General features: G+C 49.2%; 60 protein-coding genes and 1 riboswitch (2 of these 61 running past the window's edge). Of the genes, 23 read left to right on the forward strand and 37 right to left on the reverse strand.

Translation table 11 applies throughout. The annotated features are described in order from the left end of the window. The 8 genes from KNP04_RS04840 to KNP04_RS04875 form a co-directional block, all read right to left on the reverse strand. Positions 1 to 148: the 5' end (the start) of a glycosyltransferase family 4 protein gene (locus KNP04_RS04840; protein WP_214874858.1), read on the reverse strand. 1,160 nt of this gene lie to the left of the window's left edge; the window shows 148 of its 1,308 coding nt (coding positions 1-148); the start codon lies at positions 146 to 148; the stop codon falls past the left edge of the window. Beyond that, positions 126 to 776: an acetyltransferase gene (locus KNP04_RS04845; protein ID WP_214874859.1), complete on the reverse strand. Its 651-nt coding sequence runs from the start codon at positions 774 to 776 to the stop codon at positions 126 to 128. Before KNP04_RS04845 ends, KNP04_RS04840 begins: the two co-directional genes overlap by 23 nt. Before the next feature lie 2 nt (positions 777 to 778). Then, positions 779 to 1,402: a sugar transferase gene (locus tag KNP04_RS04850; protein WP_251129827.1), complete on the reverse strand. Its 624-nt coding sequence runs from the start codon at positions 1,400 to 1,402 to the stop codon at positions 779 to 781. Continuing rightward, positions 1,399 to 2,538, reverse strand: a complete 1,140-nt coding sequence (locus tag KNP04_RS04855; RefSeq protein ID WP_214874860.1) for a DegT/DnrJ/EryC1/StrS family aminotransferase — start codon at positions 2,536 to 2,538, stop codon at positions 1,399 to 1,401. Before KNP04_RS04855 ends, KNP04_RS04850 begins: the two co-directional genes overlap by 4 nt. Positions 2,539 to 2,556: 18 nt before the next feature. After that, positions 2,557 to 4,377 carry a polysaccharide biosynthesis protein gene (locus tag KNP04_RS04860; RefSeq protein WP_214875166.1) on the reverse strand — a complete coding sequence of 607 codons (1,821 nt, stop codon included), beginning with the start codon at positions 4,375 to 4,377 and terminating at the stop codon, positions 2,557 to 2,559. A 279-nt stretch (positions 4,378 to 4,656) separates the two neighbouring features. Continuing rightward, positions 4,657 to 5,424, reverse strand: a complete 768-nt coding sequence (locus tag KNP04_RS04865; protein WP_214874861.1) for a tyrosine-protein phosphatase — start codon at positions 5,422 to 5,424, stop codon at positions 4,657 to 4,659. A gap of 15 nt (positions 5,425 to 5,439) precedes the next feature. Further along, positions 5,440 to 6,156, reverse strand: coding sequence for a CpsD/CapB family tyrosine-protein kinase (locus KNP04_RS04870; RefSeq protein WP_214874862.1), 717 nt, complete (start codon positions 6,154 to 6,156; stop codon positions 5,440 to 5,442). Then, positions 6,149 to 6,871: a YveK family protein gene (locus KNP04_RS04875; protein WP_214874863.1), complete on the reverse strand. Its 723-nt coding sequence runs from the start codon at positions 6,869 to 6,871 to the stop codon at positions 6,149 to 6,151. The genes KNP04_RS04870 and KNP04_RS04875 overlap by 8 nt, the downstream gene beginning before the upstream one ends. Positions 6,872 to 7,066: 195 nt before the next feature. On the opposite strand from KNP04_RS04875, the gene KNP04_RS04880 reads away from it, so the two are divergent. Then, complete coding sequence (locus KNP04_RS04880) at positions 7,067 to 8,311, forward strand: hypothetical protein (protein ID WP_214874864.1); 1,245 nt, start codon at positions 7,067 to 7,069, stop codon at positions 8,309 to 8,311. Between the two features lie 13 nt (positions 8,312 to 8,324). Further along, positions 8,325 to 9,341: a UDP-glucose 4-epimerase GalE gene (galE, locus tag KNP04_RS04885; protein WP_214874865.1), complete on the forward strand. Its 1,017-nt coding sequence runs from the start codon at positions 8,325 to 8,327 to the stop codon at positions 9,339 to 9,341. 14 nt (positions 9,342 to 9,355) lie between these two features. On the opposite strand, the gene KNP04_RS04890 is transcribed toward galE, so the two are convergent. From KNP04_RS04890 to KNP04_RS04910, 5 genes are all read right to left on the reverse strand, one after another. Continuing rightward, positions 9,356 to 9,655 (reverse strand): hypothetical protein, encoded by a 300-nt coding sequence (locus KNP04_RS04890; RefSeq protein ID WP_214874866.1) that lies wholly within the window; start codon positions 9,653 to 9,655, stop codon positions 9,356 to 9,358. 167 nt (positions 9,656 to 9,822) lie between these two features. Next, entirely contained in the window at positions 9,823 to 11,007 is a 1,185-nt protein-coding gene (locus KNP04_RS04895; protein WP_214874867.1) for an alpha-amylase family glycosyl hydrolase, read from the reverse strand. An 82-nt stretch (positions 11,008 to 11,089) separates the two neighbouring features. Then, a complete protein-coding gene (locus KNP04_RS04900; RefSeq protein ID WP_214874868.1) occupies positions 11,090 to 12,013 on the reverse strand; it encodes an LCP family glycopolymer transferase in 924 nt (307 codons plus the stop codon). 104 nt (positions 12,014 to 12,117) lie between these two features. Next, on the reverse strand, positions 12,118 to 12,963 hold the full coding sequence (locus KNP04_RS04905) for a YihY/virulence factor BrkB family protein (RefSeq protein WP_214874869.1): 846 nt from the start codon (positions 12,961 to 12,963) through the stop codon (positions 12,118 to 12,120). A gap of 72 nt (positions 12,964 to 13,035) precedes the next feature. Continuing rightward, positions 13,036 to 13,992, reverse strand: coding sequence for an LCP family glycopolymer transferase (locus KNP04_RS04910; RefSeq protein ID WP_214874870.1), 957 nt, complete (start codon positions 13,990 to 13,992; stop codon positions 13,036 to 13,038). A 431-nt stretch (positions 13,993 to 14,423) separates the two neighbouring features. Between KNP04_RS04910 and KNP04_RS04915 the strand changes: the two genes are divergently transcribed. Continuing rightward, the gene (locus KNP04_RS04915; RefSeq protein WP_214874871.1) at positions 14,424 to 14,636 is read left to right on the forward strand and encodes a hypothetical protein; all 213 of its coding nucleotides are present in this window, start codon (positions 14,424 to 14,426) and stop codon (positions 14,634 to 14,636) included. 42 nt (positions 14,637 to 14,678) lie between these two features. Next, positions 14,679 to 15,581, forward strand: coding sequence for a phosphogluconate dehydrogenase (NAD(+)-dependent, decarboxylating) (gnd, locus tag KNP04_RS04920; protein ID WP_353047914.1), 903 nt, complete (start codon positions 14,679 to 14,681; stop codon positions 15,579 to 15,581). Positions 15,582 to 15,615: 34 nt separating this feature from the next. Here gnd (KNP04_RS04920) and KNP04_RS04925 read toward each other — a convergent pair whose 3' ends face one another. From KNP04_RS04925 to KNP04_RS04950, 6 genes are all read right to left on the reverse strand, one after another. After that, the gene (locus KNP04_RS04925) at positions 15,616 to 16,230 is read right to left on the reverse strand and encodes a flavodoxin family protein (protein ID WP_214874873.1); all 615 of its coding nucleotides are present in this window, start codon (positions 16,228 to 16,230) and stop codon (positions 15,616 to 15,618) included. A gap of 109 nt (positions 16,231 to 16,339) precedes the next feature. After that, entirely contained in the window at positions 16,340 to 17,842 is a 1,503-nt protein-coding gene (pelG, locus tag KNP04_RS04930) for an exopolysaccharide Pel transporter PelG (protein ID WP_251129828.1), read from the reverse strand. After that, positions 17,784 to 19,202, reverse strand: a complete 1,419-nt coding sequence (gene pelF / locus KNP04_RS04935; RefSeq protein WP_214874874.1) for a GT4 family glycosyltransferase PelF — start codon at positions 19,200 to 19,202, stop codon at positions 17,784 to 17,786. The genes pelG and pelF overlap by 59 nt, the downstream gene beginning before the upstream one ends. After that, positions 19,199 to 21,043, reverse strand: coding sequence for a DUF2194 domain-containing protein (locus KNP04_RS04940; RefSeq protein ID WP_214874875.1), 1,845 nt, complete (start codon positions 21,041 to 21,043; stop codon positions 19,199 to 19,201). The genes pelF and KNP04_RS04940 overlap by 4 nt, the downstream gene beginning before the upstream one ends. After that, complete coding sequence (locus tag KNP04_RS04945; RefSeq protein WP_214874876.1) at positions 21,040 to 21,954, reverse strand: hypothetical protein; 915 nt, start codon at positions 21,952 to 21,954, stop codon at positions 21,040 to 21,042. The genes KNP04_RS04940 and KNP04_RS04945 overlap by 4 nt, the downstream gene beginning before the upstream one ends. Beyond that, a complete protein-coding gene (locus KNP04_RS04950; protein ID WP_214874877.1) occupies positions 21,951 to 23,177 on the reverse strand; it encodes a nucleotidyl cyclase domain-containing protein in 1,227 nt (408 codons plus the stop codon). The genes KNP04_RS04945 and KNP04_RS04950 overlap by 4 nt, the downstream gene beginning before the upstream one ends. Positions 23,178 to 23,252: 75 nt before the next feature. Beyond that, a riboswitch (cyclic di-GMP riboswitch) is annotated at positions 23,253 to 23,339 on the forward strand. Positions 23,340 to 23,379: 40 nt separating this feature from the next. On the opposite strand from KNP04_RS04950, the gene KNP04_RS04955 reads away from it, so the two are divergent. After that, positions 23,380 to 24,237, forward strand: coding sequence for a glycoside hydrolase family 191 protein (locus KNP04_RS04955; protein ID WP_214874878.1), 858 nt, complete (start codon positions 23,380 to 23,382; stop codon positions 24,235 to 24,237). A gap of 133 nt (positions 24,238 to 24,370) precedes the next feature. Here KNP04_RS04955 and KNP04_RS04960 read toward each other — a convergent pair whose 3' ends face one another. The 3 genes from KNP04_RS04960 to KNP04_RS04970 all read right to left on the reverse strand — a co-directional run bounded on the left by KNP04_RS04960 (position 24,371) and on the right by KNP04_RS04970 (position 27,315). Then, a complete protein-coding gene (locus tag KNP04_RS04960) occupies positions 24,371 to 25,918 on the reverse strand; it encodes an FMN-binding glutamate synthase family protein (protein WP_214875168.1) in 1,548 nt (515 codons plus the stop codon). Between the two features lie 78 nt (positions 25,919 to 25,996). Continuing rightward, positions 25,997 to 26,383 carry a hypothetical protein gene (locus tag KNP04_RS04965; RefSeq protein WP_214744440.1) on the reverse strand — a complete coding sequence of 129 codons (387 nt, stop codon included), beginning with the start codon at positions 26,381 to 26,383 and terminating at the stop codon, positions 25,997 to 25,999. An 83-nt stretch (positions 26,384 to 26,466) separates the two neighbouring features. Then, a complete protein-coding gene (locus KNP04_RS04970; RefSeq protein WP_214874879.1) occupies positions 26,467 to 27,315 on the reverse strand; it encodes a MurR/RpiR family transcriptional regulator in 849 nt (282 codons plus the stop codon). 161 nt (positions 27,316 to 27,476) lie between these two features. Here KNP04_RS04970 and KNP04_RS04975 point away from each other — a divergent pair, with 161 nt between their 5' ends. From KNP04_RS04975 to KNP04_RS05005, 7 genes are all read left to right on the forward strand, one after another. Beyond that, positions 27,477 to 29,936: a bifunctional diguanylate cyclase/phosphodiesterase gene (locus KNP04_RS04975; RefSeq protein ID WP_214874880.1), complete on the forward strand. Its 2,460-nt coding sequence runs from the start codon at positions 27,477 to 27,479 to the stop codon at positions 29,934 to 29,936. Positions 29,937 to 30,073: 137 nt separating this feature from the next. Beyond that, positions 30,074 to 30,955 (forward strand): phosphogluconate dehydrogenase (NAD(+)-dependent, decarboxylating), encoded by an 882-nt coding sequence (gene gnd / locus KNP04_RS04980; RefSeq protein WP_214874881.1) that lies wholly within the window; start codon positions 30,074 to 30,076, stop codon positions 30,953 to 30,955. 90 nt (positions 30,956 to 31,045) lie between these two features. After that, positions 31,046 to 32,389, forward strand: coding sequence for a GntT/GntP/DsdX family permease (locus KNP04_RS04985; protein WP_074036021.1), 1,344 nt, complete (start codon positions 31,046 to 31,048; stop codon positions 32,387 to 32,389). A 16-nt stretch (positions 32,390 to 32,405) separates the two neighbouring features. Continuing rightward, positions 32,406 to 33,905 carry a gluconokinase gene (gene gntK / locus KNP04_RS04990; protein ID WP_214874882.1) on the forward strand — a complete coding sequence of 500 codons (1,500 nt, stop codon included), beginning with the start codon at positions 32,406 to 32,408 and terminating at the stop codon, positions 33,903 to 33,905. A gap of 116 nt (positions 33,906 to 34,021) precedes the next feature. Beyond that, entirely contained in the window at positions 34,022 to 34,303 is a 282-nt protein-coding gene (locus tag KNP04_RS04995; RefSeq protein WP_214874883.1) for a hypothetical protein, read from the forward strand. Between the two features lie 5 nt (positions 34,304 to 34,308). Further along, positions 34,309 to 34,788 carry a GNAT family N-acetyltransferase gene (locus KNP04_RS05000; protein ID WP_251129829.1) on the forward strand — a complete coding sequence of 160 codons (480 nt, stop codon included), beginning with the start codon at positions 34,309 to 34,311 and terminating at the stop codon, positions 34,786 to 34,788. Between the two features lie 54 nt (positions 34,789 to 34,842). Continuing rightward, positions 34,843 to 35,577, forward strand: coding sequence for a polysaccharide deacetylase family protein (locus KNP04_RS05005; RefSeq protein ID WP_214874885.1), 735 nt, complete (start codon positions 34,843 to 34,845; stop codon positions 35,575 to 35,577). A gap of 69 nt (positions 35,578 to 35,646) precedes the next feature. Here KNP04_RS05005 and KNP04_RS05010 read toward each other — a convergent pair whose 3' ends face one another. Continuing rightward, positions 35,647 to 36,657: a GGDEF domain-containing protein gene (locus KNP04_RS05010; RefSeq protein WP_214874886.1), complete on the reverse strand. Its 1,011-nt coding sequence runs from the start codon at positions 36,655 to 36,657 to the stop codon at positions 35,647 to 35,649. 255 nt (positions 36,658 to 36,912) lie between these two features. Continuing rightward, positions 36,913 to 37,428, reverse strand: coding sequence for a dihydrofolate reductase family protein (locus tag KNP04_RS05015; protein WP_214874887.1), 516 nt, complete (start codon positions 37,426 to 37,428; stop codon positions 36,913 to 36,915). Positions 37,429 to 37,494: 66 nt separating this feature from the next. On the opposite strand from KNP04_RS05015, the gene KNP04_RS05020 reads away from it, so the two are divergent. Next, the gene (locus tag KNP04_RS05020) at positions 37,495 to 38,394 is read left to right on the forward strand and encodes a helix-turn-helix transcriptional regulator (RefSeq protein ID WP_214874888.1); all 900 of its coding nucleotides are present in this window, start codon (positions 37,495 to 37,497) and stop codon (positions 38,392 to 38,394) included. Between the two features lie 38 nt (positions 38,395 to 38,432). On the opposite strand, the gene KNP04_RS05025 is transcribed toward KNP04_RS05020, so the two are convergent. Both KNP04_RS05025 and KNP04_RS05030 read right to left on the reverse strand, forming a co-directional pair. Continuing rightward, entirely contained in the window at positions 38,433 to 39,986 is a 1,554-nt protein-coding gene (locus KNP04_RS05025) for a PTS transporter subunit EIIC (RefSeq protein ID WP_214874889.1), read from the reverse strand. Positions 39,987 to 40,057: 71 nt separating this feature from the next. Then, positions 40,058 to 41,410: a 6-phospho-alpha-glucosidase gene (locus tag KNP04_RS05030; RefSeq protein ID WP_214874890.1), complete on the reverse strand. Its 1,353-nt coding sequence runs from the start codon at positions 41,408 to 41,410 to the stop codon at positions 40,058 to 40,060. 143 nt (positions 41,411 to 41,553) lie between these two features. On the opposite strand from KNP04_RS05030, the gene KNP04_RS05035 reads away from it, so the two are divergent. Then, entirely contained in the window at positions 41,554 to 42,291 is a 738-nt protein-coding gene (locus tag KNP04_RS05035; RefSeq protein WP_214744468.1) for a GntR family transcriptional regulator, read from the forward strand. Between the two features lie 10 nt (positions 42,292 to 42,301). Here KNP04_RS05035 and KNP04_RS05040 read toward each other — a convergent pair whose 3' ends face one another. Then, the gene (locus KNP04_RS05040; protein WP_214874891.1) at positions 42,302 to 42,718 is read right to left on the reverse strand and encodes an Lrp/AsnC family transcriptional regulator; all 417 of its coding nucleotides are present in this window, start codon (positions 42,716 to 42,718) and stop codon (positions 42,302 to 42,304) included. A gap of 118 nt (positions 42,719 to 42,836) precedes the next feature. Here KNP04_RS05040 and KNP04_RS05045 point away from each other — a divergent pair, with 118 nt between their 5' ends. Continuing rightward, complete coding sequence (locus tag KNP04_RS05045) at positions 42,837 to 43,598, forward strand: MBL fold metallo-hydrolase (RefSeq protein ID WP_214874892.1); 762 nt, start codon at positions 42,837 to 42,839, stop codon at positions 43,596 to 43,598. A 37-nt stretch (positions 43,599 to 43,635) separates the two neighbouring features. Here the strand turns inward: KNP04_RS05045 and KNP04_RS05050 are convergent, their stop codons facing one another. From KNP04_RS05050 to KNP04_RS05060, 3 genes are all read right to left on the reverse strand, one after another. Further along, on the reverse strand, positions 43,636 to 44,118 hold the full coding sequence (locus tag KNP04_RS05050; RefSeq protein WP_214874893.1) for a DMT family transporter: 483 nt from the start codon (positions 44,116 to 44,118) through the stop codon (positions 43,636 to 43,638). 16 nt (positions 44,119 to 44,134) lie between these two features. Then, positions 44,135 to 44,563, reverse strand: coding sequence for a DMT family transporter (locus KNP04_RS05055; protein WP_214874894.1), 429 nt, complete (start codon positions 44,561 to 44,563; stop codon positions 44,135 to 44,137). Between the two features lie 75 nt (positions 44,564 to 44,638). Then, positions 44,639 to 44,956, reverse strand: coding sequence for an ArsR/SmtB family transcription factor (locus tag KNP04_RS05060; protein ID WP_214742031.1), 318 nt, complete (start codon positions 44,954 to 44,956; stop codon positions 44,639 to 44,641). A gap of 337 nt (positions 44,957 to 45,293) precedes the next feature. Here KNP04_RS05060 and KNP04_RS05065 point away from each other — a divergent pair, with 337 nt between their 5' ends. After that, on the forward strand, positions 45,294 to 46,238 hold the full coding sequence (locus KNP04_RS05065) for a M23 family metallopeptidase (protein WP_214874895.1): 945 nt from the start codon (positions 45,294 to 45,296) through the stop codon (positions 46,236 to 46,238). A 32-nt stretch (positions 46,239 to 46,270) separates the two neighbouring features. On the opposite strand, the gene KNP04_RS05070 is transcribed toward KNP04_RS05065, so the two are convergent. From KNP04_RS05070 to KNP04_RS05095, 6 genes are all read right to left on the reverse strand, one after another. Next, positions 46,271 to 46,669: a cytidine deaminase gene (locus tag KNP04_RS05070; RefSeq protein WP_074035820.1), complete on the reverse strand. Its 399-nt coding sequence runs from the start codon at positions 46,667 to 46,669 to the stop codon at positions 46,271 to 46,273. 176 nt (positions 46,670 to 46,845) lie between these two features. Beyond that, positions 46,846 to 47,682: an ABC transporter ATP-binding protein gene (locus tag KNP04_RS05075; RefSeq protein WP_214874896.1), complete on the reverse strand. Its 837-nt coding sequence runs from the start codon at positions 47,680 to 47,682 to the stop codon at positions 46,846 to 46,848. Next, the gene (locus tag KNP04_RS05080) at positions 47,683 to 48,714 is read right to left on the reverse strand and encodes a FecCD family ABC transporter permease (RefSeq protein WP_214874897.1); all 1,032 of its coding nucleotides are present in this window, start codon (positions 48,712 to 48,714) and stop codon (positions 47,683 to 47,685) included. Then, positions 48,711 to 49,712 (reverse strand): FecCD family ABC transporter permease, encoded by a 1,002-nt coding sequence (locus KNP04_RS05085; protein ID WP_483297964.1) that lies wholly within the window; start codon positions 49,710 to 49,712, stop codon positions 48,711 to 48,713. Before KNP04_RS05085 ends, KNP04_RS05080 begins: the two co-directional genes overlap by 4 nt. Before the next feature lie 20 nt (positions 49,713 to 49,732). After that, entirely contained in the window at positions 49,733 to 50,746 is a 1,014-nt protein-coding gene (locus tag KNP04_RS05090) for an iron-siderophore ABC transporter substrate-binding protein (protein ID WP_214875169.1), read from the reverse strand. Between the two features lie 175 nt (positions 50,747 to 50,921). Continuing rightward, the gene (locus KNP04_RS05095) at positions 50,922 to 51,515 is read right to left on the reverse strand and encodes an FMN-binding negative transcriptional regulator (protein WP_214874899.1); all 594 of its coding nucleotides are present in this window, start codon (positions 51,513 to 51,515) and stop codon (positions 50,922 to 50,924) included. 70 nt (positions 51,516 to 51,585) lie between these two features. On the opposite strand from KNP04_RS05095, the gene KNP04_RS05100 reads away from it, so the two are divergent. From KNP04_RS05100 to KNP04_RS05120, 5 genes are all read left to right on the forward strand, one after another. Beyond that, on the forward strand, positions 51,586 to 52,251 hold the full coding sequence (locus KNP04_RS05100; protein WP_214874900.1) for a haloacid dehalogenase type II: 666 nt from the start codon (positions 51,586 to 51,588) through the stop codon (positions 52,249 to 52,251). A 58-nt stretch (positions 52,252 to 52,309) separates the two neighbouring features. Further along, entirely contained in the window at positions 52,310 to 52,666 is a 357-nt protein-coding gene (locus KNP04_RS05105) for a DUF2200 domain-containing protein (RefSeq protein ID WP_214874901.1), read from the forward strand. Then, entirely contained in the window at positions 52,663 to 53,094 is a 432-nt protein-coding gene (locus KNP04_RS05110) for a DUF1801 domain-containing protein (protein WP_214874902.1), read from the forward strand. The genes KNP04_RS05105 and KNP04_RS05110 overlap by 4 nt, the downstream gene beginning before the upstream one ends. 78 nt (positions 53,095 to 53,172) lie before the next feature. Further along, on the forward strand, positions 53,173 to 53,814 hold the full coding sequence (locus KNP04_RS05115; protein ID WP_214874903.1) for a TVP38/TMEM64 family protein: 642 nt from the start codon (positions 53,173 to 53,175) through the stop codon (positions 53,812 to 53,814). Between the two features lie 129 nt (positions 53,815 to 53,943). Beyond that, entirely contained in the window at positions 53,944 to 55,476 is a 1,533-nt protein-coding gene (locus tag KNP04_RS05120; protein WP_214874904.1) for a methyl-accepting chemotaxis protein, read from the forward strand. 38 nt (positions 55,477 to 55,514) lie between these two features. On the opposite strand, the gene KNP04_RS05125 is transcribed toward KNP04_RS05120, so the two are convergent. Continuing rightward, positions 55,515 to 56,372 (reverse strand): SDR family oxidoreductase, encoded by an 858-nt coding sequence (locus KNP04_RS05125; protein WP_214874905.1) that lies wholly within the window; start codon positions 56,370 to 56,372, stop codon positions 55,515 to 55,517. 161 nt (positions 56,373 to 56,533) lie between these two features. Between KNP04_RS05125 and KNP04_RS05130 the strand changes: the two genes are divergently transcribed. Together KNP04_RS05130 and KNP04_RS05135 are read left to right on the forward strand one after the other, a co-directional pair. Beyond that, positions 56,534 to 57,451: a TerC family protein gene (locus KNP04_RS05130; RefSeq protein WP_214874906.1), complete on the forward strand. Its 918-nt coding sequence runs from the start codon at positions 56,534 to 56,536 to the stop codon at positions 57,449 to 57,451. Between the two features lie 87 nt (positions 57,452 to 57,538). Beyond that, positions 57,539 to 57,671, forward strand: partial view of a hypothetical protein gene (locus KNP04_RS05135; protein WP_214694419.1) — the 5' portion only. The gene runs 29 nt beyond the window's last position; 133 of the gene's 162 nt are visible here — the first part of the coding sequence; the start codon lies at positions 57,539 to 57,541; its stop codon lies beyond the right edge, outside the window.

Genomic DNA, 57,671 nt, shown 5'->3' on the forward strand with positions numbered 1-57,671 from the left:
TTTCATGTTTATTGTGAAAAGTATTTGCACATATTATTAAAGGATCATAACCCATTTTCTTCAAATACTTTACAAACCAATAATGCCTTCCACCTTCATTTATATACATATCACTAGCATAATGATTAATTAACCATATTTTTTTCATAACATTCCCTTTCAGATTTTAGTTTTGAAGGTACCCCTACGTACACTCCTGATGATTTCAAATTATCTATAACGACAGAACCAGCTCCTACAATACAGTTATTCGTTATATTGATATTATTAATAACTTTAGCACCTACTCCCATCCAAGTATTTCTTTTAACTTTTACACTCCCCCCTAAAATCACTCCAGGTGATAGATGAACAAAGTCTTCTATCACACAGTCATGATCAACAGATGATGAAGTATTCAGGATACAACCTTTTCCGATTGTAACTGAAGGATTGATGACAACTCGCGGCATAATTACAGTTCCTTCTCCAATTTTCACATCTAATCCAATCGAGGCACTAGGATGAATAATTGTCGCCATACACGCTTGAATATCGAGTAGTGATAATGTTATTTTTTCACGAATCTGTACATCACCGATTCCGACAATGAACTTAAAATCATCCGCATATAAATATGCGTTAGTTGTTGAGTCAATTACAGGAAAGCCTAGAACAGTTTCTCCAACTTTTGCATCATCTAAAAAAGAAATGCTTCTCCATGCTCCAGAGTCGTTTGCCATACTCGCAATGACTTTCCCATGACCGCTCGCACCAATTATGAGTAACTTATCCATTTTCACTTCCTTGACCCTTTAAACGGTTCGACTGTGACATGATCTGATGAACTAATACCTTCACGAATTAAAACTTTTTTAATTGTTAATAGGAATAATTTAATATCAGTGGTGAAAGAAATGTTTTTTACATACTCTAAATCAAGTGAAAACTTTTCTTCCCACGTTAATAAATTTCGCCCACTTACTTGTGCTAACCCTGATAGTCCTGGACGAACGTTATGTCGCTTCTTTTGATCAGGAGAATAGAGTTCAAGATACTGTACTAATAGAGGTCTAGGACCAATAAACGACATATCTCCTTTTAAGATATTGAATAGCTCTGGTAACTCATCCAATGATGTTGCTCTCAAAAAACTACCGATTTTTGTTAAACGAAGATGATCTTCTAATAGCTCACCTTTACCATCTCGTTCATTCGTCATTGTTCGAAATTTATACATTTTGAAAACTTTCTCATTTAATCCGGGTCTTGCTTGAGTAAATAAAATTGGGCGTCCGATTTTCACAGCTACTATCACCGCAGTCATAAGAAAGATCGGACTTAAAATAATAATTGCAATTAAAGCTAACAGAAAATCCATCACACGCTTAAGTTTATGTTCGTATATTTTATCTAGTTTCATTTTTTCCATAACCCTTTAATGATTGAAGTCACTTGTGTTAAGTCTTCGTCAGTCATCTTTGTATCTGAAGGCAAACAAATCCCCGTCATAAACAGTTTTTCAGAAACTTCGTTACCCACGAAATCATAGTCTTCGAAGTATGGTTGGAGATGCATCGGTTTCCACACCGGACGGGATTCAATATTATATTGTTCGAGTTCATTCATCACGTCTATTGAAGATATATCGCCTTCGATTGTCGCACATGATAACCAATAGTTTGGCGAATCCCATTCATTCACAGGCATAAATGTAATATCTTCGATTTCAGATAATTGTGTTCGATAAAACTCAAAGATTTCTTTCTTTCGCTGGACACGTTTCTCAAGTACTTTTAGCTGACCTCTCCCAATTCCGGCGACCACATTACTCATTCGGTAATTAAAACCAAGTTCACTATGCTGGTAATGTCTTGCCTGATCTCGGGACTGCGTAGCCCAAAAACGTGATTTCGCAATAGCCTGCTCGTTATTTGAAATCAACATTCCACCGCCAGAAGTTGTGATAATTTTATTTCCGTTAAAGGAATATACGCCATAGTCGCCGATTGTGCCAGTTGGTCGTCCCTTATAGAAACTTCCCAAACTTTCAGCTGCATCCTCAATTACAGTTACTTGATACTTACTACAAATCTCCATAATGCGATCCATATCTGCAGACAATCCATATAAGTGAACTACTAGCACCGCTTTTACATTTGGATACTTTACGAATGCCTGCTCTAGAGCATCGGGATCCATGTTCCAGGTTTTATAATCACTATCAATGAAAACTGGGATAGCATTTTGGTAAATAATCGGATTGGCCGTCGCTGAAAAAGTCAGAGTAGGACAAAAAACGATATCACCTTCTCCAACTCCTGCAGCTTTTAAAGCCAAATGTATGGCTGCGGTACCTGAGCTTAGCGCTGCTGCCGCATTAACCCCAACCATTTCTGCCAATTCATTTTCAAACCCGTCGACATTAGAACCTAAAGGAGCAATCCAGTTTGAATCAAATGCCTCTTTTACATATTCTTGTTCGTATCCTTCATCACTCATATGAGGTGAAGCTAAGAAAATGCGTTTTGCAGTCTTTAGTTGTTTTTTAATAGTCATTTAATGAAACTCCTCATGTCATATGGTTTGTTTATATGTTGCATCAGTTGAAACCAATTGATCATTCGCCCAATTCACAAGGTATAGACTTAATGCCTCGTCCGTCATCAATTGATGCATATTTTCTAGTTTGCCACGTAAATCTGGCTCTTCTGTGACAATTCCTGTGAAGATTTTCGGATAGACTGCTTCTGGATGCACTTCGCCTTCTTTCAACAATTCCTCATACATCTTCTCCCCAGGACGAATACCGCTGAACGAAATTGAAATCTGTTCTTCCGTAAAACCACTGAGTTGAATCATATTGCGTGCCAAATCGACAATCTTCACTGGTTCTCCCATATCCAAGACAAACACTTCCCCACCATTGGCGAGCGTTCCCGCTTGAATGACAAGTCGACTTGCTTCTGGAATGGTCATGAAATAACGCGTCATATCTGGATGCGTTACTGTCACAGGACCACCTTTAGCGATCTGTGATTTGAATAATGGAATAACAGATCCCCGGCTTCCTAATACGTTACCGAATCGAACAATCGCATACTTCGTTTCACTTGATTTCGCTAAGTGTTGGACAACCATCTCGGCGATCCGTTTTGTCGAGCCCATGACGTTCGTCGGGTTGACAGCTTTATCCGTAGAAATCATCACGAAGCGCGAGGCACCATACTCATCGGCCATCTCCGCCACATTCTTCGTTCCATAAATATTGTTTTTCACCGCTTCGTGCGGGTTTGCTTCCATTAAAGGAACATGTTTATGAGCTGCTGCGTGGAAAACGAGATGCGGTGTGTAGGTCACAAACACTTCTCGCAAACGCTCCGCGTCTTGAATATCTGCGATAACTGGAATCAGTTCAGCTTGAATCTTCGATTCGCGTAGTTCACGTTCAATGAGATAAATACTGTTCTCACCATGACCGAGTAATAACAAGCGATCCGGGTTGAACTTTAAGATTTGGCGACAGATTTCGGATCCAATCGATCCACCAGCACCTGTCACCAAAACCGTCTTCCCTTCGACCTCTGCCTGAATACCTGTAATATCTAACTCGACCGGTTCGCGGCCGAGGAGGTCTTCGATGGATACTTCGCGCATTTGATTGACAGAGATTTTACCCGCGGCCACTTCTTCAATCATCGGAAGCGTGTGTACATTCGTGCAAACCTTCTTCGCACGTTGAATCAGTGAAACTCGTTCTTGGTAACTCATGGACGGGATCGCAAATACGATTTTATCGATAGCTTCATTCTCGACAACTTCCTCAAGTTGTTCGAGCGTCCCAAGGACTTTTACGTCATTCACTGTTAATGTTTGAAGATGCTTATTATCATCTATAAACCCGATCGGATTCATTCGGTGATTATTAGAATGCTTCATCTGACGAACTAACATCCGCCCAGCCTGACCGGCTCCAATGATGAGCGTTCGCTTTTCGTCTTTTCTTCGCTTTAACTTTCGCCCTCGTAAAATAGGCATTTGATCTTGTTTCCACGTTACGTAAATACGAGAACCGAGACGAATTCCACCTAACATGAGTAACGAGAGACAAAAGCTTAAGAACAGCATCCGCTCCATCGCTTCACCGTAAACAGCGAATTGAAGTATGTATAACAGGAGAGTGCTCGAGGCGAGTGTCATCGCCAAACGAACTGCTTCTGTCATGCTCGCAAACCGCCAAGCAACTCGATACAAGCGACTGATGCCTGCCATAACAATGAAAATGGCACTATACGAAATAGCTGTCTCGATAAAATGATTGCGATCGATATTTTGAATGAACTCTAATGGATACAAGAAAAAATAAGAAATGAACATGGCAGATAAAATGGCGAACATATCTAAACTGACAAGTACACCTGTACGTAACGACTTACGACCTAAATCAGGTATCGACAATGATTATCCCTCCTTAAGAATTTAAATGTTTGTCTAATTTGGTCAATTATAGAAAAAAGGATGCTTTTAACATCCTTACTAAAATATATTCTAAGGTTAACACTTTTGACCTAATGAAAAAACCAAGGAAAGGGAATTAAAACCTATTTTCGTTCGACAAGTGTCGACAAAAATCACAAGAGTCATTAATTGTCAACTAATTATGTAAAAATAGGGTAATTACTTCTTCCATTTCCCTCGCCAGTTCTTCGTCGGTAAAATAGGTGGATCAACGAAAACAAATTCATCTTTTAGGACCGCTTCTGCGTTCTCCGTCAACGTCTCCCAACGTCCCGCTCCCAATTCTTCCGTAACCGCTTGTCTTGCGGCTTCCCAGTAAAACGTACGCCGTCCTGTACTATGCGCATCTGAGGCAACGAGCTGGCTCAAGCCGTTTCGTAAGAAAACGAATGCAATCTCTTTCACATTTTGACCGAACTCGCCTGTTAAACTACTCGTCGTCACTTGTGACAACGCGCCTGATGACACAAAGTCCATCAAACGTTTTGGGTTGGTCGCCAGTTCTTTATTTCGTTCTGGGTGAGCGATGACAGGTGTATAGCCTTCCGTTTGTAATCGGAAGAACAATTGCTCGGCATAAGCCGGTACCGTATCACTCGGGAACTCAACAAGGACGTAGCGTGATCCGGCGAGCGAGAGTGCTTCCCCGTCTTCTAACGCCTGAACGAGATCACCGAACACGCGAATCTCTTGTCCCGGATAAATGTCGAGCTTGATTCCTTCTTGATGTAAGACGTTTTGAAGTGTTGCTGTAGCTTCTTGAACGTTCAAGTCTTCCGTTTCAAATTGAGGGTGAAACGCGTGGGGGGTGACCACGATTGCGGTCACCCCTTCTTCTACGGCGCGTCTCGCCATCTCGATTGTTTGTTCGACCGTTCCCGGACCGTCATCGACGGCCGGGAGAAGATGACAATGGATATCAATCATGGCGTGATTCTCCTTTTATTCGTATGCGTAGTAATAGTAGTAATCATCGCTGCCTTGTGGCTCGCGCTTGTTGAGGACGACACCAAGGATGTGCGCATCCGCTAAGACCAACTGTTCTTTCGCTTTGACGACCATCTGACGGTCTGACTTGTCGCAACCGACGACAAGGACGACGCCGTCTACTTTGCGTGCCAAGAGGCGCGTGTCTGCCACTTGCATCATCGGTGGTGCGTCCAAGATGATGACATCGTAATGTTCTTTTAATTCATTGAGCGTTCGGTCCATCATCTTCGACGAGAGTAACTCGGACGGGTTCGGTGGGATTGGTCCCGCTGCCATCAGTTCCAAGTTTTCGACTTGCGTCGAGTGGATTGCTTTATCGAGTGTTGTCTTCTTCGCAAGAACAGTCGAGAGCCCAATTCCATTTGAGAGACGGAACGTGAAGTGAGCAGTCGGACGGCGCATATCACAGTCCATCAATAAGACGCGTTTGCCTTGTTGGGCATAGACGACGGCCAAGTTGGACGCAGTCGTCGACTTCCCTTCGCCTGACGACGAGGATGTGATTGCAACTGTCTGTAACTCGTCATCCACTGCGGTGAACTCGAGGTTCGTTCGGATGGTCCGATACTGCTCCGAGATTGGCGACTTCGGTTTATAGACCGTGATCAAGTCACGACCTGTTTTATCGTACTGAATATGTTTTGATTTCTTTTTTCCAAACTTAAACACGGACCTCTTCCCCCTTCACCTTCGCTTGACGTTGTTGTTGCATCTCAACACGATCGATGACCGGGATAGACCCGAGTACCGGAAGCTCGAGAATCGTCTCGACATCTTGTTCCGTCTTGATGCGGCGGTCGAGCACGACTTTAAGGAAGGCGATGGCGACACCAATCATCATCCCAAGCACGGCTGCAATCGCTGTATTGAGTAAAATGTTCGGTTTGACTGGGAACATCGGGACATTCGCATCCGATAACACCTTGACGTTGTCGACGCTCATGAGTTCAGGCACTTCTTTGGAGAAGACGCGACCAATTTCATTGGCGATATCCGTCGCGATGACCGGGTTCGTATGTTGGACAGCAATGTTGATGACTTGTGAGTTTTGTTCGCTATTCACGGTAATCAAATTACTGATGTTTTCAGGTGCCCCGACGACATTTTCCTGCACTTGCTCGAGGATCGCTGGACTTTGAATAATGACACGATATGTGTTAACGAGTGTGACCGACGACTGGATTTGACTGCTGTCAATCATGTTGTTTTGTGATTCTTTTGGTGCGACGAGCACTTGTGTCGACGCCTCATACGTCGGGCTGATCACAAATGAGCTCACTAAAAAGGCAATGAGTGCTGCGAGAATGGTTAAACTAGCGATGAGCCACTTGCTCCGCTTCAAGATGGAGAATAATTCTCCGAGGGAAATCGTTTCTTCGTTCATATTCCGTCCTTCTCTCCTTTGTGCCGGTAAATTCACTGCTGGAAAATTCCCGCAGATAATATTTAAAATGACAATACCAAAACAGTATAGCAAAATTTTCATCGGTTGATGACCCGTTTTTAAAAAAATGGGTTTTTTGACATGTAAATCTGCTAAACTTTGAAAGGAAGAACTTAACAAAGGAGGAGACCCCTAGTGCATGTAAGTGAGCGCCTACTCCAGCTGTACGCCACACTCGACCGACAAACACGAGACATCGTCCAGCAACATATTGAAGAAAATTTAGCAGACGGCAAATCGCTTGCCGCCTCTTATCATGAACTGACCAGAGAAACGAATGATTCACTCTCCGTTGAAGAAAAGTCAGCTACGGATTTTTCGAACTGGTTGAAAGAAGGAAAGACGGACGTAGACCTTTTGACCTATTACGTCTCTGTGTTAGAGAAGAGCGAGATGCTTCAATCTGAGAGAGTCATGCCAAAAACTTCGAAGCCAACACCACAACCTGTTTCCGAACCAATCGTCCCTAAGGCGGTGGTTGCACCGTCTCCCGAAAAAACGACAGAACCGGAAATCGAAACATCCGCTGAAGCGACATCACCGAAACAGCGTTACGTCCCGGAGTCGACGATCCCTTCACGGACGGAGCGTATGAAATCCCACCGTGAAATCAAACCGGCACGTCCACGTCGAAAGAAAAGTCGTGGTTGGTTGATTGGCTTACTCGCCATCATTCTTTTATCCGTCGGTGGGTATGCGGCTTATCCGATGGTATCTGACCTCATCACATCATCATCGACACCGACTGTCACGGAAGAACCCGTCACACCAGAAGCTGAACCGGTCGCCGAAACGAATGCACTCGAAGAAGTGTGGATTGGCGTCAAAAATGCCCCGCTCCTCAGTGAGCCGGACAGTGAGAACGTCGTCTACGTCGCCGATATCGGGGACCGTTATGACGTTATCGAAGAACGAGACGATGCGCTCTTGCTTGACCTTGGCTTAAACGAGCTGACAGGCTGGGTGTCACGCGATGAGGTCGTCACCAAATGGCCGGCTGCCTCCATCAGTGATGCTGACGTATTGGACTGGTTGTCGACTTCCGTCAATCAAACGTTGTTTGACGAATCGCCGGAAGCTTACTTCGAGATGGACGAGAATGAATTGGTCGGAAACGTCGGTACCGCAAGTGGCTTCGACTCGGACGCCTTACACGAGTATCTCGTCTACCCTGGTCTCTTCTTCACGATGAAGAATGGGCAAGTCGAGGCAATCGACTGGTCGAATACGGATCAGACGAAAGAGACGTTCCTCGAGCTCGGTGAACCGACGTACGAGACCGAAGACGGTGTCGTCTATGAAAGTGACACCTATTCACTACGGCTCTTCGTGGGCGAAGACGACTCGACGCGCGTTCGTCTGACGAAATTAGACAAATAAAGGAGTATTCCATATGACTCAAACGATTCTTGTGACGGGTGGTGCCGGCTATATCGGTACGCATACCGTCATCCAATTACTTGAAGCCGGACACGAGGTGATCGTGCTCGACAACTTGTCGAACAGCAGTCGCGAGGCACTGAACCGAGTCGAGGCGATGACCGGGAAAGACGTGACGTTCTATCTCGGTGACATTCTCGACCGTGCGCTACTCGAACAGATTTTCTTAACACATACAATCGATGCGGTCATTCACTTCGCTGGCTTAAAAGCTGTCGGGGAGTCGGTGAAAGAGCCGCTCCGCTACTACGAAAACAACGTCGTCGGCACGACCGTCCTGTTAGAAGTCATGCAGGCGTTCGATGTGAAACGGATCGTCTTCAGTTCGTCGGCAACCGTATACGGGATGCCGGAACGGACACCGATTGACGAGTCGTTCCCACTCAGCGCGACGAACCCGTATGGCCGATCGAAACTCATGATCGAAGACATCTTACGTGACGTCGCCGTCGCCGACTCAGAATGGAGCATCGCTCTCCTTCGTTACTTCAACCCGATCGGGGCACATCCGTCTGGTCAGATTGGTGAAGACCCGTTCGACGTGCCGAACAACCTCATGCCGTATATTACGCAAGTCGCTGTCGGCAAGTTGAACGAATTGAGCGTCTTCGGTGACGACTATGACACACCGGACGGAACAGGCGTACGAGACTATATTCATGTCGTCGACCTCGCATCAGGTCATTTGCAGGCGCTTGACTACGTCATGGATCAAACCGGTGTCGAGGCGTTCAATCTCGGCACTGGAACTGGCTATAGCGTCCTTGACCTCGTCCGCGCGTTCGAACAAGAGAGTGGCAAGACGGTGCCGTACAACGTGACGGACCGTCGCCCTGGTGACATCGCCACGTGTTTCGCGGACCCGACGAAGTCGAAACAGATGCTCGGCTTTGAAGCGAAGCACGACATTCGTGACATGTGTCGCGATGCCTGGAACTGGCAGTCGAACAACCCGAACGGATATAACTAAAAAATCAGCTGGCGTCAGAACGATTGTTCTTCCGTCAGCTGATTTTTTTGATTCGTCTTTCCTTTTCGTGACATCAGCCCGAAGTCGATGACCACAACGAGCAAGGCGACTGCAATAAATTTCCATACATCGACTATCATGAATTTCTCCCACACATACCCAAGCATTGTGAAGCCGAGGAAGGCCGCATAGAAACTCATCCGCCACCACGTCCGATACACGTTCGCACGCTCTCGGTCCAGTAAATAGAAGATAAGGTATGCGCCAAAAGCTAAGAATAAAATCGCGATCATCCAGTATAGAAATGATTGCATCGTCAACCGAAACATCATGAAAAAGAAAGATGAATCCATTGGAAATCCGCTCCTTTGATGACTGACTCTTGATGTGTACAAACTTCCTACTCTTCCATTTTCCACCTATTTTTGATATGAGTCAATACACCTATGAACAGAAGTTCATTTTTGAACCAAAAGACCTATTACCGTACCCATGCATATCCATACGGAGACAATCGAATATGCTCGACCGGCTCCCCTGTGAACAAGTTCGTGCCTCGAACATCCAATTCAACCTCATTTTCACTCACGTTCGTGTAGAGGCGCACCGTACGTCCTTCAGCCTCACGCTCGACGGCGAACACGTGCGGATCGACGTCTATGATCCGTTGGGTCGCATAAGGTGACAATGCTGGCTCTGTCCGTTTCACGTTGAGTTGCCCCATGATTCCTGAGAAACGATTCAGTCGTATCTCGTCTTTCTTCAGTGATTGGACGAGCTCTTCCTCATCTGTTGGACCGTTCACCCCAAAGAGTGTCCGATAGTCGATGGACGGGATCCCTTGAAGCGAAAACAAGATACTATGGGCCGCGAGGAGCATCGGTCCGTGGTCGTCTAGTAGATTCTTTTCGAATGGGTCGCGTTCGGCGCTCGACAAGAAATGGAAGTACGTCTTCCCTTCAGGCGGTGCCGTCATCTTCCGTGCCCAATCGGTCAGTCGTGTCGCTTTCCCTTGCGCGAGTGCGAGGATCACATGACTCGCAAGATCAAAATGACAGACGGCGTCCACGACATCGAGATATGATTCAGCCTCGTCGAGCGCGTCTTCCGCGAGAATGAGTTGACCGTTCGGTTTATAGTGGTGCAACACGATATGCCAGAGTCTAAGCACGTCCTTCACTTCTTCACGCGTCATCCCACGGAACGACTGGGCATGGATTCGAACTTTCGTCGCTCCATAAGCGAGGCGCTCGATGAGTGCGTCCGTCTCGGCAAGCAGGTCGAATTGCTCCGCATTGTAGGCGACCGGGTCGAGTTCATACATGAGTTGGAAGTCGTCGCTCAACTCCCCTAAATCCTCATACAATCGGATGCGCGGATCGACGGCCGTGTCCGTCTGTCGCCCAATATAAGGAAAGAGCGACACGAGATGCAAGTCGCTGATCGTACCTGCGACGCGCTTGGTGAGGACATCATGGAGCGCCCCCATGTCCGGCTTCCTTTCTGTTGTGACGAAACTCGCATCGACAAGTAGGACGTTCGTCTTTTCGCTCGGTGCCTCATGGTCATGCCAGGCGTGACTCTCCCACTTATCAAATAGACGATGCCACACCTGTTCATCGCCACCCCATTTATTCAAAATCGGTTCGATTTGTTGCCAATCCATACAATTCCCTCCTTCTGTTCTCTCTACCTTTTTTCACTTCTCACCCATTTCAAAACAAAAAAGCCGTCCAACATTGGACGACTCATTCCATCAAGCGTTTCAATTCGGTCTGGATCCCGTCGAGTGACTCTGCGTCAGGGTTCCAATAATAGATACCATCCGACTCCAGTCCGCCCCCACCTTCGATGCGGAGCGTGCTTGCGTTACGGAACGCACCCATATAGTCGGTCGAGAGCGTCACGAGCTCGTTGAACTCGATGTTCGTCTTCGCCCGATTGCCGACGACGTCTAACAGATTCGTCACCTTGTCGAGCGAGAAGTCCGAGCGCCCCTTCTCGATGATGGCCGCGACGACATCGCGCTGCCGTTCTTGGCGACCGAAGTCCCCGTTCGGGTCATCGTAACGCATCCGTGTATACGCGAGCGCCTTATCTCCATTAAGCGTAACTTCACCGACCGGGAACGTATACTCGTCCGAAGTAAAGGCGAACTTGTTCATCACGGTGACACCACCAAGCGCATCGACGACTTCCGTGAACGCCTCCATGTCCGCTTCGACGACATAATCAATCGGGATGTCTAAGAAGTTCTCGACCGTGTCCATCGCCATCTCGGCACCACCGAACGCATAGGCGTGGTTGATCTTATCGCGATACCCGCGACCGACAATCTCCGTCTTCGTGTCACGCGGGATACTGAGCATCGCCCCTTCGTTCGTATCCGGGTTCAGTGTCAGGACGATGATCGAGTCACTTCGTCCTTGCTCCGTTCCTCGTCGGTCGATTCCGAGTAAGAGCACGGACACCGAGCGCTTCTCTTCAATCGTCTCGACCTGCTTACGTTCTGGACTGATCTGTAAGTTGTCATTCACTTTCGTCACCGTGTCATTGACCTCATCGACCATCGACCAGACGAATAGGCCACCTGCGACAAGCATGAGTGTCAGTACGCCCGCTGTGATCCCAAGTATCCATTTCCACTTTGATTTCTTCTGATGTTTCGCCATATCGGGCCACCTTCTTCCGTAAATTCAGTTTGTATATCTTTTCCCAGACTGCACATTGGATTATAGCATGTCTCCAAAAAATGCTAATCATTTCTTTCCAGTTATCACGGAAAATGTGTCTTCGTCGGTGTCCGGTACATATGATGTGGCCAGGCGGCATTGATTTCTGCCCCAATCAGCATCGTCGCCGCCGTCAAATAGAGCCAGATTTGAAGTAAGATGACGACGCCGATCGTGCCATACGTGTCCCCAAGAATCGAGAAACGCTCGACATAGACACTATAGCCTGTCGAAATGAGTTGCCAGGAGATGACGGCAAAAACAGCACCCGGTAACGTCTCGATAAATCGGACTCGTTGCTGCGGAGCGATCATATAGAAGAATGAGAACGCAAAGACCAAGATAATTGTCGAGACGGTATAGCGCGTGAGCGTCGAGAGACGATCGAACTCTTCCACCTGAGGATAGAGCGCATACAACAAGTCGATAAATTCCTGTCCGAAGACATGGAAGACAACAAGAATGACGGCACCGATGCTACCGGCAAGGATTGTTAAGAGTCCGATCAAACGACGCCATACATAGCCACGCGCCTCCGTCTCCCCGTAAGCGAAGACGGTTAGTTTGACGAGACGGGCCGTCCCGTTCGAGGCAGACCAGAAGGCGATGATGGCACTGACCGACACGAGACCGCTATTCAAGTTGCCACTGACGTCGTAGACGATCGACAACAGTTCCCGAACGCTCGAACCTGGTACAAGCGTCTCGATTTGTTCGATCAACAATGCCTCATCGATCTTGAACCACGCCATGACGGCGAACAGGACGAAGAACATTGGGAAGATAGCGAGAAACCAAAAGAAGGCGAGCGTGGCGCTATAGTCGTTAATATGATGGTCCTTGAAGCGATGTCTCACATCGATGGCGAGTCGGGTCAGTCGATCGAGCACGGCCGTCACTCCTTTTTCTTTTCATTATGCCACAAACGAAAGCACCCGATTCATCCGAATCGAGTGCCGCTGTCATTGTTCCATCAATTGTCCGAGGTACGACTTCACTTCGTCGAGTGATGCCTCGTCCGGGTTCCAATAGTAGATGCCGTCGCTCTCTTTGCCGCCGCTTCCTTCGAGACGAAGAACGCTTTGGTTTTTGAAAGCCGTCATGTAGTCGCTCGAGAGCGTCCGAATGTCTTTGAACGTCACGTTCGTCTTGGCGTTATTGCCAAGGACGTCGAGCATGTTGTTGAATCGTGCAATCGAGAAGCTGTCCGTTCCTTTGTCGACGAGCGCCGTGATGACGTCACGTTGACGCTCCTGACGACCGAAGTCTCCGTTCGGGTCATCGTAGCGCATGCGTGTATAAGCGAGCGCTTCTGCCCCATCGAGGTTGACCGTCCCCGGTTCGAACGAATACTCACCCGATGTGAAAGCGAACTTATTCGTCACTTCGACGCCACCGAATAAATTGACCGCGTCTTGGAAACCTTTCATATCGACTTCCGCGACGTAGTCGATTGGGATGTCGAGGAAGTTCTCGACAGTATCCATCGCCATCTCGGCGCCACCGAACGCGTAAGCATGGTTGATCTTGTCGGTCGTCCCTTTCCCGACAATTTCCGTCTTCGTATCACGCGGGATGCTGAGCATCGCGCTCTCGTCTGAGTTCGGATTGAGCGTCATGACGATGATCGAGTCGCTGCGTCCCTGTTCGTCCGCGCGACGGTCGACCCCAAGCAGTAACACAGAGACCGGCTTCTTATCTGAGATCGTTTGTTGATTCATCCGCTCCGGGCTGAGCCCGGCCGATTCATTCAAACGGTCGACGGTTGAATCGACTTGATTATACAAATAGTAGGCCATCCCGGCTCCGATGAGCAGGAACACCCCAATCACAGCACCTGCGATGATGGCGATGCGCTTCGCGGGTGACACTTTACGACGACGTTTCTTGACTCTCTTTTTAGGCTTTTGCTCTTCCATGACATAGCACCTTTCTATCCCCGATTGACCGTAATTGACACAGGTTTCATTTTATCACGCTAAATCGACAGAGTTTTCCGTTTTTTTATAAAAGAGGTGAATATTTGTCGGACATTGTCGATTGCTCATATCGTTAGTATCGACAATGGGCTCTGAAAGTTTAATTAATTGGTATTCATGATAACATACGCATTTTTTACGAATGATTTAGCTTCCTACGACAGTACTAAGTCATTGGTCACGGTTTCGAAAGCCATTCACGTTTTTAATCGCAATTTTGAAAGAATTTTGATCTTACACTGTTTTTAATAAGACCATTTCCTTATTTTCAGAAAACATAATGGTACATCCGATTCATTTTTTGTAAAATATGTATAGATTATTAACAAAAATGTAATAGTGACCCATTTCACTTGTAAGGGGATTAATTGATGCGATTCATTGTGACGTGTTATTTAGACCAAGAACAAACTTGTGAGTTTATCGTGTACGGCAGTTCCGAGTACGATGCTTACCGAACATTTGAACAGACTCTTCAATCCCTAAATTCATTAACCGGACAAATCACACTATCAGATGGTGAATCCATCCCGGTATCACGTATCCTCGCTTATCGCGTCGACCCAATCAAACCACTCTTTTGAATCTCAATCGTTTCGGGTAACCCTATTAGGAGAACAAATCTGATAAATGGGGTGGAACGAATGGAAATCGGAATGATCGGGCTCGGGAAGATGGGGCTGAACTTGGCATTGAATTTGACGGACAATGGGCATCGCGTCTTTGGCTATGACCCGGGGAACGTCTCGACGAGTCAGTTCGAGACGAAACAGTCATTGGAAGAAGTCGTCGCTGCACTGAAGGCGCCGCGAGTTGTTTGGGTAATGGTACCGGCCGGAGACGTGACCGAGCATGTGTTGGACGACTTATATGAATCTCTCTCCCCTGGTGACATCGTCATCGACGGAGGCAACTCGAACTATAAGGAGTCGATGCGACGCGCTGACCGCTTCAAAGAAAAGCTCATCTATTTCTTTGACGTCGGGACGAGTGGCGGCATGGACGGAGCACGGAACGGGGCTTGTACGATGATTGGTGGGGATTTGGAGGCGTTCGGGAAAATCGAGCAGCTGTTCCAAGACGTCTCGACCGACAACGGTTATTTGTACGCCGGACCGAGTGGGAGTGGTCACTTTCTGAAGATGGTCCATAACGGGATCGAATATGGCATGATGCAGGCGATCGCTGAAGGGTTCGAAGTGCTCGAGAAGAGCCCGTTCGACTATGAATATGAGGACGTCGCCCGTGTCTGGAATCACGGCTCTGTCATCCGTTCATGGCTCATGGAACTGACCGAGAGCGCCTTCTCCAAAGATGCGAAGCTCGATGACATCCGTGGCGTCATGCATGCGTCAGGAGAAGGAAAATGGACGGTCGAGACGGCGCTCGAATATGACGTGCCGACACCGGTCATCGCTCTCTCGCTCATGATGCGCCAACGCTCGCTTCAAGACGACACGTTCTCTGGTAAAGTTGTCGCCGCACTCCGGAATGAGTTCGGGGGACATGCGGTGGAGAAGAAGGAGTGATCAATATGGCCTCGGCGTATGCCGAGGCCACTCTTCATTCCATCGTATTTCCTTCTGCCGGAATTGGATGTGCTTTCAACATGCGCGCGAAATGGACGAGGTTATACGCCATCGTCTTCCCGTGTGACTTCGTAAACGCATTATCGCGCCCGGCATCGATGTACGAATCGCCTGGTCCCGCTTCCCCGACCCAATACGTATCGACGTTCGGTGGCACGGTGAATCCGATATGAGATAAGGCATAGAGAATGCCGGCACATGCGTGTTTCGCCCCGTCTTCATTCCCGGTGACGACGACCCCGCCGACTTTATTGTAGTAGATCGCCTGACCTGACTTGTTCGTCAAGCCACTGCCGCCATATAACCGTTCGACCACTTGCGTCGCGACACTACTCTTCTCGCCAAGCCAGAGTGGCGTCCCGATGACGATGATGTCTGCCCCTTTTACTTTCTCGAAAATCTGTGGCCATTCATCTCCGTTCCCTTCATCTTCTGTCACCCCGAATGCGACGTTATAGTCGACGATCCGAACGATTTCCGACTCGACCCCAAGCGCATCAAAATGCGGCAAGATATCGCGAATCAATCCTTCTGTATGCGACGTCGTGTCGCCACCCTTTAACGTGCAGTTCAAAAATAGTGCTTTCATGGAATCCCTCCTCGAATAATCTCCAACAGTTACGTTTTCCCGTTCACTCTACTTCTTAATACTATAAACATGACAAAGCCGCCCTCTCACTTGAGAAGGCGGCTTTGTCTTATGATGCTGAGCGTTCGTTGAGCCATTCCCCGACACGACGGAACGTATCCGTCCGAGGAGGTGCTTCACTTCGGCTGAATGTATGGTAGTCAATCTCCGACACGTATCGAATCAATCGGATGAGCGAGAAGGCAAAGGCGATCGTACAGCCAATCGCAAAACTGAGCCCATAACTGTCCGGTCCGAGTGGAAGAAGCAAATAAGTCAGTCCCGCGTTCATCGTGATGAAGAGGGCCGATGTATACGCCGCTCCCTTATGGTCTTCAAAATACAGCAATACGAGCGTGAGGACGAGGACCATCGCATTCGAGAAGGCTCCGATCGTCGTCATTTGGAAGACGTCCCGAATTTCAGGCGAGAGCCCGAGCAGTGGGAACAAGACGGCTGCGAAGATGACGAAGAGAAGCGAGACGAGCCCTTGGTTCCGGAACAAGCGTTGCAACTCCTGTCGCAAGACGAGTAGCATTGCCGCTTTCGACCGTTGAATCTGTTGATACGTCCCGCCTTCATTCACGTACCCGTAAAACACGCGATACCGCTCATAAAAACGCGTCTCGACCGACACGACGAAAATCGTCATCGTCGGGATGATTGTCAAATACGACAAGAAGATGGCCGTGTCATAGATCGGATGGTAACGGAACGTATCAAGATGCACGCTCCCCCCTTCTGCGAACCAGATGATCCACGTCCCGACCCAGATTCCGATGTTGTAGAGGAAGCTCGTCCAAAACAGCGCAGGATATCGGTCAAAATACCGATAGAACGAGAACTGACCGACCGTGCTCCGATTTGGGAACGTGAGGAGCATCGACGTGAACAAGCCGAACAGCGTGACAATCAGACCGAGCGTCATGCTCGCCGTCAAGGCGAAACTCTTCATGTAAGACTCCGTCAAATACGACATCAAGAACTGATCGGTGATAATGATCGCCGCGACGGCGACGACCCCACCGGCGACAAAGCTATAGGCGACCGCCTGATAAAACTTCGCCGCGCTCAGGAACAAGAAGTGCACCCAGATCAAGTTGACCGTCATAAACAAGACGAACGCCAACGCGTTCAACAACGCCGGTAGCTCAGAGAACGAGAGGAAGACGGCGAACAACACCGAGGCGATGGCGACGGTCGTCTTCATCATGCCGATAAACGCCGGGAAGATGTCCTCGTACCGCTTCTCATAGAAACAGTCCGCCAAATAGCGTGTGACGACGAGCTGCTGCACGCCGAGCACGACTTGAGAGAAGATGAAGCTATACGAGACGATCAAGTTGAACGTCGTCCGTTCCTCAAGCGTGGCAATCGACAAATAACTCGTCAGCCACTGCATGAGCGCAATCGTGACGATGACGATGAGCCATGGGCCGGACGTGACGAGACCGGCAAAGGCGTACGCTTTAATACGCGAGGAAAAATAATCTTCTTGGAATAGCTGTTGTAACTTAAACCCGATGCCCGCCATATGCCGCTCTCCTTTCTTCATATAGATGTAAGTACGCATCGATGAACTGGTCGGTGCGGTAATATGTCTCGACGCGCTGTTGCCCGTTTCGTCCGAGTCGGCGCGCGTCTTCGCGGTTCTGATGGAACCAGACGCAACGTTCCGCAATTCGGCGCGGATTGACCGGTGGGACGACGAATCCGGCCGGACCGAACGGCTCGTCCGGTCGCCCGTTCACGAGTTCTGCACAGGCCCCGACGTCCGTCACGATCCACGGGACGCCTGCTGCCATCCCTTCGAGTACGGCGAGGGGTTGTCCTTCCGAGATACTCGTCAACAGATAGACGTCGAACTCTGGAAGGTGTTTGCGGATATCGACTTTCCCGACCAAGAAGACGGCTTGTTCGAGTTCGAGTTGCCGGATGAGCGCTTCACACTCGGCCGCATATTCCTTATCTTCATCGAGTGGTCCCATGATGGTCAACTCGAACGGGATGAGCATGTCTTGTAATAGCTTTGCCGCATAAATCATCGTCTTAATATCTTTGATGGGGACGACGCGGACGATGGCGCCGATGCGGAGCTTTTCTCCTCCCGCTACGTGACCGAGTGCCGACAAGCCCGTCACATCGATCCCGTTCGGAATGATGCTCAACTTCTCGACCGGTGCCCCGAGCTGACGTTGCAACTCTCCGTTTCGTTCAAACAGCGTGATGACGTCGTCCGCTTTCCGATACGCTTCCCGGGAAATATGGTGGAAGAACTGGATCCAGTGCGAACGGAACTCCGGTGGAATCCACGCCGCCTGTAACAGTTCCTCTTCCCGCTCACGCGAGTAGATGCCGTGCTCCGTCAATAAGAACGGAATGTTTTGACGCTCTTTTATCGCACTCGCGATCAATCCTGCGTAACCTGTCGACGCGGAATGGATGAGGTCGACTTGTGGCAAGTCTGCCTGGAGGAGGTCGAGTACGGGAGCATACATGCTGCGCCACATCCAAAAGTAATCGATGAACGAACCGGCCTGCCCTTCTTCTTGATAGCTCTCTGTCACGAGTTGATAGAAGAGACGGCTCGAGAAGAACTGTTCCGGTGTCCCGATTTGTGATGCTAACATCGGATAAATCGATGACTCAACGTGACCGAACGTCATCCATGTCTTGATTCGGTCACGTTCTTCTTGCGTCAACGCTTCCGGACGACGTTTCCGTGTCGCGCGCTGGTTGAGGGCGAGCGTGGTCACACCTGTGACGTTCTCCGGTAACGTATATTTATAATCCGCCTCAGACTTCGGGTTTGGCATGATCGAGATGATTTCAAACTCATGCATTGGCATTTGTTGCATCAGCATGTGCACCCAACTCGACACGCCTCCGCTCACATACGGATAACTCCCTTCGACGACAATTCCAATCTTCATGGGCGCGCTCCTTCCAATATCGGGAGACGAACAGACGTCTCTTTTAATTCGACTTGATATAATGTACCGCTCTCATCAAACGGTCTGACAGCACCAAACGCGAAACTTCCTGTGTCTAATCGTTTCCCAGGCTCGACTCGGACGAGTAGCGTCGATGGGACGGGCAGTTGCTGGGCGTTGATGTCAATCGCGTCGTTCGTGTAGGCGACGTCGATTTGCGCATCTTGATACAGTTCGTACTTCCGATATGCGTCATATTGACTCAACCCTTCGAGGTGCGGATATTTGGCATAGAGCGTCTGGAATAGACCACCGAACGACTCTTTCATGACGCCCCATCCTTTCCCTTTCGAACGATATTCATCTAACACGTCATCCGGGTGAATGAAGTGCGAGACGAGCCCGAAATTGGCGACGGCGTCGATGACGACGAACAGGTCGTCCGGCGTCTCGTTATATCCGCTCGACACGCGCGGGAAATCATATAAATTCGGATAGACCGGGTCCGGTCCGAACTCTTGGATGTAACTTCCTTTACTCGCATCCCCGCTATAGAGCCCGGCGACGATCAACCCGTCCTCAAACTTCTCGTTCAGGACGCTTAGTCCCGACTGTCCGATGATGTTCGATGGTGGGACATAGCTACGGATGCGTTCATTCGGCAAGTAATAGTCGAACGCCTCGACGACACGGTCGACGGCCGAACGCATGGCGTCTTTGCTTTCCCATTTCGCATAGCCGAGCTCGGGGTCCATCACCTCGTCACCCATGACGAGTGGTTGGTGGTTGAAGCCGTGGAGCCCGACCTCTCCGTTCGTCTGAAGCAACCCACGCCCGTATTCGAGCATCGGTGCCCGAATTTTCTCGATGAGCTGTTCGGTCGTCTCTTCGTTCGTCGCTTTATAACTGCCAATCAAGAAGCCGGAATACGTGACGTCATAATCTTCACCGATTTGTTTCATATCTTTCCACCATACTTCAGAGAAGAACTCTTTGATGGAGAGGTCGTACTCTTCCGTGATGACGGGATTCGAATAGCTCGGTACCGGTGCCGGGAAGTCGTCGAGATGGACGACCTTGATGCCCGCTTGTGGCATGACGAACGCCGGGAACAACATCGACAGCGACTGCACCATGAGACCGCGTGAGTTCTTATCGGTCAGAGACGTCGTATTCCAAAACATGACCTCTCCCTGACCGTATGAAGACTGCCATAAAATCGGTTCGCCTTTCGCCGAGATGAGAACATCCGCCTCATCCTTCAACTCAACGTCGGCGATACTATGGACGAACAAGCCAGAGTCTTGTGGCAAGTCCACATATCCAGGGAAAATTTCTTTCTCAAAGATCAGCCCGTTGACCCCATCCTTGAAGTCCCCGAAATCACTGACGCCGATAAGGTCGGCCCACTCCTGGTCGATGAAGCGACCAGCGACATAAAGGCGTCCCCCGTTCTCGACGAACGACCGAATCGTTTCATACGGCCATGACTTCGTATTTTCCCCACTGACAACGAGGACGTGCTGCGGAGAGGGCTCGATTGCGGCAATCTCCTCTGCCTCGATGGACGTATATGGCAACTTCGCGTAGTCGAGCGCGTATTTCAAGTTGTTCAAGACGGACGTCGACAAGTCGTCCTCGTTTTGATGGATATAGATTTGAGCCGGTTTTCCTTCCACTGCTCTCACCTCGCCTGCGAGTGTCGTGAACGCCTTCGGCTCATTTGCTTCTTGTGGGATGAGCCGGTGACCGTAGTCGAGTCGTAAAAACTGGACGACGACAATCATCGCGATGATCAGAGAAAACAAGGACGCGAGATACGTCGTAATCGATTTATTCATGTGTGAGCACCTTCTAACTGTTGAATGACAAAGCGATAATCTTCTGGAACGTCCCGTAGGTCGAGATGTTGATGGAGTCGGTCGAGGATTGGACGTAATGACGCCCAGTCCCCATTCGTCATATGGTGTTCAATCAATAGGATATAGCCGTCCGGCACTTCCGGATGATATAACGTCAGTGCCTCCGCCAACCGTTCCCCCGTCTCGACGTCACCTGCTTGGAACGATAGACGGGCTTTCGTGCGCAAATAGGTTTCATCCGTTGCGTCATGTTCTCCTAGTTGTTCAAGGTGGAACATCGTCCGTTGCTGGATGCGGGCTTTCATATCCTCGTCCAAGAGACCGCTCTCTAAAAACGAGACGCCCGTCTCGATGACGGGATAAATCGTCTCCGGTCGATCCGGGTTCACTTGCGCGATGCGCTGCTTGAGCATCAAATCATAACGGTCGAACAACGTGTTCCGGACGGTCGCCGCATAGTGGACGGTTTCCGTATCTTCATGCTCGAGACCTAAATGTAAGTATTCTTCTGTGTTCATAAGCGGTGTCGACATGAGTTGGGTGATCGACTGTTTCCGCTTCTTCCCGTCCATCTGTAAGGCTTCCGCCAATGGGACGAGGTCTAAATCTTCTTTTGCCTGTTGCTGCAAGCGCTCCAAGTTGACCGTGTCGAAGTTAATATATTCGTCATAATCGAGAAGCGTCTTCGACGATGCGAAGCGACGGGCAACCCCATATGCGATCAAGCCAAACAGTTCCCCGATGATCGGGACGACGGCACTGACGAGAAAAATCGAGAGCCAGACGCCCTTCTCGGTCGCATCCACTCTCGGGCGGACGACGAGACGGTAGATGACGAATAACAAGACGGCATGGAGAAGGAAGAACAGGAGAATCATCCATCCGGTCATAGGCGCTTCCCACCTTTCACATAGAAGACGTGCTCGATTCGTTCTTTGAACCGTTCCGCCGATTCGACCGGCGTACCCGGTAATAGGAAGTGAAGGACACGGTCGTCTTCGTCGTACCCGATGACATCAATCTCACGCATCGATTGACGGAGGATGAGCTCGATTTCGATGAGTGACAGGTCGACGCCTTCTACCGGGATGGTGACCGTGCTATACGGTTGGTCATATTGTTCATGGCGCAACACTTGCTGCGCGACTTTTTGTTCGAATGCGTCCATGCGGAACATGCGCGTCCCTTCGACGAGCTGATCGCTGACGAGCATCCACTCGAGCGCATCCGCTTTTTCGATTCGCGTGCCCGCCCAGTCGAGGACGAGCTTCATCATATTCATCTCGTGGCTGCGCAATCGAAGAATATCAATCTCATGGACGATCAACACTTCTTTCACCGTTCCCTCATAACAAATCGGGGCGACGAGAAGGGGGCCTTCGAGTTCATCGGCCAACCGAATCGTCGGTTTTTGGGTCTGAAACATCCGTGCGAAAATGCCTTGCTCCGAATCAATGAAGAGCGTCTGTGGCAAACGTTCGACATCCCCCGAACGGACGTGAAGACGAAGCGTCCGGCGTGACGTATCGACGTGATAGAGGGCGAGCTGCCGCGCCCGGAACACGCGTGTAAACGTCCCGATCAAATGGTCACGTACCAAGTCTGTCGCGTCCTGGTCGAGCTGAAGACCGACCTCATAGATTCTTGAGAGTGTATACGTCGAATCGAGCACCCGCTTCCGCATCTCCCCTTGTGATTCTTGGAGTTGCTGCACCGTCTGCTTCAACTGTTCGTTCTCATCGACCACCTCTTCCTGACGGATATGGAGCGACTGGTAGCGCTCACGATAAGACGTGCTGAAAACGCCGGCGCTCAAGGCGACGAAGAAGTGAAGCAAAATCCACGCGAGTTCGTTCGTATCGTAAAGGAACAAGAGTAAATCCGACCCTTCCATCAGAAGGAATGAAAAATGATATAGACTCGTCAATGCGAAACTGACGAACGCCCCGAGTAGGCCGTAGCGAAGCGAGAAGAGAAGGATATAAAAAATTAACGGGTCAATCGCCCATTCTGACAAAGAAAGACTAAACGTATAGTCCAAAATGCCGATAAGTAAAATAGTCACAATCATTTCAATCCATTTGATTGATGTGCGATGTTGGGTATAAATCATAGTGTCACTCATTCCTTTACGTGGTATTTTATTAAGTAATAGGACATTCGATGGATTGTTCGACAAAAAATTTCATATCGAGACGGGCAAACTTACTGAAAAGTAAGGGCGCAAAGACATGGGTCGTCGATCTTGTTAGATACCGATCGCCAGTCTGCAATAGCCGCGGCCGCTCTCTGATAACTATCAGGAGGGTTTTTTTATGGGTATTTTCTCAGCCAAACGAATCATTAGCATCTGTTGTGCATTCGTTGTCGGATTCGCGTTCTGGACGCCACATCAAGTGGTCGCCAAAGCGAGCAACCCGCTCGCAAACGTCGAGTCGTACAAGATTTATTACGATATGCCGAGTAAGAGTAAAATCAAAAAGATGCAACAGTATGACCTCGTCATCATCGAGCCTGTTTATTATACTGCAGCTCAAATCAAAGAGTTACAAAAATTCGGTACGAAAGTGTACGGCTACATCAATACGATGGAAGCTGACAATTGGAACGTCGATTTCATCCAACAGATGAACGAGTCGGACTTCTTCCACCGTAACGGACAACGTGTCCATTATGCAGAGTGGGATTCTTATTTGGTCGACATGACGTCGACGCATTATCGTGAATTGTTGACGCGTGAAGTAGAGAAACAAATTGTCGCCAAAGGATTAGACGGGGCGTTCTTAGATACTGTCGGCAACATCGACAACGAGCATTCAGAACAACCGACCATCTTAAAAGCACAACGTGACGGGATGAGTCAGTTCATGAAGACGATCAAGGCCAACCACCCTACCCTTTCTCTCATTCAAAACTGGGGATTTGCGACATTGAAGACGTACACATATCCATATGTGGATGGTGTCATGTGGGAGAGCTTCAACTATACGACTATTTCGAAAGACCAGTGGTCAAAAGACCGGATTCAAGAGTTACGTTGCCTCGATGCGAAATACGGCATCAAAGCGTTGACCGTGTCTTCGAAACAACGTCCGAAGAGTGCGGCATACGCGGAACAAAACGGGTTCATCCATTTCCATTCAAACGCTACGTTAGATTATAATAAATTCTGACTTTCATTTACATGATTGTACAAGTATCTGGTAGTTTCTACAACGAAAATACTGTAAAAACATCCTACGGGTTTGCCTTCTTTATCGGCAAATTCGTAGGATGTTTTGATGAAATCCTTTGATTCAACGGTTATTAATCACGTACAAAACGGATGTGACCGTCCGGTTCCTGGTAAATCACATGTTCCTCTGACAGTTCAGTCGGGGAACGGACCCCTGCCGCGGCCGTCATATTATACAGTCCCTCACGGAGCGAAATGATATAGTTCGTCACTCGAAAACTCTTCTCGTCGACGACGAGAGCACGCTGCAGTTTCGGGTCGGTCGTCGCGACACCGACCGGGCATCGATTCGTATGGCACACCTGTGCTTGGATACAACCGACGTTGAACATGAGCCCGCGGGCAATGTTGACGAGGTCGGCACCGAGTGCGAGGGCAATCGCCACCTTGTCCGCCGTGATCAGTTTCCCCGAGGCGAACAGTTTGATACGGTCACGAAGACCGTGCTCAATCAAGAGCCGATGCATGTAGGGAAGTGCCGCTTTCAGTGGCAAACCGACCGTATCAGCGAGTTCTTGATACGTCGCACCTGTCCCGCCTTCACTCCCGTCAATCGTGATGAAGTCTGGCACGATCTGAGACGTCGCCATCTCTTCGACGAGCGATTCCATGTCCTGTATATTGCCGACGACGAGCTTGATGCCGACCGGCTTCCCACCGATCTCACGCAACTTATCGATGAAGGCCAACAATTCCCCATGTGTGTGAAACTCAGAGAATCGGTTCGGGCTGTCAATCGTCTCACCGACACGCACATGGCGGATGCGGGCGATCTCTTCGGTCACTTTCGAGCCGTCGATATGTCCCCCACGCGTCTTCGCCCCTTGTGCTAGTTTCAGCTCGAACGCCTTCACTTGTGGGAGCGCACTCTTTTGTTTGAACGCCTCCACCGAAAACGTCCCGTCTTCATCCCGGACACCAAACAGTGCCGGACCGATTTGACAGATGATGTCGACATTTCCTTTTAAGTGATAGTCCGAAAGACCACCTTCCCCCGTGTTCATCCACGTCCCGCCCGCACGACCGAGTCCGATGGAGAGAGCCGTGATCGCCTTGTCGCCGAGCGAACCGAAGCTCATCGCTGACTGACCGACGAGCCCTCTGACATGGAACGGCTCCCGACACGTCTCTTTCCCGATGATGATGGTATCTTCTTCTGTTAATAAGTACGGGGAGATGTCACGTTCGACAAGGTGCTCTTTTCGGGTGAAGAGGTTATCCTCATCTAATTCATACATCCACGTCGATACTTTCGTTGAGTTGTCGATTCGTAGTTCGTTCCGATTTGTCGGGTACAATGCGTTCTGAAGATAGAACCCACCCGCTTCAAAGTCTCGCTCCGAACCGAAACCAATGATGCGCGACTTATATTTCCCGGCAATGACGGCCGCCTCGTACTCGTTCCGCGAGAACGGTTTTGCCTCATTGTCATTCAAGAACAAGTATTGCCGAAGCTCCGGACCCATCTTCTCGAACATATAACGCAGTTTGCCGAGAATCGGGAAGTTACGGAGGACGGAGTGTTCACGCTGGTTCCGGTCTCGTCGCCAAAAATACAAAAGCAATAACGGTGGACCGGCCATCATCACGACGAGCAGTATGAGCAGAATGGCCAACATCGATGTATTGAGTGACACGGTCTCTCCTCCTTTTTCATTAGACGAAAAACACCCTGTCACAAACGGAACAGGGTGTCATCAGTCGCTCGGGATCGTAACCCCGTCAAATTGTTCATTTCGGCAAAGCGTGATCGCCTGCATCGCTAATTTGTAGTCTTCTTCCGGCAAGGCGATCAATTCGGTCGGAAGGACCCATTCTTTCGAGTTATACAAGTGAATGACGAGTTTGGCGAGCACAAACTCTCGTTTATCGAACGTGTTGTCATCGATGATCGTGGAAGTTCGAATCTTCCCCGCTTCGAGGTCTATATAAGGAAGCAAACATTCTCGGATGTGCGGATGACCCGCAAGTACATATAGCGCGGCGTAATATTCGCGACTAGTACTGCCAGGATCCGTAAGTCGTTGTGCTAACCGTTTGAACTCGTTGTAATGGTCAGAAGACAAAAAATCAATATGGTTCATCGGTCCACCTTCTCTCTCTAAGCCTCGCTTTGCCCTCAGAGTTTATAATTTCCACCTTTTTGTAGAAGTTAACCCTGTTTTCTCTAGATTCGGCGCATTGAAATCGCCTCACGCATCTGTTGGAGAGACGCACGTGCCGCTTCCCCGCGTCGCATCATGACAGCTGTAAACAAGGCATCGATCAAGCTGAGCTCCGCAATCCGAGAAGCGAGTGCCTCTGAACGAAACGCCGTCTCTTGGGACACCGTATAAAGCGATACGTCAGCAATTTTTGAAAGGGGTGACTTCGCATAGTTCGTGATGGCGACCGTCGAGACACCTTTCTCTTTTAGGAGTTTGGCGATATCAAGCGTCTCTTTCGAGGCACCGGAATGCGAGATGACGACGGCGACATCCTCTGTCGTCAATTGCGAGGCTGACATGAGCTGCATATGCGACTCAAGCATCGCGCTCACCTGAAGGCCGCTCCGCACAAACTTGTGGTATGCGTCTAACGCGACGACGGCCGACCCACCGCTCCCGAAAAATTCGATGCGGCGTGCCCCGAGGAACAGCTCGACGGTTTTCTCCAGGGAAGCCCCTTCTAAAATCTGACGCGTCGATTCAATCGTCTTTCCGTTCGTCGAAAAAATTTTCTCTGCGATTTCGAGCACGCTGTCCGTCTCTGCGATGTCTTCATGGATATCTTGAAGTGGTGCGACGACATCCGAGGCAAGTGCAATCTTTAGCGCCTGATAGCCTTTGAAACCAACGCGCTGACAAAAGCGGAACACCGTCGATTCGGCGACATCAAGGTCATCTGCCACTTGATTGATCGTATGATGAATGATCTGTTCTGGTTGTTTCAAAATATAGTCGGCAATGCGTTGTTCTTTCTTGCTCAGTGTCGAATAGGCACCACGGATGCGGGCCGTCCCGTTCATCGTTTCCATCAAGAATCACCCTTTCTCTTCTTCATCTAACGATACCGTTTCGAAAAAAATTCCGCAATGTGTGATTCGTCTAAAAGATTGACCCACCTTACAAAATGGGACAAGAAGTGGGATTCTGGAATGTGCTACTCTAATTAAGCACTTTTTGACTAATTCACTCATTGAACCATTTGAAATCGAAAGGACTGTTTCAAATCGAACATCACCTCAGTAGCTCGTACAACTTACCACTCGTCATTCTTTCCATCGCTGTTGCCATCTTCGCTGCAGGTGTCGCCCTCGATATTAGCAGTCGTTTGAAATATGCGAAATACGCCTCACGGTTCAGTTGGGTCGTAGCCGGCGCCTTCAGTCTCGGGCTTGGGATTTGGGCAATGCACTTTATCGGCATGCTGGCGTTTCATCTTAACGATGATGTGACATATCACCTCGGCATCGTCTTGTTGTCGATCGTGCCTGCCGTCGTTGCCTCAGGACTCGCCTTCTGGATCATCAGCCATCCGGAGACACGACCGACGCAACTCGTCTTTTGCGCCTTCTTGATCAGTGTTGGGGTCGTATCGATGCACTACATCGGGATGGAAGCCATGCAGATGAACGCCATTCTCACGTATGACCCGGTCATGTGGATTGCTTCTGCTCTTGTTGCATATGTAGCATCGCTCGTCGGACTGTATATTCTCTTTTATATCCCGAACGTCTCGCGGTTCCATTGGCGCCGTCTCGCCAGTTCGGTCTTGATCGGTGTCGCCGTATCAGGGATGCACTACGTCGGGATGGGCGCTGCACAATTCACCCCGACAGAAGGAGTCAGCAAGGCGATGAGCGGTTATGCGGTCGATAGCACCCTCCTCGCTTACGTCATCGCGGCGAGCGTCATGACCTTGTTCGTGATCATGTACATCTCACTGAGAACGGCGTCACAGCTCGAGGCACAATCGGAAGAACTCGAACTGAAGTTTGAATCGATCATCGAATCGGCATCGGATGCCATCATCGTCGCTGACCATAATCGTGTCATTCTCCAGTGGAATCACGGGGCGACCGACTTGTTCGGATATACGTATGACGAGATGATCGGGCAATCGATTGTCTCCATTATCCCGGAACGATTCCGAGAAGCGCATGAACATGGTATGCGCCGTTATGAGGCGACTGGTGAAAAACGCGTCATCGGTCAAACGGTCGAGCTCATCGGATTACGAAAAGACGGTGTCGAAGTGCCAATCGAGATGTCACTCGGTACGTGGAAGACGGACAGGGGCATCTTCTTCAGTAGCATTATCCGTGACATCAGTGAACGGAAACGAATCGAGGCTCAAATCAACGACCTCGTCTATTTGGATCCGCTCACCGGACTCCCGAACCGTCGCTTGTTCAGCGACCGCCTCGACGCACTACTCGGTCAGTCCCAGCAAGAACCGTTCGCCTTATACTATATCGACCTAGACAACTTCAAGGTCATCAACGACCGGTTCGGTCACTCGATCGGCGACCAATTCTTGAAACAAGTGACGACTCGGATCCAGTCGACGATTCAAAAGTCGGACACGCTCGCCCGTCTCGGTGGAGATGAGTTCATCATCTTGTCGCCTCTCACGAAAAGTAATTTGGCGGCCCATCGTGCGCAGGAACTCATCAACGTCCTCCATCCTCCATTTGAACTCGAGAACGAGGAAGTGTTCACCGGTGCTTCGATTGGAATCAGTCTTCACCCATCCGACGGGGATACGGCAGAGGATTTAATCAAAAATGCCGACATCGCTATGTATCGGGCGAAGGCTGACGGGAAGAACGGTTATCAGTTCTTCACGAACGAACTGAACGAGTCCGTGTCCCGTCGTTCGAACTTATCGATGGCACTTCGTAAAGGGATCGGGCGTGGTGAGTTCACCGTCCACTATCAACCTCAAATTCAGTTGGAGACTGAAATGGTCATTGGTATGGAAGCACTCGTCCGCTGGAATCATCCAGAACTCGGGATGATTTCGCCTGGCGAGTTCATTCCAATCGCTGAAGAGACGGGAAGCATCCATCGCCTCGGCGAGTTCGTCTTAAATGAGGCGTGTCGCCAAAACAAGGCGTGGCAAGATGCCGGCATTCCCCCGTTCCGGGTCGCCGTCAACATCTCGGCCATTCAGTTCGCCCAAAAAGACTTGCCGGAAGTCGTCAGCCGCGCACTCGACGCGTCTGGTCTTGAGGCACAGTATTTAGAGCTCGAGTTGACCGAGAGCGTCATCCAGAGTGCAGACCGGGCCATCGAAACGATGCACGAGCTCGTCGCTCTCGGTGTCCACCTCTCGATTGACGACTTCGGGACCGGCTATTCGTCCCTCAGCTACTTGAAGCTGTTCCCGATCGATACGCTGAAGATCGACCAGCACTTCACGAAGAATATCGAGAGCGACGAGAAGGATGCGGCCCTCGTCAAAACGATTATCCGCATGGCGCACGAGCTCGATTTGAACGTCATCGCAGAAGGTGTCGAGACAGAGAATCAAGTCGCTTTCTTAAAAGCCGAATCGTGCAATCAGGCGCAAGGGTATTACTACAATCGTCCTTTGCCGGCGGAAGACATCGACGTCTTCTTCCGACAATATAAAAAAGCATCATCGAATTGATTCGTTCGACCTCCATGACGGGGGTCGATTTTTTATCGTAAAAACGAAAAAAATTCCGTGATTCGACTTGTAAATCGAATTTATTTTGATATGATGAATCTAGAGACGGAAAAAAATTCTTTTTCAGGGGTGACAATATGGAAATTGGTTTGATTGGTTTAGGAAAAATGGGGTACAACTTGGCCCTCAACTTGAGTGACCATGGACATACAGTCGTCGGGACGGACGTCGGGGACGTCACATCGGACGCGTTCACAATCGTGCCGACACTCGAAGATGTCGTGAGCAAGTTGTCGACGCCACGCGTCATCTGGGCGATGGTCCCTGCCGGAGACGTCACGGAAGCGGTACTCGCGGAGCTATATGAGCGACTCGAACCGGGTGACATCGTCATCGACGGTGGCAACTCGAACTACAAGCTCTCGGTCGCACGCGCCGAACAGTTTGCCGAGAAGGACGTCAAGTTCTTTGATTGCGGAACGAGCGGCGGGACAGACGGTGCACGAAACGGTGCCTGTACGATGGTCGGGGGTGACGCGGACGCATGGCCGACAATCGAGCCAATCTTCAAAGACTTGTCTGTCGAGAACGGCTACCTGTATACAGGACCTGCCGGAAGCGGTCACTTCTTGAAAATGATCCATAATGGGATCGAGTATGGGATGATGCAGGCGATCGCGGAAGGATTCGACATCTTAGAGAAGAGCCCGTTCGATTACGACTACGAACAAGTCGCACGCGTCTGGAATCACGGTTCGGTCGTTCGCTCTTGGCTCATGGAGCTCACGGAGAACGCCTTCAAGAAAGATGCGAAGCTCGATGAAATCCGTGGAGTCATGCATTCATCAGGTGAAGGCAAATGGACGATCGAGACGGCGCTTGACCTTCAGGCAGCCGCACCGGTCATCGCCTTGTCGCTCATGATGCGCTACCGATCACTTGAAGACGATACGTTCTCAGGTAAAGTCGTCGCCGCACTCCGCAACGAGTTCGGTGGTCACGCGGTCGTTAAGAAGTAAAGTATGCGGAAAAGGTCACGGGGGAAATGGCCTTTTCCTTTGTCAGAAACTGTAAACGGTTACATATTCGGAATTTAGGGGGAATACTCAATGTCTGGCTCAACACTTATTTTGATCGCCTTAGCCGGGATTTTCTTGCTCTTATTTTTAGTCATTCGCACAAAGCTTCACGCATTCGTTTCATTGTTACTTGTCAGTTTAATCGTCGGGGTCGCAGCCGGCATGCCGCTCGGGGACGTCATCGCCTCCATCCAGAACGGGATGGGCGGAACGCTCGGCTTCGTCGCCGTCGTCGTCGGTCTCGGCGCGATGTTCGGGAAAATGCTTGAAGTGTCAGGTGGCGCGGAACGCCTCGCCCAGACGCTCGTCAGTAAGTTCGGGGAAGACAAGGCACAATGGGCGCTCGGGATCACCGGGTTCATCGTCGCCGTTCCGGTCTTCTTCGATGTCGGTTTCATCATTCTCGTCCCAATCGTATACGGCCTCGCCAAAAAGACGGGACGTTCGCTTCTCTACTATGGGATTCCGCTCCTTGCGGGCCTCGCGGTCACGCACAGCTTCATCCCGCCGACACCTGGTCCGATCGCTGTTGCGAACTTGATCGGTGCCGACCTCGGTTGGGTCATCTTATTCGGTGTCCTCGCCGGAATTCCAGCAATGATTTTAGCCGGTCCCGTTTTTGGGAAGTATATTGCTAAGAAGATTCATGTGACGATTCCGGACTACATGGAATTTGAAGAAATCGACACATCGAAAGAATTGCCAAGCTTCAAAATGATCCTATCTCTCATCTTGATTCCGCTCGTGTTAATCTTGGCGAATACGCTCTCGGCGGTACTCTTGGATGAAGGCAACGCCGTCCGTGACTTCTTGACGTTCCTCGGACACCCGTTCGTCGCCTTGACGATTGCAACGCTTCTCACGTTCGTCTTCCTCGGGACACGCCGTGGCTATTCACGTGACGAAGTACAAGAGATTGCAACGAAAGCACTCGAACCAGCCGGGATCATCATCCTCGTCACAGGGGCCGGTGGTGTGTTCAAACAAGTGCTCATCGACTCAGGTGTCGGTGACGTACTCGGTGAGATGATGGCTGGTTCACCACTTCCGGCAATCGTCCTCGCCTTCTTGATTGCAACGGTCGTCCGTGTCGCCCAAGGATCGGCAACGGTCTCGATGGTCACGGCAGCAGGACTCATCACACCGCTACTTGAAATCCAAAACATCACGGGCGCGGCACTCGGTTTGATCGTCATCGCCATCGCCTCAGGGGCGACAGTCCTCTCGCACGTCAACGACTCAGGCTTCTGGCTCGTCAACCGTTACTTCGGTCTCGACGTAAAAGATACGCTCAAGTCATGGACGATCATGGAAACGATTATCGGACTCACCGGCTTCGCCGTCGTGTTCTTGATTAGCCTGTTCATTATCTAAGTTAGGAAGTGATTGTGTGTTTACGATTGGGGTCGATATCGGGACGACGAGTACGAAAGCCGTCCTGTTCAACGGTCATCAACAACTGGCGGTACATAACGTGTTGTATCCGCTTCTCACGCCCGATACGGAGACGGCCGAGCAAGACCCGGTCGTCATCTATGGGGCCGTGCTCGAAGCCGTCTCGGCGGTCCGCGCCAAAGCGGACGGTCCGATTCGCTTCGCATCGTTCAGTTCGGCGATGCACAGCTTGATTGCACTCGATGCCTCAGGACGTCCGCTCACGAACAGCATCACGTGGGCCGATAGTCGGGCAAATCCATATACGCAAGAAATCAAACGCGACTTTGATGCGAGTGCGCTCCATATGCGCACCGGCACCCCGGTTCATCCGATGGCACCGCTGTCGAAATTGCGCTGGTTGAAAACGGAACATCCTGACGTCTTTGAACAGACAGTCAAGTTTGTCTCCATCAAAGAGTATGTCTTCTATCGATTGACGGGACGCTTCGTCGTCGATCACTCCATCGCTTCGGCGACAGGATTGTTCAATTTGAAACAACAGGATTGGGACACGGAAGCACTTGAAGTCGCCGGTGTGACACCAGATCATTTATCTGAACTCGTGCCGACGACAGAGATTTTACACGTGACACCAGACGTGACCGAGACGCTCGGCTGGGACTTCCCGCTCGTCATCGGGGCAAGCGACGGCGTGCTCTCGAACCTCGGTGTCGGTGCCTTTGAACAAGGGGTCGTCGCCGTGACGATCGGGACGAGCGGCGCCATCCGGACGGTCGTCTCAGAACCCGTCGAAGATCCGAAAGGTCGCATCTTCTGTTATGCGCTGACGGACAAGCATTGGGTGATCGGTGGTCCGGTCAATAACGGTGGCATCATCCTTCGTTGGCTTCGTGACGAGTTTGCAGCAAGTGAGGTCGAGACAGCGAAACGGCTCGGCATCGATGCGTACGACGTGTTGACGCGAATCGCCGAAACGGTCAAACCGGGTGCGGACGGACTGTTGTTCCATCCGTATTTGATGGGCGAACGCGCCCCACTTTGGGATTCGAATGCCCGCGGTTCCTTCTTCGGGCTGAGCATTCACCATAAGCGCGAACACTTCATCCGTGCTGTATTGGAAGGTGTCATCTTCAACCTCTATACGGTCATGCTCGCACTCGACGAGTTGACGGGCGCACCGAACCGCATCCATGCGACGGGTGGCTTTGCCCAATCGAGCCTCTGGCGCCAAATGATGGCAGACATCTTCGATACACCGGTCGTCGTGCCGGAAAGTCACGAGAGTTCATGTCTTGGGGCCATCATGCTCGGAGAGTATGCCTTCGGGGACATCGAGGAATTCCAAGAAGTTCCGCAAGTGACCCACGAGCATACACCGAACATGGAAGCGACGAATGTGTATCGGGAGCTCTTACCAATCTACATTCGCCTGTCGCGTCACCTGTCGGAAGAATATGAAGCCATATCTGCGTTTCAGCGGAAGCATGTTTGACGTCAAACCGAGTCCTTCGAGGGCTCGGTTTTTTGAATCATGACAGGAGATTTTGTTTCATACATGGAAAGTAAGTGCGAGGTTGAACTGTCAACATTAGAGAAGGGAGTGGTCAAATGGCAATCGCAATCGGATATCTCATTGCAGGTCTAGGCGCATTTGTGGCGTATTGGTTCAGTGCGGGCGAAGCACGAAATACAAAATTTAAAATATGGGGAGTCGCGCTCATGATCCCCATTTCACCAGCACTAGCCTTTTCAATCGGACTCTCCTACGCCATCAGTGTGCAGAACGGTTGGGCCGGATTGATCATGTGGTTTATTTTCCCTGCAATCTTCTTTAGTGGTCTTGCGCTTCTATTGGTCGGTCTATTCAAAAAAGAAAAGAAAGTCGTTTGAGCGATATGATGATCATACTCACGACACCACGTTGCCTCATCCGTCCGTTCGAACGACAAGACATCGAGTCGTTCATGGCGTATCGAAACGACTTGGACTGGATGAAGCATCAATCGTTTAAAGGTCTTAGCTATACGGAATACGAGAACGCTCTACTCGGCGAACAATCGCTTCAACACGGCATGCAACTCGCCATCATCGACCAAGCGACCGAAGAATTGATTGGGGATGTGTACATCCAGCAAGAAGACCAGACATATTGGATTGGCTATACCATCGCACCTACACGAGCTCGCCAAGGCTATGCGTTCGAGGTGATGTCGAGATTGATTCGTCACTTGGCCGACCAAGGTGCGGAAGTGTTCAAAGCCGGCGTCCTTGAGACGAACGAGGCATCGATCGCACTATTGAAGAAATTGAATTTCACCTATCTCACGACAGAACTCGACGAACAAATTTATCGTCTTCATGTCTCGGATTTGTGATAAGGTATGTGTCATATGTCACTTGGTTTTTGACTCGAGGGAGCTATTGTTGGAATGAAGAAACGCGTTCTATTACTCATGTCTATTTTTTTGTTGATTGGTACTTTGTCACAGGCGGCGATCCCGGAACCGAAAGCGTATAACGACCCGAGCCTCATCTATCTGACGCTTGATGATGGACCGAACTGGAAAACCGGAAAGCTGCTCGACGTGTTGAAGAAGCATCAGGTAAAGGCCACTTTCTTCATTCTCGGGAAGAATATCGAGGGGAATGAGCATCTCCTTCACCGCATCGTCGATGAGGGTCACTTGATTGCCTTACACGGGATGACACACAAACGTGAAGAGTTTTATGCATCACCGATGACGGCCGTCCGTCAAATGAAGGACGTGCAACGTCTCGTTTACGAGGTGACCGGTATCCATACGAATATGGCCCGAACGATTTACGGGAGTGATGAAGGGATGACGCCTGCGCATTGGCAAGTGATGACCGAAGCCGGGTTTGAGATTTGGGACTGGAATGTCGGTAGTCTCGATCATGTATATAAACAAGACAATGCCCGGGTCGAGCAGCGCGTGTTCGACCGCCTGGAAGCGAATCGTGCCGCCAACATCGCTTCCATCATCTTGGCGCACGATCATTCGATGACGCCAGAAGCACTCGATACAATCATCCGCTATGCGAAAGAGCGAGATTACGAATTTCGGACGCTCGAGGGCGTTCACCCGCCCCATAACTTTTTGGATGCGTGGGAACCGCATGCTGACGAACATACAACTCTATGACTGTAGGCCATCTCGTAGTCTACAGTTTTTCACATGAAAACAGCGCATCGGAACGACCGATGCGCTGTTTCATTGAACGTATTCTACACTCTCATTGATGTGTGTGCGATTTCTCCCACTATTCTTTGCGTGATAAAGACACGCATCTGCCGAATGAACCATCTCCCGAAGATGTTCGCTTTTTCCATTCGCAACCCCAATCGAAACAGAGATATGAATCGTTTGTTGGTCGAGTAGCTTAAATTCATGCTTGGAGATACTACTTCGAATCCGCTCTGCTACCTTGATCACCTCAGTTTGCGAAAGCATCGGGATCAAAACCCCAAACTCCTCCCCGCCGATACGGGCTTTGATATCGTGCTCCCTCGTTTCACGATGCAACAGTTCCGCGAACTGCTTCAAAATCTCATCCCCATTCGCGTGACCATATTGATCGTTGATTTGTTTGAAATAGTCGATATCGATGATGAGCACATTGCACATCGTGTAATGCGTCTTTATTTTTTTCATCTGCATTTCCCACGCTCTACGGTTTGCGAGTCCCGTCAAATGATCGGTTTCTGCTGATATTTTATACTCTTTCACGCGATGATGAATGAGATACAGATCAATGTTCAAGACGGTAATCAATAGTCCGATTGGGAAACTAATCATGACGACAAGTAAAGCGGCATATGCGGCATTTTCACTGAATTCTCCACTCGTATAAATAGCAAGCCCGACAATGAAGCAAGTCAATACATTCAAGGTGAGACTGAATTGGAACAGTTGCTTTTCCAGAGAAGCGATGTTGTAGGTGATCAGTATTCCGATGACAATCAAAATGAGGGACATGCAGGCCATAATTGATTGAAAATCAATGCCGTAACTAAATCGATACACTGCAATGATGGTCGCCGCAATAAATAAGGGGGACACTAACCGGTAAAATCCGAGTAAGATGAGCACAAGAAAACGAAAATCAATTTTTATAACCTCTTCAACTACCACACCTTGAGTGATGAGAAAAATCCCGAGACACCCCGACAAGATCCCAATCAAGATGTTTTGTGTACGTACGTAATTTGTATCGTAGTTCATAATTTTAGAAATGAAATAGATGCCAGTAAAAGAAATACATGAATTCGCGATTAGGTTAATGAACATAATGTGACCCTCTCAGTAAGCGTGATGTTCGTGCTACTATCTTCATATATCCAATTTGAACCATTTACTAACATTTTAAACAATATGAATTTTATTTTAAATAATATTTTTATTATTGAAGTAAATTGGATTTCAGAATATCGAACATGACCACAAAAAAGTCGAGCCCTAGACGGACTCGACGTTCACTTACCGTTCATATGTCACCATCACAAATTGACCGGATACCCGTTGACTTGTTAGTCGAAGTTTCGTCTCTTTTGTACCTTCTGGGAAGAGAGGAATCCCTTCACCGAGGATGACCGGCGCAATCGCAATCTCATAGCGGTCAATCAAATCATGTTCCATCGCTGCTTTGATGACTTCACCCCCACCGATGAGCCAGATGTCTTGATCGACTTCTCCTTTCAACCGATGAATCAGTTCTTCGATTGGTTCATCCGTGAACGTGACGTGCTCTGCCTCACGGTCAGGCTGACGCGTCAAAATATAGTTCGGCATGTTTGGATATGGATACTTTTCTGAGAGTTGCAGTACTTCCTCATACGTCTTTCGTCCCATGATGACGGCACCAACGGTTTTGAAAAATTCAGCGTATCCGTTGTCCCCGTCTCCCTCTACGGCGAACAACCAATCGAGCTGGTCGTTCGACCGAGCGATTTTCCCATCTAAACTCATCGCAATATACAACACTACATTCGGCATCGTATTTTCCTCCTTGATTCGTGATATATTCAGGTTAACCAATAAACACGACAAAAGATGACGGGAATGATACATGTGAAAAAACGACATTTACAACTGATTCGGCTGCTCAATCGAGGACGACGTGTAACCGCTGAAGAACTGGCTCAAGAGACAGGCGCTTCCATCCGGACGATTCAGCGGGATATGCTGTCACTTGAGGAGCTCGGTTATCCGATTTGGAGTGTGCCTGGGATCGGTGGCGGCTATGAGATGCTACCGAACCGCTTGTTACCACCCCTTCACCTCCGCGAACAAGAAGCCGTCGCCCTCTACCTCACGCTCAAATGGATGGAACACATCCCGGACGTGCCATTTGGTGATGTACGACATACATTGTCCGACTGGTATGTGAACGAGTTACCGCAAGACTTGGAGACGAAGATTCGTCGCTTAGAACGAAATATCCTATGGCTCGGGAACAAACAAATTCCAAAGGCTCCGTTCACAAAAGACATCTATCAGGCGGTCGAACACAAGAACAAGATCGAGATGACGTATCAAACGACGAAAGGACCACGTACGTTCATCGTCGCACCGGTCGGTATGGCACTCCTTGACTTGAAGTGGTACGTCTTCGGGCTGTCTGAGCTGGGGCATCGTCAATATCGAATCGACCGAGTGGAAGCGGTCAAGTTGCTCGAGGAACCGTTTGAGTCCGAGGATTTGGTGACCTTGCTTCAGGCAAGTGACGAACGAATCGGTGTAACCGTTCAACTCGAACTGACGCCACTTGGACGTCGCTTACTTGAAGAAGTATTACCCGATATCGAACAAAAGAATGAATGGCGCGTACCCGAAGAAGAGCTTCCGTTTTTGTCGAGACAGTTGTTGAAGGCTGGGGCTGAAGTGGAGGTCAAGGCACCGCGTGCGTTGCGGGAGATGATGAAGGAGCATGCGGAACGTCTTGTAGCACTATACGTATGAAGACTGAAAAGGCTCAACCCGTGCGGTTGAGCCCGATTTCAATTCGCTTCATCCATTTCCTTATGAATGCGTAGCAACTCATTTTTGTATAGATCAGAGCGACCTCCAAAAATCGCTTGAATGTTATTTTTCACTTTGACGACTCCAGCTGCTCCGAGTACTTTTAGTTCATCCTCATTGATTTGAGAAACGTCATTTACTTCAACACGAAGGCGTGTGAAGCATGCATCGATATCACGGATGTTCTCTCGTCCCCCAAGTGCCTCTTCAATCGCAAGTGCTGTCGTTTGAATCGCTGATTGACCTGACTTTTTATCATTGTAGTCTTTACGCGTAAACAGTTTCGCTTCTTGTCCGCCACGCCCTGGTGTTGCCAAATTCCACTTCTTGATAGCGAAAGTAAAGATACTATAGTAAACGATGAAGAAACCAATGCCGACGACGATATTCATCCACCAGCGTGGTGTTCTTGGTAAGACGTTCACTAAAATATAGTCAATCAACCCTGATCCTCCAGCCCAACCGATATGTGTGTCGAGCGCATACATGAGCGCAAAGGAAATCCCCGTCAACACACTATGGATGACATACAGGACAGGTGCCACGAATAAGAAAGTGAATTCAATCGGTTCTGTAATTCCTGTTAGAAAAGCTGTACCGGCTGCTGCAATTAATAAGCCTCGAACGACAGGACGTTTGTCCGGATCAGCTTGACGATACATCGCGAGCGCCGCCCCGAGTAAACCAAACATAATGATTGGGAACTTACCTGACATGAAGCGTCCCGCCGTCACTTCGACACCTTCCGCGATTTGAGCAAGGAAAATATACTGATCACCGTTCACGACCGCATCACCGACCGTTGCTGTTCCACCGAGAGATGTCCACAGGAACGGAGCATACCAAATATGGTGTAATCCAGTCGGAATCAATAACCGCTCCAACATCCCATATAACCCTACGTATGCAGGATTAGTCGCATCACTCGCGATGACGTTTGCCATTGAAGTTAGTGCCGATTGAATTGGCGGCCAGATGAGCATCATGACAAATCCGAGTAAGATTGAGAAGAAGACCATCACAATCCCGACAGAACGATCACCTGCAAAGAATCCCAACACTTCTGGCGGATTAAATGTATGGAACTTTTTATAAACCCATACTGCGAGCAATCCGACCGCAATCCCTCCGAGTACACCGGTTTCAAGGGAAGGAATACCAAGTAACATGCCATATTCCCCACTCTCAGCAGCCATTTCTGCCGTGATACCAAGAGAGATTGAGATTGTCGTATTCATAATGACATATCCGACGAGTGCTGCGAGTGCGGCAATCCCTGATCCCCCTGACAAACCAACTGCGACCCCGATTGCAAAAATGATTGGTAAGTTCGCAAAAATACTAAGACCAATTTGTAACATCCCAGCACTGATCGCTTCTACCGTTCCGTTCTGTAAAAAAGTCCAGCTATCTGCTAAAGGACCTGTGAGTGCCGCACCTAGTCCTAGCAAAATTCCGGCAGCCGGTAATAAAGCGACCGGTACCATGAGCGCCTTCCCAAACTTTTGAAAAACTCCAAACCATTGACTCATTCGATTCACTCCTCATCTTGTAAGCGTTATCAATCTGGACAATGAGAAAGGGGATTGCCTCCCCTCTCTAGTTACCGTATTGCTACTGTCTCGCCCGATTTTAATTCCGGCCAGTACGTTCTGTTTTCCTCAATCAAATCATCTAAGATTCGACGAGCCACCGGTGCATCGACGACTGTACGATTGAGTGTCAGCGCCTGAAGTGCCTTTTCATAACTGTTTTCGAAGTATGCGTCGACAACGAGTTGTTCATAAGCAAGCTGTCCTTCAATCATTCCTTTGTAAAAACGAGGAATCTTTCCGACTGCGAATGGTTTCGGTCCACGATTGGTAAGCATCGCAGGCACTTCAACCATCGCATCGTCTGGCAAGTTCGAAATGATACCATCATTTTTCACCATGACGATGAAAATATCACCGTTATTATAGGCTAGCGAAGCAGCGACCCGAATCATATAGCAGCCGTGGATATCGACCTCTAGATGGACGTTTTCGAGCGAGTCATCTTGAATAATCTGATCGCACATCGAGAAGACACGCTCTTGACGTCCGTTGATTACTTGCCGCGCCCGTGTGTTCGTGACATCTTCTTTTTCTGCCATGTCAGATGGATATAAATAATATTGAAGATACGTGTTCGGTAAGTACTCTGGGAAATCCGTCAGCATCTTCTCTACTTGTTTGAACGTCTTGATCCACGATGGGTCATTCGCAATCTCCGAATCTTCTGGAATGAAGCCGTCTTCTAAAATGGCGCGTTTGATATCTGCAGTCAATTCATTGCCTTCTTTATCAAAGATGCCTGTGAACCAACCAAAGTGGTTGAGTCCGAAATATTCCGGAACGAGATCCCAAATCTCTTTACCAAGAATCTTCGCATAGCTCACCATGATTGCTGCCGGCATGTCGCAAATATTTAATATTTTTTGATCGTCCGGGTAAGCACGTTTGAGCGCCTCGGCGACAATCGCAGCAGGGTTCGTATAGTTTAAGATCCAGCCATCCGGTGAGCCGGCGCGAATGTCAGAGACGAGTTCAATCATATCTCCGATTGAGCGCATCCCGTATGACATTCCGCCCGGTCCACACGTTTCTTGTCCCACCACGCCATGTCGAAGCGGAATCTGCTCATCTTTTTCGCGCATTTCCAAACCACCTGTCCGAATTTGGACGAAGAAGAAATCCTTATCCTTAAAAGCATATTCTTTGTCCGTCGTGTATTCGAACGACTCGAGTTCTGGATAATGCTCACGCAAGATGACTTCACTCGCTTTCGCGACACGTTCTTGACGTAATTCATCTGTATCGTAAAACGTGATGGAACGAAGTGGGAAGTGTGCTTTTTCCTCAATCAAACTCATGATCATGCCGATTGTGTACGTACTACCTCCACCGACGACTACGAGACGCTGTGGTTTTTTCATGTGTGCGTTCCCCTTTCAATACATATCTAATTGATTACAATACAAATCTAATACATATTATTTGAACCGTCAACACCTTTTTGAAAACGTTTTATTTTTGTATACTATGAGTAATGAACGCATACAATCAGGAGGTTATCTACATGAAAGCCAAATCTCCGCTATACCAGCGGATCGCTCAGGAGATGCGCACGTTTATCGAGACCGGCGATTGGGCGCCCGGTGAAGCGATTCCGACAGAAGCACAACTCGTCGAGGAATTTAAAGCGAGTCGAGTCACCGTTCGACAAGCCGTCAAACTACTTCAAGAAGAAGGATTGCTTTGGAAACGACAAGGAAGCGGCACATATGTACAATCCGAAAAGATTGAACATAATATGTACGAATTAAAAAGCTTCACTGAAGACATGAAACGGGAAGGAAAGGACGTCACGAGTAAAGTACTTACTTTCACCGTTCAACCTCCGACTGAAAAAATAAGGGAAATACTCGAGCTCGATGAAGATGCTCTTGTCTACTACATTCGTCGTTTACGCTTTGCGAACGGAGAACCACTCATTGTCGAAGATACGTATCTTCCACTCCAACTATTTCCGGATTTAACGTATGAGGTAATGACACGATCGAAGTACGATTACATTGAAAATGTCAAAAACCTGAAGATTGCAGACAGTGTTCAGGAATTTATCCCGGTCTTGCCGACGAAAGAAATTGCTGAAATGCTCGAGGTGAGCGATCGAACACCGATACTCAAAGTCGAACTATATTCGTTTCTCATGGATGGCAGCCGCTTTGAGTTCACCGAAACGTATTTCAAGAGTGAAGAGTATCGCTTTATCATCCGTGCCGGTCGAAGACATGAAACAACAAACACCCAGTGAATTCAACGATTCACTGGGTGTCTTGATGAATGACGAGCGATAGTTTGTAGTTCACGTATTTGCTGAGTCCATCTAAAAATGCATTCAGTTCTTGATTCGTCGGGAAGCGACATTCGAGTAGATAGCACCCATCCCCGCTCACCTTGTAGTTATGTCTCACGAATTGCCGATGCTCTTTAAGAAAGAGCAGGTACGGATCATGAAATGTACTCGTCGTGTAGATTGTAATCATCGCATGAATCGGTAGACCAACTCGTTCTTCGTTGATTCGAATCGTATATCCTTCGATGATCCCTAGGTCTTCTAACTTTTTAACGCGTGTGGCTGTCGCTTGCCCCGTCAAGTGAATGAGTTCGCCTAATTCCTTCATCGTCATCCGACTATTTTGTTGCAAGGCTTCAATAATACGTCGATCTGTTGCGTCCATGCAGCAACTCCTTTCATCATTCAAGTCAATTGATAAAAAGACTTGAATGATGTGATGTCTTACAAAACGGGTACGTTCTACACTACATATATACTACATGGAAAAAGGAGAATCACCTATGAACGTTCAATTGATCCGAAATGCGACACTCCGCCTTGAATACGCTGGAAAGACGTTTCTTATCGATCCGTTCCTTGCGAAGAAAGGCACATATCCACCTTTCCCAAACTCGGCACGTCAAGATGAGCAAAACCCACTCGTTGAATTGTCGATTTCGATTGAAAATCTTCTACACGGAATTGATGCCGTCATCTTGACCCATCTTCATCTCGACCACTATGACGAAGTCGCAAAAGAGGTACTTGCAAAAGAGCTTCCGATCTTCGTTCAAAATGAGTCAGACCAAACCACAATCCAACAGGATGGATTCACGGATGTTCGCGTGTTGACTGAATCGACCGAATTCGAAGGTATTCATCTCGTCAAAACGGTCGGGGAACATGGTCGAGGCGACATCTTATCGTTGACTGGTGAAGTGTGTGGTGTCGTCTTTACACATGAAACCGAAAAAACATTATACGTCGCAGGAGATACAGTTTGGTATGAAGGTGTCGCTGAAACCATTCAATCACATCGTCCAGAGGTGATCGTCGTCAATGCGGGAGACAATCAATTCTTAGAAGGTGGTTCACTCGTCATGAATGAAGTGGACGTGCTTCATGTCGCAGAAGCTGCCCCAGAGGCTCGCATCATCGCCGTTCATATGGAAGCAGTGAACCACTGGAACTTATCACGCACTGACTTACGAGCTTATGCAGAAGAGCATGAATTTGCCGATCGACTATTTGTTCCTGAAGACGGTAAATCAATCAGTCTATAACAAAAATCTCCTGAAACACGTGTTTCAGGAGATTTTCTTATGAGGCGATCGATTTGGAAGTAGATCCTTCTTTCGCTTGTTTTACGTTCCCTACATACAATAATCGCAATGCGACAACCATTAGAATCAACGCAATCAACCGCTTCGTGTCGAATGGAATCACAGCACCTTCGAACCATCCAAAATGATCAATCACCATTCCCATTGAAAGTTGACCGATGATAGCTGCTAAATTCGCTGCAATGACACCGATTTTTGGTACTGCTAAGATTGTCAAAAATAAATAACCTACTCCGAGCCACACAGCACTCAATTGCCAAATTGGAGCGTCTAAAATGCTTAAAATCTTCCCGCTTCCAAAGAACAAAACGAGTAAAAACAACATCATGGCTCCCGTAATGAATGTTAAGAATGCACTTTCTAATGTACCTGCCTTACGGCTGAACGCGCCATTCACAGAAGATTGAGCGCTCAGTAGCGCACCTCCAAGAACGGTGACGAGTAATAATAAAATAGACATGTTTGCAACCTCCCGATCAATAGATTAAGAATAACGATACGATCATCAGTGCGACCGCAATGATTTTTTCTTTTCGTACTGTCACTTTCGGACTTCCAAGCCAACCATTGTGTTCGATCACCATCGACATGATCAATTGACCGACGACGACACTGCTCATTGCCATACCGACTCCAATCAACGGGATTCCGACGACAAGAATTGTGAGGTAAATCAATCCAAGTAGTCCTCCTGTCAACTGCCACTTCGGCGCTTCTTTTGTATACGACAACTTGCCTTTGCCGAAGAATAATAGCGCCACACCTAAAATAATCGTACCGACGGCAAAGTTATATAAACTACTTTCGAGTTTTCCGATTGTCTCTCCTAAACTCGCATACATCGCTCCCTCAAGACTGAGCGCCACCCCCGCTGAAAAAGCGAGGACATAAAAAAGTGATTTCATACTGCATTCCTCCATTTCATACGCTACTTATATCTATATTTCGAGAAAAATCGAAATTAAAAGCGTGGAAAAGAGTCAAAGCTCTTCTCCGATATACCGAGACAGTTCTTGGAGCACTTCTTCATTTCTTCGATAGTACGTCCACTGCCCGTGTCGCTCTGACTCTAACAATCCAACGCTTTGCATCATTTTTAAATAATGTGAGACCGTCGACGGGGATAACGTGGTCTTTTCTTGGATATCCCCAACGCATACGCCTCCTTTCTCGCTCATATTTTTCGTAAGATGCGCTGTCGGTTTATCAAAGTGACGCATCGGTTCTTTCAGCCAATGCAACATTTCGAGTCGCGTTTCATTTCCCAACACTTTAAATAGTTCCACAGCATTTTTCATACGCTTATGTTATTCGATAATTCTCGAAATGTCAAAAAAGACTCTCATCTTTGATTGATGTGAGTCTTTTTATACATTTCAAATCTATTCTTCCACGATTCGTATAAGCTATGATGTGAAGTAGTTCTTATACTTTTATTGTAGTTTTCCCCATTTCCTTATTTGCATTTAATCGACGTTCTGCATTCCTAGGGCTACCTAACAAATGAATCGTATACGTTCTCACAACTACCCATTCATGCTCACTATATATCAAAACATTTGCCTATTTTACGACGAATCATTTATAAATTTTTGTCCGTATATAAAATCAACACTCAACAAAGGCGGTATGTGTATGCATCACGAGAACAAAAAGTTCATTCACTTATTCAAAGACGGACAGTTCGATGACATTTATCATCAAATGTCCGATTCATGCAAATCTCATTATTCCATGGACACGTTTCATCACGAAGCGTCTTCTTTTCATCATGGAATTCGGCGCTATCGTCTGCTCAATGAGATGATGTTGAATGGGAATCGGTATGTATTATGGTCGGATTTCCGAAAAGAAAAGTTATTGTCCGTTCAATTCAATCGCGTGAATCAAATTGAATCCATTCAGATGACGGTCACATCCTCTTCAAAAGAGACTAATCCTTTCACGAAAAACAAATACCATCTTCCATTCAAAGAGCAGTGGTTCGTCGTCTCCGAAGGGACGAACGTCGGAATGTATCTTCATGAACCGATTCGAAAGAAACGTGATGGTTATGACTTTTTGAAAACAAAAGATCAGCAACCCTACAATCGCAGAAAAGTTGGGATGAATGGCTCGTATGCGTTCGGAGAACAAGTTCTGTCTCCGCTCGACGGTACGGTTTATCAGGTCGTCGATGGATTAGCAGATGAACCAAATCCTGATCATCCACTCGGCAATCACGTCATTATTCAACACAAACATGATGAATACAGCCTTCTCGCCCACTTAGAGAGCGGTTCGATTATCGTCAAAGTTGGAGACCAAGTGAAAACCAAAAAGTTGATTGCCCGCTGCGGACGCTCTGGAAACACAGTAGAGCCACGTTTGCATATACGCGTCATGAATCATCCAGATGTGGACACCGCGACCGCTCTCCCGATTCGATGGAAAGGCCGAAAGCGACCTGTGCGTGGAAAAGTGGTCACCTCCCGCGAAGAGGATGCTTGGTCAAATGGGCTCGTAGCCCTCGATTTTTCAGAACTGCTTTTTTACATCATTCAGGCCATCCCGCGATTATTCTTTCGCTTTTTCGGATAAGAAAACCCCTCAGAAATCTGAGGGGTCCGTGATCACATATCCAAATCTGTAAACGCGAGCGGAACGAGTTCCCCAAGTGTCACTTCTTTCACATCGGCGTTGCCGTTTGTGAGGAGTACTTTGAAGTCAGGATCGCCGAATTCGACCATGACCTGGCGACAGATGCTGCAAGGTGGCAAGAAGTCTTCCGTGTCCCCAGACACGGCAACCGCTTCGAAGTCACCTTTTTTGTATCCTTGTGCGACCGCTGTGAAGATCGCTGTGCGCTCTGCACAGTTCGTTGCTCCGAACGAGACGTTCTCGACGTTGACGCCGTCGATGACCGTGCCGTCCTTCATGAGAAGTGCCGCACCGACGCGGAACTTCGAATATGGTGAATACGCATTGTCCTTCAATTGGCGTGCGCGCTCGACTAATTGTTGTTGGTTCATCTTAAGTCATTCCTCTCGAATATCGAATGAACTGATGCCAGTCCCCGTGCCTCTCATTTTTGGGCAGGATTTATAGCATACACCCGCCCTTTGGAGAAGTCAACGACTTTTTTAGAACGCTTTCATAGAGACACAAAAAAGAAGGAACTTCCGCTCCTTCTCCCTTCAAATTCACCTTATACCAACTCGAGTTGCGCGACAGGCGCCTCTTCCGTTTCTGGCTGCACATGATGGCGACCAATCGGGATGACGGACGGTGAACCGGATACCGGGTCACACATGACCGAACAACGGAGGTTGAAGACCCGATGGATCAAATCACACGTGATGACGTCCGATGGCTTCCCTTCCGCGATCAACTTCCCTTTGTCAAGTGCGAAGATATAGTCCGCATAACGCGCCGACAAGTTGATATCGTGAAGCACCATGACGATTGTCGTCCCGTATTTCCGATTCAAGTCCGTCAACAAGTCGAGAATTTCGACTTGATACGTGATATCGAGATACGTCGTCGGTTCATCCAAGAAGAGGACGTCCGTCTGTTGGGCAAGTGCCATCGCAATCCAGACGCGTTGACGCTGTCCGCCTGACAACTCGTCGATGGGACGGTCCGCAAACTCGGTGATATTCATCATCTCCATCGCCTCGGCGACGGCCTCATAATCGGCTTTCGTCCATCCCTTCAAGAACGATTGATGCGGATAACGACCGCGACCGACGAGATCGGCGACCGTGATCCCTTCCGGTACGACCGGGGACTGTGGCAACATCCCGAGGACACGCGCCAGCTTTTTCGGTGCCATCTTCGAGATCGGCTTGTTATAAAGCGTCACTTGACCGGCACTCGGCTTGATGAGGCGTGCCATCGTCTTCAGTAGCGTCGACTTCCCGCAACCGTTCGCACCGATGATGATGCTAATCTGGTTGCTAGGAATTTCAAGACTAATATCGTTCAAAATCATCTTGTCCTCGTATCCTGAGGTGAGATGTTCCACTTTCATAATGGATGCCATTTAGAAGTCCCCTTTCTGGTTCATCCGAATCAACAAGTATAAGAGATAAGGCGCGCCGATGATGCCGGTGATGACACCGACCGGATAGCGTGCCGTGAAGGCGAATTGTCCGACGAGGTCGGCCGCGAGCACTAAGATGATCCCGACAAGCGCTGCCGGTAAGATCCCGGCATGGCTCGTCCCGACGAGGCGTTTGGCGATCGGTCCCGCCAAAAAGGCGATGAAGGCGATCGGTCCCGTCGTCGCTGTCGCGAGAGCGAGCATGAACACCGCCGCAACGATGAGAAGTAATCGGGTTTGGTTCGTATTGATTCCGAGCCCTGTCGCCGCCATTTCACCGAGCTCGAGCATTTCGAGCTGACGGGTGAGTAACAGTACAATCGGTAAACAGATGAGTACCGTGATGATTAAGGGCGGCAACTCTTCAAGCTTCGCCCCATTTAGGCTTCCTGTCAACCACCTCATAGCCATTGCGACATCATTTTGTCGGCTGATGAGCAGTAAGTAATTGATGACCGCCGTGAGCATCGCCTGGATGCCAATCCCAACCAAGACGAGGCGACCAATCGAGAAAGATGCCCCTTTGGATAAGAAATAGATGACGAGCACCGTCACGAGACCTCCGATAATCGATGCAATCGAGATGATGGCCTCACTCGACTGCAGGACGACGATACAGAAGACGGCCGCCGCACTCGACCCGGTCGTGATGCCGATGACGTTCGGGTTAGCGAGCGGGTTACGGAGCATCGTCTGGAAAATCGTTCCCGCGGCACCAAACGCCGCCCCGGCGAAGACACCGGCGAGCATACGTGGTAAACGAAGCACCTCAACAGCGAACGTCGCCCCTTGCACGTCTTCCCCGAGCAAGACGCGGATGACGTCCTGAACGGGATAAATCGTATTACCTAGCATAAGCATCAAGCCGCTCAGCGCGAGCGCGATGACGCTCAAGAGAAGCGTCATCCCGACGTAACGACGACGGCGCTTCATGCGTCCTTGTCTGATTTGTTCAATCGCTGGTTGCATCATAATCCTCGTACTTTCACTTTCATCGTCAATAGAATCAAGATCGGCGCCCCGATAAACGCCGTCACAATCCCGACCTCAAGCTCCCCCGGACTTCCGAGCAAACGTCCGATGACGTCCGAAAAGGTCAGAATGATGGCACCGGCTAGGGCAGACATCGGCATGAGATAACGCTGGTCCGGACCGAGCACGAGCCGAATCAAATGCGGGGCGAGTAAACCGATGAAGCCAATCGGACCGGCAAGCGCCGTCGCCGCCCCGCAAAGAATGACGCCAGCGAACGAGGCGGTCAGCTTCAACGTACCCGTCCGCACCCCAAGACTCTTCGCCATTTCTTCCCCGAGTGCGAGTGCGTTCAAGGAAGGCGCGGTCACGACTGCAATCACGAGACCAATCAATAAGAACGGTAAAAACGTATAGATGGAATCAATGTTTCCTGCTCCGACGCTCCCGACTTGCCAGAAGCGGAACTGATCCATGACGTTCGAACGCGGGATCATGAGCGCCATGACGAGGGATGACAACGCCGCACTCGTCGCCGCTCCCGCCAAGACGAGTTTGAGCGGGGTCGCCCCACCTCGACCGAGCGAGCCGATGCCGAAGACAAAGATGGCCGTCGACAACGCCCCGACGAGCGCGAACCAGATGAACGCACTCGCTGTCGAGATGTTGAAAAACGCGATCCCGATGACGACTGCGAGCGCTGCTCCCGTGTTGACTCCGAGAATACTCGGGTCGGCGATCGGGTTACGCGTCACCGACTGCATGAGTGCCCCCGCCACACCGAGCGCTGCCCCGCACATGAAACTGAAGATTGTCCGGATGACCCGTTCCCGGACGATGTCCGCTTCATACGACTGAACAGCCGGGCGGAATAAACCGTCCAGCAGTTCATTCCACCCGACTGTCCGTGAGCCGAAGGCAAGGGATGCCAGAATACATACCACCGTCAGTACGAGCGTCCCGATCAACAGGAGCGGGAAGTACTTCGGGGTATGCATCTGTTTCACCTGTTGTTGCATCATTTTACTTTCGCGAGCGCGTCCGATACGCGTGAGACGTACTCATCGATTGTATATTCAATCGAAAGTGGCGTCGGTGTACCTGCCGCTGCGAGTGGTGTGTTATCTTCGATCAAGACGACCGATCCGCGTTCGATGGCTGGTACTTTACTGTAGAGCGGGTCTGCTTGGAGCGCCTTCAACGTATCTTCATTTCCGTATGTGACGAAGATATCGACGTCGTTCAAGATATCAGCATTCTCTTTGCTGAGCTCAAGATAGAAGCTGTCTGTTTTTTCTGCTTCGTCGATAATGTTTTGTGGATACTCCATCCCGAGTTCTTCGATGAAGGCACCACGTGGGTCACCCGTCGTATAGATATAGAATTTTGAAAGATCTTCCGCGCTCATCGAGACGAATGCAGCTTTCTTTCCAGCAATCTCAGGAACGGCTGTCGCTTTGTCTGTGATCAACTGCTCCGTGTCTTTGATCAACTGTTCGCCTTCTTCACCGAGTCCCATTGCGAGTGAATCATAGCGAACCATGTCTTGCCATGACGTGACCCAAGGTGTTTCCTGGTACGCCACGACCGGCGCGATTTGGCTGAGCGTGTCATAGTCTTCTTGCGTGATCCCTGAGTAGGCCGCCAAGATGACGTCTGGGTTTGAATCCGCGATTGCTTCAAAGTCTAATCCGTCTGTGTCTTGATAGATGTTCGGGTTCTCTTCCCCGAGTGCTTTCAACTTCTCTGCCGTCCATGGAAGCATACCGCTGTCGTCTTGGACACCGTAGTTCGCAGCCGAGAATCCGACCGGTACGACGTCGAGCGCAAGTGCGACGTCATGGTTCCCCCAAGAAATCGTTGCGACACGTTCTGGTTTCTCTTCGATGACCGTCTCTCCGAATGCGTGCTCGATTGTGATCGGGTAACCTTCTGCCGATTCTTCCGTCCCTTCGTTCGTGGAAGCGTTCTCCGCTTCATCCGAACCACAACCGGCTAAGATGAGTGCGAATGCCGACACAAAGATGAACATATGTAACCATTTCTTGAATGTGTTGTTCACGTGATTTTTCTCCTTTTCAAACTTCTCTGTATTTTGCCGATACTGATAATCATTATCATTTATGAGTATAGACCTGCTCCTAAGTCATGTCAACCGCTATTCGGCAAAGAAATATGAAAAAACCTGCCGTTTTAGGACAGGTTGCTTAGGACTTTCGATGCCGTCGCATGACGTCTGCGATCGGTTCATCTTGTTTTTCAAGCTCGGATACGATTCGTTCATGGTCCGTGTCGTTTCGGTTTTGGCTCAACTTGAATGTCGCCTGAATATCGGTGATGTCAATCCGGAACCCGACGACGCCATTCATCTGTCGCTTCACCGGTTCCGATAACGTTTCCCAACGCACCGCATGCTCACGCTCCCCTTCGTGCTCATCGAGCAATCCGGCGAGCTCCTCAATCAATTCGTTCTCATTGAGAATCGTCGCACGTCCATACACATGTACGGCTTGATAGTTCCATGTCGAGACGTCCTCGTGACCGTACCAGGATGCTGACACATAAGCGTCTGGTCCTTGGAAGATGACGAGAACGGTTTGATCTTCAATCGTTCGCCACTGCGGATTCGCTTTTGACACGTGGGTCGTCAGTTGACCGTTCGTTTCATCGAATCGTAATGGGACGTGTGTCGCAATCGGTTTATCCCCGTCATGCGTCACGATCGTGCCGAACGGATGGGCATGCAAAAAAACAAAGATGTCAGCTTCGTCTTTCACGGAATAACGGTTTTGGATATACATGTCGAACCCCCTTTCCCCTATTATATTCTGAACAAGACGGGTATAACGACACAGAAGGAGGAATGTTTTTATGAAACCAACAATCAAAGCGATCGTCTTTGACGTATATGGCACCTTATTCGACGTCCATTCGGTGAAGGACGCCTGTGAACAAGAGTTCCCTGAAAAAGGAGCAGCCATCAGCCAAGTATGGCGGACGAAACAACTCGAGTATTTCTTTTGGCGCCACATGATGGGACGTTACGAAGATTTCGAGTCGGTTACCCGGGACGCACTTCGTTATGCGTTAGCCGTCCATGACGCAACATCAACGAAGGACATCGAACAACGCCTCATTGAATCGTATGCGCACCTCACACCGTATGAGGAGGTCGAACCGGTCCTGAAAGAGCTGCACGACGTGAAGACCGTCATCCTCTCGAACGGGACGGACGAGATGCTTGAGGAACTGCTCCGTAACGCCGGTCTTACCGATTATTTCGATGAAATCGTCAGCGTCGACGGGATCAAACAACCGAAACCAACACCAGCCGCCTATATGCATTGGTTCAAGACGTCCGGTCTCCGTCGTGACGAGGTGCTCTTCTTATCGTCAAACGGCTGGGACATCGCCGGGGCGAAAAACTTTGGTTTCCACGCGGCCTGGATCAATCGGAACGACTTACCGTTTGAAGCGTTCGATGTGGAACCGGATACGATTTATGAAGGTTTGAACGGGATTTTGGAATGGGTCTAACCTACTTCGGTCGAAATATGAGAAAATAGAGAAAATAGGACCGAAACGAGGGAGAAAGATGGCACATCGTATTTACACGACGAGCTTTGCGAGCGTCTATCCGCTCTACGTCGCCAAAGCTGAACGGAAGGGACGGACGAAAGAGGAAGTCGACACAATCATCGAATGGTTGACGGGTTATGATGAAACCGAACTCGAACGTCAAATTGAGGATCAAGTTGATTTTGACACATTCTTCGCTTCAGCACCTCGTCTGAATGAAGACCGCGCCCTCATCAAAGGCGTCGTCTGTGGGGTCCGCGTCGAGAACGTCGAAGAGCCGCTCATGCGCGAGATTCGCTACTTGGATAAACTCATCGATGAGTTGGCGAAGGGGAAGAAAATGGAGAAGATTCTACGGGGAGGCGAATTATGATGGACGTGACGACACTCGTGGACGAGGCACGCCTCGATTCCTTCATCCATCTGATCGAGGTCATCGATGAGCACTTACCAGAAGGGTTTGAAAAGACGACGGACGGACATGGCGTCCATTACGTCGTCCCACTCGAGCGATATCCGTCCGGTTATCACGTCACACCGGGTACACCTCTTCCCTTTATCAGCGTGATCGCGCAAAAGCGCCATGTCGGACTTTATCACATGGGCATTTACGCCGACCCTGAATTGCTCGCTTGGTTCGAGCAGGAGTATGAGAAACGCGTCCCGACGAAACTCGACATGGGGAAAAGCTGTATTCGCTTCAATAACGTGAAACGGATCCCGTTTGATTTGGTCGGGGAACTCGTCGAGAAGATGACTGTCGATGAATGGATTCAGCGCTATGAAGGAAACCGAGGCTAACGCTTCGGTTTTTTCGCACATTCGTTTTCTTGTGTGAACCGCGTATACGGTATGCTTAGAAAAAAGGAGGGACGCCTCATGCCACGCTGGCTGAAAATCTCTTTATTCTTACTCGTGTTCGGCACGTTGTTCTATATCACCCACTTCCACTATGAGTTGCGTCCGTCTGACATTCGGGACATCGTCTTGTCATTTGGATTTTGGGGGCCATTATTCTTTATATTCCTTTACGCCATCGGTCCGGTCGCATTTTTACCGACTTCCGTGCTGTCACTTGGAGCCGGTCTCGCGTTCGGCGTATGGCCAGGGGTCCTCTATATCATCATCGGGGCGACCGCTGCTGCGACAACCGGTTACGTCATGGGACGCTTCTTTGGACGTTCGGTCGTTAACGTCGATCGCTATCCATGGTCGGAAAAGCTATTCACCCAGATGGAGCGCCGCGGTTTCTTATATGTGTTCGTCTTACGACTCATCCCGCTCGTCAGTTTCGACTTGCTCAGTTACGCCGGAGGGATTTCGCGCGTCCGTTTCCGTGCGTTCGTCCCGGCGACCGTGCTCGGTATGATTCCAGGGACGTTCGCCTACAGTTTCCTCGGGGCGAGCCTCGCGTCAGGTAGCGTCACGACGATCTTCATCGCCGCACTCGTCTTCGTCGGATTGATTGTCATCACATATATCTTCCGTGAGCCCGTCAAGAAATGGCTTGGCTTAAATTGAAAAATCATGAAAGAGAGCTTCATGCTCTTTTTTTGTGCGCTCAATGTGTAATTCGTATAAACATCAATGAACTTCGTCCGATATGTATAGAGCCACAACAAATGAATACGAGAATGTGAGGAAAGAAACATGAGTTTGATGAAAAGAAATCAGTTGATGCTGTTGACGACGTTATTGATTGTGATGACGTCGGTTATCGTCCATTTGCTTCACCGTTTTACTGAATTTGCCTACACGTATACGATTTTACGAAACGGCGCGGACGGCTATGTGTACTCGAGTGTGACATGGGTGCTCTTCGCACTCCCACTCGTCTTCCTCGGGATGATGCTCATCAGCCTGAAGCGAGAAAGCAAGATGTTCCCGTATTGGATGATGCTGACACTCACCTTCGCGAGCATCTCGACGGTCGCCGGTGGACAAGGACTCGTTGAGTATCACTTCTCCATCTTTGTCGTTTTGGCCATCCTGTCGTTCATGCGTCGCATCGACTTGATTTTGTACAGTACCGGCATCTTTGCGGTACAGCATTTAGCAGGGTATTTTTTATTCCCTGCGCTCATTTGTGGAACGAGCGATTATCCGTTCAGCTTATTGCTCGTCCACGCTGTATACTTGATTTTGCTCAGTGCCGTACTCGTCGCCCAGATCCACTTCCGCAACAAGGAGACGGAACGTGTCGAGGCGCACGAACAGGAGACACGACAGTTATTGCGACAAGCGATTCAAGACGTCAGTTCCCTCGTTCAGTCCTTGAATAGTCATGCGGAGGAACTCGAATCGGCTGCGAATCAGTCGCTCGAATCTGGGGAACAAATCGCCATCACAGTCGACCCGATTGTCGCGCACGCTTCGTCTCAACAAGCTTCCATGGTACAAGGTGCAGATGAGATTCAATCCATCCGTTCGCTGACCGCTCTTATCCAGGAACGGATGGCGCAAACGGCAGCAGCCTCGTCCCGCATCGCCAAAGACGCCCTCTCCGGGAATACGGATATGCGTCTCATGGAAGAAAAAGTGCATGAAATCATCACGGAATCCGAGCAACTCGAACAGATCGTCGCAACGATGACGAATCGTTCCTCTGAAATTCAAGACATCTTGCAGCAAGTCGGCTCAATCAGTGAACAGACGAATATGCTCGCCTTAAACGCATCGATTGAAGCGGCCCGTGCCGGAGAGGCCGGTCGTGGATTCGCCGTCGTCGCCTCTGAAGTCGGAAAACTCGCTGTCCAGTCCAGAGAATACGCATCGGAAATGACGCGCGTCCTCGGTGGATTGATGGAAGATACGACGGTCGTCTCAAAGTCGGCTCACCTCTTCAAACAAGCGACTGAAAATTGTCAAACGGTCACAAACGACGTGACGGCTGTCTTCGGTCGTCTCACGGAAGACGTATCAGAAATCGACGCACAAATCGCCTCGATCCAAGAGACGCGACAACTCGTGACGACGCAGATGGAGACGCTCGAGACACGCCTCGAATCGACGAAACATGCTTCAAGTGAACTGCAACAACAGATTCACCACGTGGCCGCCGCAACGGAAGAACAGGTCGCCGTCCAAAAAGAACTCAGTTCTATGTCGGACCGTCTCGCCGTCACGGCGAACGCACTCGAAGATGTGACGACTCAACTCGAAGATCACGCATCACGCGCCTAACACAAATGCCCCCGACCGGTTGGTCGGGGGCATGCTTTTTATCGATCAAGCAATTGACGAATTCCTTCAACGAGCGGTGTGACCGGACGTCCGAGAACCGGTTCAAAGTCGCTCTCATGAATCTCGAGCGTTCCTTGACGGATGCTTCGCTGGATGCCGGCGAGAAGTGCGACCACGTCATCAGGCATCCCTGCCCCGCGCATCGTCTCTTCATATGCCTCGAGATTCAGCTCTTGCATCATGACGTCACGTCCTAATACCTCACTGAGTGCATCGACTAGATCTTTTTGCGTATGGAGCGGTCCTGACAATTCATATACCGCACTCTCTTGCTGTTCTTTCAACAGGACATTCGCCGCCGCTTCCGCATAGTCTTGTTGAGGCGCCCAGCCGACTTTCCCGTCCCGAGCCGCCGTGATCCACGGTGCCCCGTCAACGACTGCCTGTATGCTTGGCAATTCGTTCTCTAAGTACCAATTGTTTCGCAAGAACGCATATGGAATTCCCGATTCCACAATCGCTTCCTCTGTGACGACGTGTGGAGGTGCCATCAAGTTCTCACTGTCCGTCGCATCGGCGAGACTCGTGTAGGCGATGAATGAGACGCCAGCCCGTTTTGCCGCCTCGACCGCGTTCGTATGTTGCCGAATCCGCGTGTCGTTATCGCCATCTGCCGAGATGATCAACAGACGCTCAACACCTTTGAACGCTTCATCGAGTGTGTCCGGCTGATCAAAATCTCCGTGTCGTACATCAACCCCGCGCTCTTTCAGCGATGCTGCTTTCTCCGGATTTCGTACGCTGACAGCAAGGTCACTCGCATCGATTGATTTGAGTAACTCCTCTACAATTTTCGATCCTAATTTACCGGTAGCACCGGTGACTAAATACTTCATACGGTCATCCCCTTTCTCATGCTTCAGACCATATTCCCGTTCTGTTCACGCAATTAACGTAACGGAACATGCCAACAAAAAATAACATTTGACTTTAAGTTCATGTGAACCTATATTAAAAATATAGAAGTTCACATGAACTTAAAAAGGAGGAATTGTTATTGACCTTACTCATCGGGTTTTTACTCATCGTCATCTTCATGCTCGCACTCGACCTCGGGGTGTTCCACCGCAAGGCACACGAAGTCTCGCTCCGCGAGGCATGGACATGGACGTTCGTCTGGATCGGGATTGCCATCGTGTTTGGGGGATGGTTGTTCTACACACAGGGCAGTACGGCCGCGACGGAATATGCGAGCGTGTACTTCATCGAGAAGGCACTCGCCATTGATAACGTCTTCGTCTTCTCACTTGTCTTCGCCTACTTCGCCATACCGCTCAAGTATCAGCACAAAGTGTTGTTCTGGGGGATTCTCGGAGCGATTCTTTTCCGCGCCGTCTTCATCGTCGCTGGGGTATCTCTTTTAGAAAACTTCGGTTGGGTGTATTACGTGTTCGGAGCGTTCCTCGTCTATACGGGTTGGATGATGTACAAGAATATCGGGAAAGACGAGTCACTCGAAGAAAATAAGACGATTCGTTGGCTCGAGCGACGTCTTCCGATCACGCAAGACATTTCATCTGGGAAGTTCACGAAACGGATCAACGGGAAGTTGTTCTTCACACCGCTCTTCATCGCGCTCATCTTTATCGAATTGTCGGATATTGTCTTCGCCGTCGACTCGGTCGCCGCGAGCTTTGCGTATTCGCGTGACCCGTATATTATCTTCTATGCCAACATCATGGCGATTCTCGGACTCCGTAGTCTCTACTTCGTCCTTGCCAACTTGATCGATCGTTTCTACTATTTGAAACACGGTCTCAGTTTCATGCTCGTCTTTATCGGGGCGAAAATGATCTTGGGCGATGTATACAAGATGCCGATTTGGATGTCGCTCGGGACGATTGTTCTCGTCATCTTGATCAGCGTCCTCTATAGTTTCTACAAAACGAAACCTAGTTCGTCCAAACACGTATAATGAATCAATCGGTCCATTTCGTCGGTGTTCTTTCTTTGAAAATCGGGTAATCATTGAGGTGCACAACTACAGAAAAGGGGATTCATTATGTTTGATCGGATTGGCCTCATGAGTATCGGTCTCGTCTTCGGGATCATCCTCATGTTACTCTTCAATACTTTATTCGGATTAGTGTTCGGTGTCGTCCTTGGTGTCAGCCTCATCGCTGCCAACCAACTCG

The organism is Exiguobacterium sp. CH10 (genome assembly GCF_018617635.1).
Classification (GTDB): Bacteria; Bacillota; Bacilli; order Exiguobacteriales; family Exiguobacteriaceae; genus Exiguobacterium; species Exiguobacterium aestuarii_A.

Bases quoted from the DNA above. Each gene is read 5' to 3' on its own strand.
- KNP04_RS04955 (WP_214874878.1), top strand. From the start codon at position 23,380: ATGGGTATTTTCTCAGCCAAACGAATCATTAGCATCTGTTGTGCATTC.
- KNP04_RS04985 (WP_074036021.1), top strand. From the start codon at position 31,046: ATGTCTGGCTCAACACTTATTTTGATCGCCTTAGCCGGGATTTTCTTG.
- KNP04_RS05125 (WP_214874905.1), bottom strand. From the start codon at position 56,372: ATGAAGTATTTAGTCACCGGTGCTACCGGTAAATTAGGATCGAAAATT.
- KNP04_RS05085 (WP_483297964.1), bottom strand. From the start codon at position 49,712: ATGCATACCCCGAAGTACTTCCCGCTCCTGTTGATCGGGACGCTCGTA.
- KNP04_RS04860 (WP_214875166.1), bottom strand. From the start codon at position 4,377: ATGTTCGCCATTTTATCTGCCATGTTCATTTCTTATTTTTTCTTGTAT.
- KNP04_RS04940 (WP_214874875.1), bottom strand. From the start codon at position 21,043: ATGAATAAATCGATTACGACGTATCTCGCGTCCTTGTTTTCTCTGATC.
- KNP04_RS04910 (WP_214874870.1), bottom strand. From the start codon at position 13,992: ATGGAAGAGCAAAAGCCTAAAAAGAGAGTCAAGAAACGTCGTCGTAAA.
- pelF (WP_214874874.1), bottom strand. From the start codon at position 19,202: ATGAAGATTGGAATTGTCGTCGAAGGGAGTTATCCGTATGTGAGCGGA.
- KNP04_RS05020 (WP_214874888.1), top strand. From the start codon at position 37,495: ATGATACATGTGAAAAAACGACATTTACAACTGATTCGGCTGCTCAAT.
- KNP04_RS05070 (WP_074035820.1), bottom strand. From the start codon at position 46,669: ATGAACCAACAACAATTAGTCGAGCGCGCACGCCAATTGAAGGACAAT.
- KNP04_RS04855 (WP_214874860.1), bottom strand. From the start codon at position 2,538: ATGACTATTAAAAAACAACTAAAGACTGCAAAACGCATTTTCTTAGCT.
- KNP04_RS04965 (WP_214744440.1), bottom strand. From the start codon at position 26,383: ATGAACCATATTGATTTTTTGTCTTCTGACCATTACAACGAGTTCAAA.
- KNP04_RS05010 (WP_214874886.1), bottom strand. From the start codon at position 36,657: ATGAACTACGATACAAATTACGTACGTACACAAAACATCTTGATTGGG.
- KNP04_RS05025 (WP_214874889.1), bottom strand. From the start codon at position 39,986: ATGAGTCAATGGTTTGGAGTTTTTCAAAAGTTTGGGAAGGCGCTCATG.
- KNP04_RS05015 (WP_214874887.1), bottom strand. From the start codon at position 37,428: ATGCCGAATGTAGTGTTGTATATTGCGATGAGTTTAGATGGGAAAATC.
- KNP04_RS04850 (WP_251129827.1), bottom strand. From the start codon at position 1,402: ATGAAACTAGATAAAATATACGAACATAAACTTAAGCGTGTGATGGAT.
- KNP04_RS05075 (WP_214874896.1), bottom strand. From the start codon at position 47,682: ATGGCATCCATTATGAAAGTGGAACATCTCACCTCAGGATACGAGGAC.
- KNP04_RS05050 (WP_214874893.1), bottom strand. From the start codon at position 44,118: ATGTCTATTTTATTATTACTCGTCACCGTTCTTGGAGGTGCGCTACTG.
- galE (WP_214874865.1), top strand. From the start codon at position 8,325: ATGACTCAAACGATTCTTGTGACGGGTGGTGCCGGCTATATCGGTACG.
- KNP04_RS05105 (WP_214874901.1), top strand. From the start codon at position 52,310: ATGGCACATCGTATTTACACGACGAGCTTTGCGAGCGTCTATCCGCTC.
- KNP04_RS05065 (WP_214874895.1), top strand. From the start codon at position 45,294: ATGCATCACGAGAACAAAAAGTTCATTCACTTATTCAAAGACGGACAG.
- KNP04_RS05115 (WP_214874903.1), top strand. From the start codon at position 53,173: ATGCCACGCTGGCTGAAAATCTCTTTATTCTTACTCGTGTTCGGCACG.
- KNP04_RS04845 (WP_214874859.1), bottom strand. From the start codon at position 776: ATGGATAAGTTACTCATAATTGGTGCGAGCGGTCATGGGAAAGTCATT.
- KNP04_RS05095 (WP_214874899.1), bottom strand. From the start codon at position 51,515: ATGTATATCCAAAACCGTTATTCCGTGAAAGACGAAGCTGACATCTTT.
- KNP04_RS04900 (WP_214874868.1), bottom strand. From the start codon at position 12,013: ATGGCGAAACATCAGAAGAAATCAAAGTGGAAATGGATACTTGGGATC.
- KNP04_RS05030 (WP_214874890.1), bottom strand. From the start codon at position 41,410: ATGAAAAAACCACAGCGTCTCGTAGTCGTCGGTGGAGGTAGTACGTAC.
- KNP04_RS05120 (WP_214874904.1), top strand. From the start codon at position 53,944: ATGAGTTTGATGAAAAGAAATCAGTTGATGCTGTTGACGACGTTATTG.
- pelG (WP_251129828.1), bottom strand. From the start codon at position 17,842: ATGCGTACTTACATCTATATGAAGAAAGGAGAGCGGCATATGGCGGGC.
- KNP04_RS05110 (WP_214874902.1), top strand. From the start codon at position 52,663: ATGATGGACGTGACGACACTCGTGGACGAGGCACGCCTCGATTCCTTC.
- KNP04_RS05035 (WP_214744468.1), top strand. From the start codon at position 41,554: ATGAAAGCCAAATCTCCGCTATACCAGCGGATCGCTCAGGAGATGCGC.
- KNP04_RS04915 (WP_214874871.1), top strand. From the start codon at position 14,424: ATGCGATTCATTGTGACGTGTTATTTAGACCAAGAACAAACTTGTGAG.
- KNP04_RS04925 (WP_214874873.1), bottom strand. From the start codon at position 16,230: ATGAAAGCACTATTTTTGAACTGCACGTTAAAGGGTGGCGACACGACG.
- KNP04_RS05060 (WP_214742031.1), bottom strand. From the start codon at position 44,956: ATGAAAAATGCTGTGGAACTATTTAAAGTGTTGGGAAATGAAACGCGA.
- KNP04_RS04945 (WP_214874876.1), bottom strand. From the start codon at position 21,954: ATGACCGGATGGATGATTCTCCTGTTCTTCCTTCTCCATGCCGTCTTG.
- KNP04_RS05100 (WP_214874900.1), top strand. From the start codon at position 51,586: ATGAAACCAACAATCAAAGCGATCGTCTTTGACGTATATGGCACCTTA.
- KNP04_RS04950 (WP_214874877.1), bottom strand. From the start codon at position 23,177: ATGATTTATACCCAACATCGCACATCAATCAAATGGATTGAAATGATT.
- KNP04_RS04960 (WP_214875168.1), bottom strand. From the start codon at position 25,918: ATGTTGGCCATTCTGCTCATACTGCTCGTCGTGATGATGGCCGGTCCA.
- KNP04_RS05000 (WP_251129829.1), top strand. From the start codon at position 34,309: ATGATGATCATACTCACGACACCACGTTGCCTCATCCGTCCGTTCGAA.
- KNP04_RS05090 (WP_214875169.1), bottom strand. From the start codon at position 50,746: ATGTTCATCTTTGTGTCGGCATTCGCACTCATCTTAGCCGGTTGTGGT.
- KNP04_RS04865 (WP_214874861.1), bottom strand. From the start codon at position 5,424: ATGATTGATATCCATTGTCATCTTCTCCCGGCCGTCGATGACGGTCCG.
- KNP04_RS05040 (WP_214874891.1), bottom strand. From the start codon at position 42,718: ATGGACGCAACAGATCGACGTATTATTGAAGCCTTGCAACAAAATAGT.
- KNP04_RS04890 (WP_214874866.1), bottom strand. From the start codon at position 9,655: ATGCAATCATTTCTATACTGGATGATCGCGATTTTATTCTTAGCTTTT.
- KNP04_RS05045 (WP_214874892.1), top strand. From the start codon at position 42,837: ATGAACGTTCAATTGATCCGAAATGCGACACTCCGCCTTGAATACGCT.
- KNP04_RS04970 (WP_214874879.1), bottom strand. From the start codon at position 27,315: ATGGAAACGATGAACGGGACGGCCCGCATCCGTGGTGCCTATTCGACA.
- KNP04_RS04875 (WP_214874863.1), bottom strand. From the start codon at position 6,871: ATGAACGAAGAAACGATTTCCCTCGGAGAATTATTCTCCATCTTGAAG.
- KNP04_RS04995 (WP_214874883.1), top strand. From the start codon at position 34,022: ATGGCAATCGCAATCGGATATCTCATTGCAGGTCTAGGCGCATTTGTG.
- KNP04_RS05055 (WP_214874894.1), bottom strand. From the start codon at position 44,563: ATGAAATCACTTTTTTATGTCCTCGCTTTTTCAGCGGGGGTGGCGCTC.
- KNP04_RS05080 (WP_214874897.1), bottom strand. From the start codon at position 48,714: ATGATGCAACCAGCGATTGAACAAATCAGACAAGGACGCATGAAGCGC.
- gnd (WP_214874881.1), top strand. From the start codon at position 30,074: ATGGAAATTGGTTTGATTGGTTTAGGAAAAATGGGGTACAACTTGGCC.
- KNP04_RS05005 (WP_214874885.1), top strand. From the start codon at position 34,843: ATGAAGAAACGCGTTCTATTACTCATGTCTATTTTTTTGTTGATTGGT.
- KNP04_RS04895 (WP_214874867.1), bottom strand. From the start codon at position 11,007: ATGGATTGGCAACAAATCGAACCGATTTTGAATAAATGGGGTGGCGAT.